Source organism: Rhizobium sp. ERR 1071, from assembly GCF_007828675.1.
Classification (GTDB): Bacteria; Pseudomonadota; Alphaproteobacteria; order Rhizobiales; family Rhizobiaceae; genus Rhizobium; species Rhizobium dioscoreae.
Map to the genome: position 1 here is coordinate 1,019,328 of NZ_VITM01000001.1, position 48,800 is coordinate 1,068,127.

General features: G+C 60.3%; 44 protein-coding genes (1 of these 44 only partly in view). 27 read left to right on the forward strand and 17 right to left on the reverse strand.

The window, feature by feature from the left end:
* Positions 1–748 carry the 5' portion of an AraC family transcriptional regulator gene (locus FBZ99_RS05130; RefSeq protein ID WP_145631732.1) on the reverse strand. The gene continues 161 nt to the left of window position 1, outside the view, so only the first 748 of its 909 coding nucleotides appear in the window; its start codon is at positions 746–748; its stop codon lies beyond the left edge, outside the window.
* A 97-nt stretch (positions 749–845) separates the two neighbouring features.
* Between FBZ99_RS05130 and FBZ99_RS05135 the strand changes: the two genes are divergently transcribed.
* Positions 846–1,598 (forward strand): SDR family oxidoreductase, encoded by a 753-nt coding sequence (locus FBZ99_RS05135; protein WP_145631734.1) that lies wholly within the window; start codon positions 846–848, stop codon positions 1,596–1,598.
* A 121-nt stretch (positions 1,599–1,719) separates the two neighbouring features.
* On the opposite strand, the gene purN is transcribed toward FBZ99_RS05135, so the two are convergent.
* A complete protein-coding gene (gene purN / locus FBZ99_RS05140; RefSeq protein WP_145631736.1) occupies positions 1,720–2,319 on the reverse strand; it encodes a phosphoribosylglycinamide formyltransferase in 600 nt (199 codons plus the stop codon).
* A gap of 178 nt (positions 2,320–2,497) precedes the next feature.
* On the opposite strand from purN, the gene FBZ99_RS05145 reads away from it, so the two are divergent.
* On the forward strand, positions 2,498–3,610 hold the full coding sequence (locus tag FBZ99_RS05145; RefSeq protein ID WP_145631738.1) for a pyridoxal phosphate-dependent aminotransferase: 1,113 nt from the start codon (positions 2,498–2,500) through the stop codon (positions 3,608–3,610).
* A 130-nt stretch (positions 3,611–3,740) separates the two neighbouring features.
* On the opposite strand, the gene FBZ99_RS05150 is transcribed toward FBZ99_RS05145, so the two are convergent.
* The gene (locus FBZ99_RS05150; RefSeq protein ID WP_015339268.1) at positions 3,741–4,004 is read right to left on the reverse strand and encodes a sel1 repeat family protein; all 264 of its coding nucleotides are present in this window, start codon (positions 4,002–4,004) and stop codon (positions 3,741–3,743) included.
* A 463-nt stretch (positions 4,005–4,467) separates the two neighbouring features.
* Here FBZ99_RS05150 and FBZ99_RS05155 point away from each other — a divergent pair, with 463 nt between their 5' ends.
* The 3 genes from FBZ99_RS05155 to FBZ99_RS05160 all read left to right on the forward strand — a co-directional run bounded on the left by FBZ99_RS05155 (position 4,468) and on the right by FBZ99_RS05160 (position 6,803).
* Positions 4,468–4,806 (forward strand): DUF2147 domain-containing protein, encoded by a 339-nt coding sequence (locus FBZ99_RS05155; RefSeq protein ID WP_145631740.1) that lies wholly within the window; start codon positions 4,468–4,470, stop codon positions 4,804–4,806.
* Positions 4,807–5,004: 198 nt separating this feature from the next.
* Positions 5,005–5,181, forward strand: a complete 177-nt coding sequence (locus FBZ99_RS33040) for a hypothetical protein (protein ID WP_167376563.1) — start codon at positions 5,005–5,007, stop codon at positions 5,179–5,181.
* Positions 5,182–5,300: 119 nt separating this feature from the next.
* Positions 5,301–6,803, forward strand: coding sequence for an AMP nucleosidase (locus FBZ99_RS05160; RefSeq protein ID WP_112335670.1), 1,503 nt, complete (start codon positions 5,301–5,303; stop codon positions 6,801–6,803).
* Positions 6,804–6,820: 17 nt separating this feature from the next.
* Here FBZ99_RS05160 and FBZ99_RS05165 read toward each other — a convergent pair whose 3' ends face one another.
* On the reverse strand, positions 6,821–7,051 hold the full coding sequence (locus FBZ99_RS05165; protein ID WP_113354051.1) for a hypothetical protein: 231 nt from the start codon (positions 7,049–7,051) through the stop codon (positions 6,821–6,823).
* Positions 7,052–7,206: 155 nt separating this feature from the next.
* Here FBZ99_RS05165 and FBZ99_RS05170 point away from each other — a divergent pair, with 155 nt between their 5' ends.
* From FBZ99_RS05170 to FBZ99_RS05185, 4 genes are read left to right on the forward strand one after another with little or no spacing between them, the layout of a single operon-like run.
* Positions 7,207–7,566 carry a YciI family protein gene (locus FBZ99_RS05170; RefSeq protein ID WP_113354050.1) on the forward strand — a complete coding sequence of 120 codons (360 nt, stop codon included), beginning with the start codon at positions 7,207–7,209 and terminating at the stop codon, positions 7,564–7,566.
* A 10-nt stretch (positions 7,567–7,576) separates the two neighbouring features.
* Positions 7,577–7,939: a YciI family protein gene (locus FBZ99_RS05175; RefSeq protein WP_113354049.1), complete on the forward strand. Its 363-nt coding sequence runs from the start codon at positions 7,577–7,579 to the stop codon at positions 7,937–7,939.
* A 16-nt stretch (positions 7,940–7,955) separates the two neighbouring features.
* Complete coding sequence (locus tag FBZ99_RS05180; RefSeq protein ID WP_145631742.1) at positions 7,956–8,333, forward strand: YciI family protein; 378 nt, start codon at positions 7,956–7,958, stop codon at positions 8,331–8,333.
* A gap of 11 nt (positions 8,334–8,344) precedes the next feature.
* On the forward strand, positions 8,345–9,589 hold the full coding sequence (locus tag FBZ99_RS05185) for an RNA polymerase sigma factor (RefSeq protein WP_162746326.1): 1,245 nt from the start codon (positions 8,345–8,347) through the stop codon (positions 9,587–9,589).
* 16 nt (positions 9,590–9,605) lie between these two features.
* On the opposite strand, the gene FBZ99_RS05190 is transcribed toward FBZ99_RS05185, so the two are convergent.
* Positions 9,606–10,574, reverse strand: a complete 969-nt coding sequence (locus FBZ99_RS05190; protein ID WP_113330831.1) for a lysylphosphatidylglycerol synthase domain-containing protein — start codon at positions 10,572–10,574, stop codon at positions 9,606–9,608.
* Between the two features lie 96 nt (positions 10,575–10,670).
* Between FBZ99_RS05190 and FBZ99_RS05195 the strand changes: the two genes are divergently transcribed.
* Together FBZ99_RS05195 and FBZ99_RS05200 are read left to right on the forward strand one after the other, a co-directional pair.
* Positions 10,671–11,690 (forward strand): glycosyltransferase family 2 protein, encoded by a 1,020-nt coding sequence (locus FBZ99_RS05195; RefSeq protein ID WP_173002505.1) that lies wholly within the window; start codon positions 10,671–10,673, stop codon positions 11,688–11,690.
* Positions 11,691–11,740: 50 nt separating this feature from the next.
* Positions 11,741–12,361 carry an NUDIX hydrolase gene (locus FBZ99_RS05200; RefSeq protein ID WP_246661073.1) on the forward strand — a complete coding sequence of 207 codons (621 nt, stop codon included), beginning with the start codon at positions 11,741–11,743 and terminating at the stop codon, positions 12,359–12,361.
* On the opposite strand, the gene FBZ99_RS05205 is transcribed toward FBZ99_RS05200, so the two are convergent.
* Positions 12,362–13,729, reverse strand: a complete 1,368-nt coding sequence (locus FBZ99_RS05205; protein ID WP_145631747.1) for an aspartate aminotransferase family protein — start codon at positions 13,727–13,729, stop codon at positions 12,362–12,364. It abuts the gene before it with no gap.
* 287 nt (positions 13,730–14,016) lie between these two features.
* Here FBZ99_RS05205 and FBZ99_RS05210 point away from each other — a divergent pair, with 287 nt between their 5' ends.
* Positions 14,017–15,357: a glutamine synthetase family protein gene (locus tag FBZ99_RS05210; protein WP_145631749.1), complete on the forward strand. Its 1,341-nt coding sequence runs from the start codon at positions 14,017–14,019 to the stop codon at positions 15,355–15,357.
* 5 nt (positions 15,358–15,362) lie between these two features.
* Here FBZ99_RS05210 and FBZ99_RS05215 read toward each other — a convergent pair whose 3' ends face one another.
* Entirely contained in the window at positions 15,363–16,310 is a 948-nt protein-coding gene (locus tag FBZ99_RS05215) for a diacylglycerol/lipid kinase family protein (RefSeq protein WP_145631751.1), read from the reverse strand.
* 320 nt (positions 16,311–16,630) lie between these two features.
* Here FBZ99_RS05215 and FBZ99_RS05220 point away from each other — a divergent pair, with 320 nt between their 5' ends.
* Positions 16,631–17,848, forward strand: coding sequence for an MFS transporter (locus FBZ99_RS05220; protein WP_145631753.1), 1,218 nt, complete (start codon positions 16,631–16,633; stop codon positions 17,846–17,848).
* Here the strand turns inward: FBZ99_RS05220 and FBZ99_RS05225 are convergent.
* A complete protein-coding gene (locus tag FBZ99_RS05225; RefSeq protein WP_069616108.1) occupies positions 17,813–18,217 on the reverse strand; it encodes a winged helix-turn-helix transcriptional regulator in 405 nt (134 codons plus the stop codon). The genes FBZ99_RS05220 and FBZ99_RS05225 overlap by 36 nt on opposite strands.
* A gap of 105 nt (positions 18,218–18,322) precedes the next feature.
* Between FBZ99_RS05225 and FBZ99_RS05230 the strand changes: the two genes are divergently transcribed.
* Both FBZ99_RS05230 and mgtE read left to right on the forward strand, forming a co-directional pair.
* Positions 18,323–19,336 carry a zinc-binding alcohol dehydrogenase family protein gene (locus FBZ99_RS05230; RefSeq protein ID WP_145631756.1) on the forward strand — a complete coding sequence of 338 codons (1,014 nt, stop codon included), beginning with the start codon at positions 18,323–18,325 and terminating at the stop codon, positions 19,334–19,336.
* Between the two features lie 354 nt (positions 19,337–19,690).
* The gene (gene mgtE, locus FBZ99_RS05235) at positions 19,691–21,064 is read left to right on the forward strand and encodes a magnesium transporter (RefSeq protein ID WP_145631759.1); all 1,374 of its coding nucleotides are present in this window, start codon (positions 19,691–19,693) and stop codon (positions 21,062–21,064) included.
* 65 nt (positions 21,065–21,129) lie between these two features.
* Here mgtE and FBZ99_RS05240 read toward each other — a convergent pair whose 3' ends face one another.
* Positions 21,130–21,603 (reverse strand): Lrp/AsnC family transcriptional regulator, encoded by a 474-nt coding sequence (locus FBZ99_RS05240; RefSeq protein ID WP_112724385.1) that lies wholly within the window; start codon positions 21,601–21,603, stop codon positions 21,130–21,132.
* Between the two features lie 144 nt (positions 21,604–21,747).
* Between FBZ99_RS05240 and FBZ99_RS05245 the strand changes: the two genes are divergently transcribed.
* The 3 genes from FBZ99_RS05245 to FBZ99_RS05255 all read left to right on the forward strand — a co-directional run bounded on the left by FBZ99_RS05245 (position 21,748) and on the right by FBZ99_RS05255 (position 23,312).
* Complete coding sequence (locus FBZ99_RS05245; RefSeq protein ID WP_145631761.1) at positions 21,748–22,650, forward strand: DMT family transporter; 903 nt, start codon at positions 21,748–21,750, stop codon at positions 22,648–22,650.
* A 102-nt stretch (positions 22,651–22,752) separates the two neighbouring features.
* Positions 22,753–22,950 (forward strand): type II toxin-antitoxin system VapB family antitoxin, encoded by a 198-nt coding sequence (locus tag FBZ99_RS05250; protein ID WP_069616104.1) that lies wholly within the window; start codon positions 22,753–22,755, stop codon positions 22,948–22,950.
* Positions 22,947–23,312 carry a type II toxin-antitoxin system VapC family toxin gene (locus FBZ99_RS05255; RefSeq protein WP_145631763.1) on the forward strand — a complete coding sequence of 122 codons (366 nt, stop codon included), beginning with the start codon at positions 22,947–22,949 and terminating at the stop codon, positions 23,310–23,312. The genes FBZ99_RS05250 and FBZ99_RS05255 overlap by 4 nt, the downstream gene beginning before the upstream one ends.
* Position 23,313: 1 nt before the next feature.
* Here the strand turns inward: FBZ99_RS05255 and FBZ99_RS05260 are convergent, their stop codons facing one another.
* Both FBZ99_RS05260 and FBZ99_RS05265 read right to left on the reverse strand, forming a co-directional pair.
* Positions 23,314–23,841: a GNAT family N-acetyltransferase gene (locus tag FBZ99_RS05260; protein WP_145631765.1), complete on the reverse strand. Its 528-nt coding sequence runs from the start codon at positions 23,839–23,841 to the stop codon at positions 23,314–23,316.
* A gap of 6 nt (positions 23,842–23,847) precedes the next feature.
* Positions 23,848–25,512 (reverse strand): electron transfer flavoprotein-ubiquinone oxidoreductase, encoded by a 1,665-nt coding sequence (locus tag FBZ99_RS05265; RefSeq protein ID WP_145631767.1) that lies wholly within the window; start codon positions 25,510–25,512, stop codon positions 23,848–23,850.
* 292 nt (positions 25,513–25,804) lie between these two features.
* Between FBZ99_RS05265 and FBZ99_RS05270 the strand changes: the two genes are divergently transcribed.
* From FBZ99_RS05270 to FBZ99_RS33045, 7 genes are all read left to right on the forward strand, one after another.
* Entirely contained in the window at positions 25,805–26,593 is a 789-nt protein-coding gene (locus tag FBZ99_RS05270) for an SDR family oxidoreductase (RefSeq protein WP_113354037.1), read from the forward strand.
* A 427-nt stretch (positions 26,594–27,020) separates the two neighbouring features.
* Positions 27,021–28,253: an efflux RND transporter periplasmic adaptor subunit gene (locus FBZ99_RS05275; RefSeq protein ID WP_145631770.1), complete on the forward strand. Its 1,233-nt coding sequence runs from the start codon at positions 27,021–27,023 to the stop codon at positions 28,251–28,253.
* Positions 28,250–31,369, forward strand: a complete 3,120-nt coding sequence (locus FBZ99_RS05280) for an efflux RND transporter permease subunit (RefSeq protein WP_145631772.1) — start codon at positions 28,250–28,252, stop codon at positions 31,367–31,369. The genes FBZ99_RS05275 and FBZ99_RS05280 overlap by 4 nt, the downstream gene beginning before the upstream one ends.
* A 228-nt stretch (positions 31,370–31,597) precedes the next feature.
* Positions 31,598–32,887: an Hsp70 family protein gene (locus tag FBZ99_RS05285; RefSeq protein ID WP_113354034.1), complete on the forward strand. Its 1,290-nt coding sequence runs from the start codon at positions 31,598–31,600 to the stop codon at positions 32,885–32,887.
* Between the two features lie 55 nt (positions 32,888–32,942).
* On the forward strand, positions 32,943–33,836 hold the full coding sequence (locus FBZ99_RS05290; protein ID WP_113354033.1) for a uracil-DNA glycosylase: 894 nt from the start codon (positions 32,943–32,945) through the stop codon (positions 33,834–33,836).
* Between the two features lie 138 nt (positions 33,837–33,974).
* Positions 33,975–34,166, forward strand: a complete 192-nt coding sequence (locus FBZ99_RS05295; protein WP_092710297.1) for a hypothetical protein — start codon at positions 33,975–33,977, stop codon at positions 34,164–34,166.
* 58 nt (positions 34,167–34,224) lie between these two features.
* The gene (locus tag FBZ99_RS33045; RefSeq protein ID WP_168192546.1) at positions 34,225–34,389 is read left to right on the forward strand and encodes a hypothetical protein; all 165 of its coding nucleotides are present in this window, start codon (positions 34,225–34,227) and stop codon (positions 34,387–34,389) included.
* Between the two features lie 74 nt (positions 34,390–34,463).
* On the opposite strand, the gene FBZ99_RS05300 is transcribed toward FBZ99_RS33045, so the two are convergent.
* Positions 34,464–35,315: a hypothetical protein gene (locus FBZ99_RS05300; protein WP_113354032.1), complete on the reverse strand. Its 852-nt coding sequence runs from the start codon at positions 35,313–35,315 to the stop codon at positions 34,464–34,466.
* A 469-nt stretch (positions 35,316–35,784) separates the two neighbouring features.
* On the opposite strand from FBZ99_RS05300, the gene pepN reads away from it, so the two are divergent.
* Together pepN and FBZ99_RS05310 are read left to right on the forward strand one after the other, a co-directional pair.
* Positions 35,785–38,433, forward strand: coding sequence for an aminopeptidase N (gene pepN / locus FBZ99_RS05305; RefSeq protein ID WP_113390331.1), 2,649 nt, complete (start codon positions 35,785–35,787; stop codon positions 38,431–38,433).
* Between the two features lie 229 nt (positions 38,434–38,662).
* Positions 38,663–40,978, forward strand: a complete 2,316-nt coding sequence (locus FBZ99_RS05310; protein ID WP_145631774.1) for a PAS domain-containing sensor histidine kinase — start codon at positions 38,663–38,665, stop codon at positions 40,976–40,978.
* Here FBZ99_RS05310 and FBZ99_RS05315 read toward each other — a convergent pair whose 3' ends face one another.
* From FBZ99_RS05315 to FBZ99_RS05335, 5 genes are all read right to left on the reverse strand, one after another.
* Entirely contained in the window at positions 40,979–43,936 is a 2,958-nt protein-coding gene (locus FBZ99_RS05315) for a bifunctional [glutamine synthetase] adenylyltransferase/[glutamine synthetase]-adenylyl-L-tyrosine phosphorylase (protein WP_145631776.1), read from the reverse strand.
* A gap of 153 nt (positions 43,937–44,089) precedes the next feature.
* Complete coding sequence (locus FBZ99_RS05320; protein ID WP_113354028.1) at positions 44,090–45,505, reverse strand: sensor histidine kinase; 1,416 nt, start codon at positions 45,503–45,505, stop codon at positions 44,090–44,092.
* Complete coding sequence (locus tag FBZ99_RS05325; RefSeq protein WP_069616091.1) at positions 45,502–46,260, reverse strand: response regulator transcription factor; 759 nt, start codon at positions 46,258–46,260, stop codon at positions 45,502–45,504. Before FBZ99_RS05325 ends, FBZ99_RS05320 begins: the two co-directional genes overlap by 4 nt.
* 103 nt (positions 46,261–46,363) lie before the next feature.
* The gene (locus tag FBZ99_RS05330; protein ID WP_113330810.1) at positions 46,364–47,920 is read right to left on the reverse strand and encodes a Do family serine endopeptidase; all 1,557 of its coding nucleotides are present in this window, start codon (positions 47,918–47,920) and stop codon (positions 46,364–46,366) included.
* A 167-nt stretch (positions 47,921–48,087) separates the two neighbouring features.
* Positions 48,088–48,543, reverse strand: a complete 456-nt coding sequence (locus FBZ99_RS05335) for a cytochrome c-type biogenesis protein (protein ID WP_145631828.1) — start codon at positions 48,541–48,543, stop codon at positions 48,088–48,090.
* Between the last annotated feature and the right edge of the window lie 257 nt (positions 48,544–48,800).

The window sequence follows — 48,800 nt, forward strand, 5'->3', positions numbered from 1 at the left end:
TGCGCCAAGCCATTAGATATTCCATTGGCGGCAGGCCAACGACGCGGCTGAAGCGCGCAAAGAAAGCCGATCGGGACAGGGCCGCTTCGGTCGCAAGATCCGCGACAGTCCAAGGATGGGCAGGACGCGCATGCATCGCGTGAAGTGCTGCGGATAGGCGTTCATCGGCAAGGCCGCGACTCAAGCTCGACGTGACGGTCGTTTCCGTGCCGGATCGCAATGCCTCGATCAACAACACCTCCAGTAGCCGTTCCAGCACGAGTTCGCGTGCCGGCCGGCGCTCGCGCGTTTCCTCACCGACCAATTGCATCAGCGTCGCGAGTCGAGGCTCGTCACGAACGATAACTACATCAGGCAAGAGAGAAACGAGCAAGGCCGCATCCGGCGCACCGAAGCTGCAATGCCCTATGCGCATGCGCATATCCGCCGGCCCTTCGGGGCGGCCAACACGGAAATGGCCACCACTCAACTGCGTTGGAACCATGGCGGATAGACCGGCCGGTGCGTCGACGCTCTCGTTGATAAGGTCGCGCATGGCAGGAACGAGCACGAAATCGCCGGCTCGGAGGATAAAAGGTTGCTGTCCTCCAAACGTTACGCGGCAACGCCCCTCAAGGATTGCGCAGTAGAATGGCTCGCCTGTGGCCTCGCGATGAATTCGCCAGGCGCCGGCGCATTCCACCAGCTTCGAAAAGCGTGCGGCCGGCTGCAGCAGTGTGACGATTTCGGCAAGGGGATCGACGGTCATAATCAGGACTAACGCTAAAGAAAGGGAGACTATAGCGTATATAAAGTCTCTCGTGCGGTCACTACCATGGTATCATTCCTTTTGTTTGGAGAGGCTCATGTCCACGATATTGATTACTGGTTGCTCGTCTGGCTTCGGCCTGGAGACTGCGAAACTGTTTTTTGAACGAGGGTGGGATGTCATCGCAACGATGCGCACGCCCATACCCGAGCTGCTACCGGTTTCCGAACGCTTGCGTATTCTCGCGCTCGACGTCACCAATCCGGCAAGCATCGCAGACGCCGTGAAGGCTGCCGGTCCGATAGACGTATTGGTCAACAATGCCGGTTTCGGAGCGCCCTCACCAATCGAGCTGACTGCGCCGGAGACGGTGCAGTCGCTGTTCCAGACAAATACGATCGGGACATTGGCGATGATTCAGGCCGTATTGCCCCAGATGCGTCAACGTCGGGCCGGAGTCATCGTCAACGTCACCTCCACGGTGACGGTCAAGACTCTGCCTGTGATTGGGATCTACCGGGCGAGCAAGGCGGCGGTGAACGCGTTCACCGAGTCCTTATCGGTGGAGATGGAGCCATTTGGCGTGCGGGTGCATATTGTCCTGCCAGGCCGGTCGCCGGAAACTCGCTTTGGGGAGAATGCGCGTCCACATTTGCGTGGTCTGGACGATCCGGATTATGCGCCCTTGATCCAGCAATTCATAAAGAATGTACAGGACGACACCAGCCCTGTGACCTATGCTCCCGACGTAGCGAAGGCAGTGTGGCGGGCAGCCACCGATCCATCCGCCCCGCTGCGAATTCCGGGCGGTGCGGATGCTGAACTCTGGATGGCTGAGGCAGGTTTGTAACCGGAATCGGTGGCAGCCAAAAAGCTGCTGCCGTCCCGACTCGGCCGTGCATTAGAGGGAACACGCAGCCATCGGCCCCGGGAGCGCGGACCGGCAGCTGCGTTCGGCCCTTTGCGCCGTTCTATAACGGCAGGCGTAGTTCGCCCATTGATATGCGGCGTATGAGATCGGTGAAAAGATCGCATTCCGCAGCCATGACTCGTTGTTCCAGCGAAACTACGCTATCGTCAGGATGGATTTGAACAGTCGTTGTGGCCACAGTTCTTCCGTGATCATACTCTCCGTCTACGAGGTGGATCGTTGCACCTGTTTCTGTCTCCCGATTGTCGAGCACGGCTTGGTGAACTCTTCGCCCATACATTCCCAATCCGCCGTATTTGGGCAGCAGCCCCGGATGAACATTCAATATTCGCCCCTTAAAAGCGGCTAGCGTAAGCGGGCCAAGTTTCTTGAGATAGCCAGATAAGACAACGATTTCAGCGTCATAGGCGATTAGCGTGTCGCGAAGCTGTTTGTCCGCATCAGCCTCCCTGTCCTTCGTCGGAATATGAAGCGAGGGAATATCGTTGGCCTCAGCATAGGTGAGCGCTGGGGACGAAGCCCTATTGCTAACCAGCACGACAGCGGTGGCGTTCATTGTGTTCGCTCGAATGGCTTCGTTGATCGTCCGAAATGAGGTTCCATTGTTTGATGCAAGGAACGCTATTGCGAGCTTATCCATCAGGGGCCTCGTTAATCGATGCTCTCGCGACGACCGAGACTCCCTTTAATGACAACTGACGAGGATTTTCAATGATTGCGACGACGCAATCCGAAGGCCGCGTCTTTCCACCTTGCAACCACCCGCCAAGCGCCTATTCTGCCGCACCCAGCAACCGAATTCGGGAAACAAAGCCAGCATGTCCGCCTTTTCGCGCTTCACGCCGCTGATCAGCGCCCTGCCCTCCACCATTCCTTTCGTCGGCCCCGAGGCGCTGGAGCGTCAGCGCGGGCTGACGGTCAAAGCCCGTATCGGCGCCAATGAAAACGGCTTCGGGCCTGCGCCCTCTGTCATTGCCGCCATGCGCGAGCGGGCCGGCGATATCTGGATGTATAACGATCCGGAAAATTTCGAGCTGAAGCAGGCATTGGCGGCACATCTCGGCGTCCGGCCGGCCAATATCGCCGTCGGCGAAGGCATCGACAGTCTGCTCGGGCTGATCGCGCGCATGGTGATCGAGCCGGGTACGCCCGTCGTCACCTCGCTCGGCGGTTATCCCACCTTTAATTTCCATGTCGCGGGTTTCGGCGGTCGCCTTGTTACCGTGCCCTATGTCGATGATCGCGAAGACCTCGATGGGCTGCTCGAAGCAGTGAAGCGCGAAAACGCGCCGCTCGTCTATTTCGCCAATCCCGACAATCCGATGGGCAGCTGGTGGGATGCCGACAAGATCGTCGCCTTTGCCCGTCGATTGCCTGACAATTGCCTGCTGATCCTCGACGAGGCCTACAGCGAAACCGGACCTGCCAGCTCGCTACCCGATATCTCCACGCTGATCGACCTGCCGAATGTCTTGCGCACCCGCACCTTTTCCAAAGCCTATGGGCTTGCCGGCGCCCGCGTCGGCTATGTCATCGGCGCGCCCGAGACGGTGCTGACCTTCGACAAGATCCGCAATCATTTCGGCATGAACAGGCTTGCGACCGTGGCGGCTCTGGCCGCGCTAAAGGATCAGGCCTATCTCGCCGAAGTGGTCGGCAAGATCCGGGCCGCACGCGAGGAGATCGGCACGATCGCCCGCGACAATGGCTTGCTGCCGCTCGCCTCCGCCACCAACTTCGTCGCCATCGATTGCGGCCGCGACGGCACCTATGCCCGCGCGATCGTCGACGGGCTGATCCAGCACGGCGTCTTCATCCGCATGCCGGGTGTCGCGCCCCTCAACCGCTGCATCCGCGTCAGCGTCGGCCCGAAGCAGGATCTCGATCTCCTGGCCGAGGCGTTACCGAAGGTCCTGAAGGCGATCGGTTAAGCTCAAAACGACGAAACCGCGCCTGCCTTGTCCCGGCCGGTCGCGGTTTTCATCATTTCGGCTGGCCTCTCCGTCAGCCGCCGACATCCCCTCTTGAGAGGTCAGGAAGTCTTACTGCTTGCGGCACGCTTCAGTGCGTGGTCATCCATTCGCGGGCGGCGCGCAGCGCGGCTGCGAGCTGCATCTTCGTCAAGGTCGCGGCAACGTCGGCGCGAAGCTCGGCGGCGCGCTCGCTGCCACGGATGGCGGCGATATTCAACCATTTGTGTGCGGCAACGAGGTCTGCATTGCAGCCCCTGCCGGTCGCGTAGTTCACGCCCAGTTCGCAAAGGGCATCGGCGCTGTTACCACCCATCATGGCATTTCCAGACATCGGCGTTTCGAAGCGTGCCATTGCTATTATCCCTGTTTGACTTCTGTTCGTATCTGCCCTGTTTTCCGTCCGAACCTTGCCGTCATCCGCGGCTTTCCGGTTCTTCCGGCCGGCGGGTTTGCCCCGCTCGTTTGATGGCTTCACTATCGCAGACGGCCTTCAAAAAACGCCTAAAATGCATGATTAATTCGATGCAAACAAAGTGCAAATGCTTGGTAAACTTGGGATTTTGTTAAACATCGCTTCCCTTGCAAATTAAGGATTTTCGCGCAGCCTTAACCTTTCGTTAGGATTTTGATTTAAACCCTTCGTTCACCACAAAAAGAGCGCAGTTGAATTCGATGTCGTGTTTCGAGGGCGCACGGATACCCGCACAAACGGGTATTTGGGTTCCGAAAATCATATTTACCTTTACGTTCGCGTTAGATAATCTCGCCACGTTTCCGGCCATGGAGCCGGATGGCGCCCGGGGAGGAATAAGAACATGATCCGTGCCACCATTCTTGCTGCCGCGATGCTGTTGAGCGCGAGCGCGGCCTTTGCCGAAGAGCCGATCGTCGGCAACTGGAAGACCGTCGCTGGCGATACCGCCGCCATCGCGCCCTGCGGCGACAGCTACTGCGTGACGCTGAAGACCGGCAAATATGCCGGCAAACAGATCGGCAAGATGCAGGGCAAGGGCAACAGCTATACGGGCGAACTGACCGACCCCTCCGAAGACAAGACCTATAGCGGCTCCGGCACGGTCAACGGCAACAAGATCAAGATGCAAGGCTGCGTGCTGAAAGTATTCTGCAAGTCGCAGACCTGGATAAAGCTTTAAGACGGCTCCTGCTTATTTCAGAAAGCGCCGTTGCGCCCGCCCCGGTTGGCAGGCGGCTTTTATTTGCCTGCGGAAGATTCATTCGACCATTCGAATCCGGTAATATTTATGAACGCTGGATGAACCGGTATCTCAGCACCTGTTCAGCATGACCATGGCAAAACGGTGTCCAGTATAGGGCACGGGTAGGCCAAAGACATGGACTCGATCATCATCGCGCGGCGCTTCGTTGTTATCATGCTGTTTGCCGCCATCTTTGCATTCAGCTTCTCGGTTGCGGTCGAGCATGGCGGTCGCAGCGGCGCACAATCGCACTTCGGTGCAAGCTTCACCTGCGTGCAAACTGGTGCGCCTTACTGCACGACAGTGCAATAAAGAACGCCTGCGCGCGATCCTCGCGCAGGCCCTTGACCGGCTCCCAAAATAGCTGCGAGAATCCGAGCCGCTTGTTGCAACGTCGTTTGCTTGTAACCAACGACATTCTATAATGGCGCATGAGCAACAGAATCTCTCCCTTTTCACCCCTCGACATCTCCTCCCCCAGCCCGTTCCAGCCGCGGACCTTCGATGATCCGGGCAAGGCCGTCGAAGCGCTGACGGAGCTTTACGATCGCAACACCGCGTTCCTGATCGACAATTTCACCAAGCTTGCCAAGGGCGCGCCGATCACCGCACGCTACCGCGCTTTCTATCCGCAGGTCAGCATAGAAACGACGAGCTTCGGCCATGTCGACTCGCGTCTCTCCTACGGCCACGTGACGGCGCCCGGCGTCTATACGACGACGATCACCCGCCCGCAGCTCTTCAAGCATTATCTCAAGGAACAGCTGACGCTGCTGATGCGCAGCCACAATGTTCCGGTCGTCGTATCGGAATCGACGACGCCCATCCCGATTCATTTCGCCTTCGGTGAAGGCGCTCATGTGGAAGCAACCGCGAGCATTTTCGAAGACATTCCGCTGCGCGATCTCTTCGATACGCCGGACCTAAACACCACGGACGATGAAATCGCCAACGGCGAATATATCCCGCCGCCGGGAGAGCCCTCGCCGCTTGCGCCATTTACCGCGCAGCGCATCGATTATTCGCTGGCCCGCCTCGTCCACTACACGGCGACCAGCGCCGCGCATTTCCAGAATTTCGTGCTGTTCACGAACTACCAGTTCTATATCGACGAGTTCTGCAAATGGGCGCGCGACCTGATGGCGAGCGGCGGCGACGGCTATACCGAGTTCGTCGAACCCGGCAACATCATCACCAAGGCTGGCTCCAGCCAGCCCGAAGGCGATGTGACAGCGCCGCGGCTGCCGCAGATGCCGGCCTACCATCTGAAGAAGAAGGGCCATGCCGGGATCACCATGATCAATATCGGCGTCGGTCCTTCCAACGCCAAGACAATCACCGACCACGTGGCCGTGCTGCGCCCGCACGCCTGGCTGATGCTCGGCCATTGCGCCGGCCTGCGCAACAGCCAGCGGCTCGGCGACTATGTGCTCGCTCATGCCTATATGCGCGAGGACCACGTTCTCGACGACGACCTACCGGTCTGGGTGCCGATCCCGGCGCTCGCCGAAGTGCAGGTGGCGCTTGAAGCGGCCGTTGCCGAAATCACCGGCTATGAAGGCTTCGAACTGAAGCGCATCATGCGCACTGGCACGGTCGGCACCATCGACAACCGCAACTGGGAACTGCGCGATCAGGCAGGCCCGGTGAAGCGGCTCTCGCAGGCCCGCGCTGTCGCGCTCGATATGGAATCGGCCACGATCGCCGCCAACGGCTTCCGCTTCCGTGTTCCCTACGGCACGCTGCTCTGCGTTTCCGACAAGCCGTTGCATGGCGAATTGAAGCTGCCGGGCATGGCAACCGCCTTCTACCGCACGCAGGTCAATCAGCATTTGCAGATCGGCATCCGCGCCATCCAGAAGCTGGCCGCCATGCCGCCGGAGGCGCTGCATTCACGCAAGCTGCGCAGCTTCTTCGAAACGGCGTTCCAATAAGCAATAGGGTTTCCCTCCTATCGCCCATCCGCGGGCAACGAATATACATTGGCAGCGGCCGCGACTTGCGGCCGTTCGTCGTTCGAGTGTGCACCCCAGCTCAGGCACAGGATCACCAGGGCAAAGCCCGCTAGGCCGATCCAGGTACGGAACACGACCCTGCCGACATCGGCTGCGTCGAGCAACTCCTCTTCCGATAGCGTCTTCTTTTGCCAATAATGCACGATTGCGGCTTCCAGACTGTACATTTCCGTCTCTCCTTATGGTGTTGACGGAACTGGTCGACCGGGCTCGGGCTTTTTCGACAACCTCAAAAAATTTTGTCATGCTGTGGAAGAGGATGTCGATTTGCTTGGCAGCCGCTCGTCTATGGCTGTCAGCAAATTGAAGAGGAGACGCTGCGATGAAATATCTCTGCCAGGTCTGGTTCGATGGCACGAGGCTCGACCTCATGACCAAGGAGGAAAAGCAAAAGCTCGATGCCGATTCGCTGGGCTATGATCGCGATCTGATGGCGAGCGGCAATATGATCCAGGCTGAAGCGCTACAATCGCCAAAGTCTGCGGTAACGGTGCGGGTCCGCAATGGGGAGACGGCGGTGACGGACGGCCCCTTCATCGAAACCAAGGAACATCTTGGCGGCTTCATCCTGATTGAGGCGAAGGATCTGAACGATGCGATCCGGATTGCGGCGGGCATTCCGCTCGCCAAGCTCGGCGCGATCGAGGTGCGGCCGATCCATAACTTCGGCCCGGATGCTTGAGGAGGTTCAGATGAAATTTCTTTGCCAGGTATGGTTCGAGAGCGCGGAAATCGCCAAGCTTTCCGAGGAGGAAGGGCGCAAGCTGACCCAGGATTCGATCGATAGCGACAACCGGCTGCGCGAGAGCGGGCACCTCATCGTCGCCAATGCCCTGCGCGAACCGGAAACTGCGAAAACAGTTCGCGTGCGCAGGGGCGAAACCGCCGTGACGGACGGCCCTTTCGCTGAAATGAAAGAACATCTCGGCGGCTTCGTTCTGATCGAGGCCCGGGACATGGAGGAAGCGATCGCGATCGCCGCCACCTTCCCCGTCGCCCGTTATGGCATGATCGAGGTTCGCGCCGCCTTCGACATCCGCTTTCCGAACGAATAGCAGTGAGGGAAAATATATGCGGTTTCTATGCCTGATCTACACAACAGTCGATGTCGACGGACGATTGACGCCGAACGAGATGAACCATCTGCTCGCCGAGCACTTCATCTTTGATGAGGGCCTGCGGCGGGACGGCACCATGATCGTTTCCGATGCGCTGGCGCTTCGAGACAAATCGATCGTCATCCGTCCGGACGGTGACACATTTTCGGTAACGGACGGGCCGTTCGCGGAGACGAAGGAGCATCTGGCCGGCTTCTACCTGATCGAAGCTCCCGATCTTGAGGAAGCAGTCGGGATCGCCAAGCGCATTCCCTCGGCGCGTTACGGCGCCGTCGAAATCCGCCCTGTGCGCATCTTGACCCTGCGGGGGGACTTGGCGGAGACATCCTGACATCCATGTCGCTGAACCGAACCATCGAAAGCATCTACCGCAGCCACTCGCGCCGCGTGCTGGCAACGCTGATCCGTCTGCTCGGTGATTTCGACCGCGCCGAGGAAGCGCTCCACGATGCTTTCGCGGCGGCGGCGCAGCAGTGGACTGACGAGACGATCCCGGCCAATCCCTATGCTTGGCTCGTTTCCGCCGGACGCTTTCGCGCCATCGACCATATCAGGCGGCGGGCGCGTTTTGACACCGCCCGCTCCGATATTGCCGAGAGCCTTTATCCGGAGGGAGAGGCGATGGAGATCGCCGAACATGAAGAGATCGAGGACGACATGCTGCGGCTGATCTTCACGTGCTGCCACCCGCTTATTCCTGCCGAGGCGCGGATGGCGATGGCGTTGCGGGAGGTATGCGGGCTGACCACGGAAGAGATCGCCCATGCCTTTCTGATTCCGGCCCCGACAGTCGCCCAGCGCATCGTCCGCGCCAAGAACCGCATACGCACCGCCAACATTCCCTACGAGGTGCCTGATAAGACCGAACTGCCGGAGCGGCTGGCGCAGGTGCTGCATGTCATCTACCTCGTTTTCAACGAGGGCTACTCGGCCTCCTCCGGCTCTGCGATCGTGCGCGCCGATCTGGCCGCGGAGGCCATACGGCTCGGCAGGCTTTTGCTGCAGCTATTGCCGGATTCGGAAGTCGAGGGGCTACTGGCAATCATGCTGCTGCAGGATTCGCGGCGGCATGCGCGTACCGATACCTCCGGCGATCTCGTTCTGCTCGTCGATCAGGATCGTGCGCTGTGGGATCATGGCCAGATACGCGAGGGCCTGCAGCTGTCGGCGCGGGCCATGTCAGCGGAGAGCGTCGGCAGCTATGCCCTGCAGGCCGCGATCGCGGCGGAACATGCACGCGCCGTAACCGCCGACGACACCGACTGGCGACAGTTGGTGACACTTTACGACCTGCTGCTGATCGCAAGCCCATCCCCTGTGATCGAGCTCAATCGGGCGGTGGCCATCTCCATGCGCGACGGGCCTGCGACGGCATTGTCCATCGTCGACGGGCTGTTGCGGGAGGAGCGTATGGCACGGTATCATCTCACCCATGCGGCGAAGGCGGATTTCCTGCGCCAGCTTGGCCGGACGGACCAGGCGCGGCAATCCTACCAAACGGCGCTATCGCTCTGTCAGCAGGCGCCGGAGCAGGCCTTCTTGCGCAGGCGATTGGCCGAGCTTGACGATACGACGACCCGGCATTAAGGCGCGTCGTGATCTTTCAGGGCGCAGTTGCGCGCTTGCGTGAGACCAGCAATCCGATCGCGGTTCCTGTTAGCGCCGATACCACGATCAGAAGGTGAGCATTGATGCTGGCCTGCGCGAGATTTTCGATTGCCTCTTTTGCACTCGAAGCACCGAAGGCCATGGCACCGGCGGTAATGCCGGCCGGATAGGTGCCCACGCCTCCGGGTGCATGCACGGGCAGGACTGAGGATAGTTCGCCGCCGAGTGCGCCACCGAAGCTTGCCGAAAGTGGCGTGACGTTCATGAGGCCGAGCGCCCAAGCGAGCACCACGACCTTGACGAGCCAGTTGACGATGGTCGTCAGCCAGGCGCGCGCAAAGGCGCTGGCATCAACCGGCAGACCGCGTTCCAGCTCATGCACAAGCCCTTGCGCCTTCTTCGGCAGGATGCGGGCGGCAAGGCGGATTAGCGGTCGCCGGGAAGCGAAACCCGCGACCGGCAGCAGCAGGAAGGCTGCCCATACGATCCAGGCCAGGACATGATAGGGCGAAGCAAGTGCAAGGCCGACGCCGGCCGCGGCCAGCAGCGCATGCAGGTCGAGCAGCCGCATGACGAACAGCGCCGAGGTGCCGCGGGCCAGCGGGATACCGAATTCGGAGCGCATCAGCACCGGGAAGCTAGTTTCCCCCGTTCGGAACGGCATCATGATATTCAGCAGATTATGAACCTGCGTCACGCGAAACAGCGCCGCAAAATGGCCCGAGGTTTCCTTCGGGAAGTAATCGTAGATGCGCCATGTGCGCAGGAAATAGGTGCTTGTCAGAAGCGCGAGCGCCAGAAGGATCGGCAGCGCGCCTACCTTGCTCCATTGTGCCAGGATCGAGCTCCAGCCCCAGAACCATTCGATGAAGGCGGCGTAGGCCAGGACGACCGCGAGCGTCAAGAGCGTCATTCGGTTGCGAATAAACCAATTCTGTCGGCTGGCAACCGTCGGAGTCTTCATGTAGTTAGGGCACCCAAATGCGAGCGGAAGGCTGAAACCGGACTTTTCGCTCGTTCCGTCCGGCAGGTACTGCCGGTCTTTTAGGAGAAAGAAGTGTTGCAGACAACGGCAGAGTCGACCCTCCCCCAGGCCGATCCGGCAAGCCCTCTCGAGCTTTCGCTGGTCGTGCCCGTCTTCAACGAGGAAGAAAGCGTCGGACCGCTGATCGAGCGCATCTGTTCCGCCATGGCGGGATTTGCCAAATCCTGGGAACTGATCCTGGTCGATGACGGCAGCACGGACGCGACGCTCGTCAATGCCCGCCGGTCGCTTTCGCAGGAAGGGCTGACGCTGCGCATCGTTGAGCTTCAGCGCAATTTCGGCCAGACGGCGGCCATGCAGGCCGGCATCGATGCAGCGAACGGCCGCCTGATCGCCACCATGGACGGCGACCTGCAGAACGATCCGAAGGACATTCCTTCGATGGTCGAGGAACTGGAGCGGCGGCAACTCGACCTGCTCGTCGGCTGGCGCAAGAATCGTCAGGACGGCCTGCTGCTGCGCAAGATCCCCTCCTGGTGCGCCAACTACCTGATCGGCCGCATCACCGGCGTCAAGCTGCACGATTATGGCTGCAGCCTGAAGATCTATCGCTCCTCCATCATCAAGCAGGTGAAGCTGATGGGCGAAATGCATCGCTTCATCCCCGCCTGGGTCGCCGGCGTCGTGCCGAGCTCACGGATCGGCGAAGTCCCGGTCACTCACCATGCCCGCCAGCACGGCACGTCGAAATACGGGATCTCCCGCACCTTCCGCGTCATCCTCGATCTGCTGTCCGTAATGTTTTTCATGCGCTACAAGGCGCGGCCAGGGCATTTCTTCGGCTCGCTCGGCCTCGGCCTCGGTGCGCTTGCCGGCTTGATCCTGCTCTGGCTCTTCATCGACAAGTTCATCTTCGGCGATGATATCGGCAGCCGCCCGCTGCTGATGGTCGGTGTCGTGCTGCTCCTGTCGTCGGTGCAGATGATCACGACAGGCATCCTCGCCGAAATGATCGCCCGCATCTATTATCGCGACGATCTCTCGCCGAACTATATCGTGCGCAAGATCTTCGATCGAGATCATCAAGATGCCTAGGCATCCTTTGCCTGAGTATGGGCCTATCTGAAACAGGGACTGAACCACGCGTGAGCCAGAAAGACGATATCGTAAGCTTGGTGTCGGACACGGTGGATCTTCCGCCCTGGCAGACGACGAGCTCGACGCATCTGTTTCATGATCGCTGGCTGAAGGTTCGCGCCGACAACTGCGTGACGGCGCAGGGCGTGGAAATTGCGCCCTACTACGTATTGGAACATCCCGATTGGGTCGAGATCATCGCGCTCGATGCCGAGGATCACATCTACCTCGTCCAGCAGTATCGTCACGGGCTCGGCGTCGCGGCGCTCGAGCTCCCCGGCGGAGCGGTGGATGCGACCGATGCAGGCCCGGTAGAGGCGGCCGCGCGCGAATTGCGGGAGGAAACAGGACTCTCGTCGACTGACTGGGATTATGTCGGCAAGCTCGCGCCCAATCCGGCGACGCATACCAACCTCGCGCATATCGTCATCGCCCGCAATGTCGAGCTTACCACCAGGCCGGCGGACGACCCGACCGAGCGCATTCGCCTGATCCGCATGCCGATCCGGCAGGCGATCGAACTGGCACTGGACGGCAAGATGATCCAGGTCATCCACGTTGCGGCACTGACCCTTGCCCTTCACAAGGCAGGCAAATGGGACGTGCCTGCGCCATCAGGCAAGCTCTAGTTACGACTTCACTTCTGCCCAGACGGCATCGAGCGCGCCGCGCGTGATGCGCACCATGGCATCCACTTCCTCGTGGCTGATGACGAGCGGCGGCGAGGCCAGCATGCGGTCGCCGGTAGCGCGCAGTACCAGGCCATTCGCCAAAGCATGGTTGCGAACAGCGGAGCCGATTGCATCCGGCTTTTCAAAGCGGCGGCGTGTCGATTTCTCCGCCGCAAGCTGCAGGCCGCCCATGAGGCCAATGCTGACGGCTTCGCCGACCATGTCGTGATCGGCAAGGCTGCCCCAAGCCTTGGCGAAGTAAGGGCCGATATCGTCGCGCACACGCTCGATCAGCTTTTCTTCTTCGATGATCCGTAGATTTTCGAGGGCGGCGGCCGCGCAAACGGGGTGGCCGGAATAGGTGAAGCCATGATTGAATTCGCCGACTTCGTTGATCAGCACATCGGCGATGCGATCGCTGACGAGCACGCCGCCGATCGGCAAGTAGCCTGATGACAATCCCTTGGCGATCGGGGCCAGATCCGGCTCGACGCCGAAATGCTGATGGCCGAACCATGCGCCGAGACGGCCGAAGCCGCAGATCACTTCATCGCAGACGAGCAGAATGTTCCTTACCTTGCAGATGCGGGCAATCTCGGGCCAATAGGTCAAAGGCGGAATGATAACGCCGCCGGCACCCTGAACCGGCTCGGCGACGAAAGCCGCGACATTATCCTCACCCAACTCATCGATCTTGGCTTCAAGTTCACGAGCCATCTTCAGGCCGAATTCCTCCGGCGAGAGATCGCCGCCCTCGGCATACCAATAGGGCTGGCCGATATGAACGACGCCTGGGATCGGCAAATCGCCCTGCTCGTGCATGTATTTCATGCCGCCCATGCTGGCGCCGGCGACCGTGGAGCCGTGATAGCCGTTCTTGCGGGCAATGATAGCCTTCTTCGTCGGCTTGCCTACAGCCCCCCAATAGACCCTCGCCATGCGAAACCAGGTATCGTTAGCCTCGGAGCCGGAATTGGTGAAGAAGACATGGTTGAACTGCGGCCCGGCATGGGCGCAAACCTTTTCGGCAAGCAGCGTCGCGGGTGTCGTAGTGGTGCCGAAGAAGGTATTGTAATAGGGCAGCTCGTTCATCTGCCTGGCGACGGCATCGGCGATTTCGGTGCGGCCGTAGCCGATGTTCACGCACCAGAGACCGGCAAAACCATCCAGATACTTCCGCCCTTCCGCATCGAAAATATAGACGCCCTCACCGCGCTGGATGACGCGCGCACCTTCGGCATTGAGCTTGCGCATATCCGCGAAGGGATGGAGGTGATGGGCGGCATCGAGGGCGGCGAGATTGGAGCGGCTTGGCGTGTCGGACATGGTTGAATGGAACCCTGTTTGAATTTCGGCTGGTCAGGCAAATCTACGGACGCTGAGATTATGTGCATGGTCCCTCACCCCAGCCCTCTCCCCGTCAAACGGGGAGAGGGGGTTATCCTGCCCATGCCGCTACGTGCGAGGCTGAGCATCAGAAAGTCCCCTCTCCCCGCACATGCGGGGAGAGGGCTAGGGTGAGGGGCCGGGCACGAAACCGCTACGCAGCCACACTTGACTGAAAGCTATCTTGGTTTACGACCATGCCGTGAGCATGGGGGATTTACAAGAGCATGGCGGCCGACAACGCAACCGAAGGTAACGCGCGCATCGAAGTGCTGATTTCGGACATGAACGGCCGGCTGCGCGGCAAGCAGATACCGATTTCAGCCGAAAAGAAGGTCTGGTCCGGTGCCGTACGGCTGCCGACTTCGACACAATCGCTCGATATCTGGGGCTATGACAATGACGAATTTACCGGCCTTTCAATGACGATCGGAGATCCCGACGGAACCTGCGTTGCCGACCAGCGTACGCTCGCCGACATGCCTTGGGCACCAGCGGGATCGAAGCAGGTGCTCGCCACCATGCATGAGCTCGATGGCCGCCCGAGCTTCCAGGACCCGCGTGCCATTCTTGCCGCCGTCGTTGATCGCTACAAGGCGCTTGGCCTGACGCCCGTCATCGCGACCGAGCTGGAATTCTACCTTCTGGCCGGAGACTGGCGCGACAAAGGCATCCCGTCGCCGCCGCCGGCCCTGACCTACCGGGGCGAACCGAACGGCTTTCAGCTTTACGACATGGATGCCGTCGATCTCCTTGATGGCTATCTTGAAACCTTGCGTGCCTATGCGCGGGCTCAAGAGTTGCCGGCGGACGCAACGACGGCGGAATTCGGCCCCGGCCAATTCGAAGTGAACCTTCTGCATCGCCCGGATGCGCTGGCCGCTGCAGATGATTGCGTCATGCTGAAGCGCGTGGCCGAGCAGGCGGCGCGCAAGCACGGCCTGAAATCGACCTGCATGGCCAAGCCCTATACAGACCATGCCGGCTCGGGACTGCACGTGCATGCAAGTATAATTGACGCCCAAGGGCGCAATGTCCTCGATGCAGCTGGCGGCGAGCCGAAGAGACTGAAGTCGATCTGCGCAGGGCTGCTACAGACGCTGCAGGACGCGCAGCTGGTCTTTGCGCCCTATGCCAATTCCTACCGCCGCTTCCAACCAGGCTCCTTTGCCCCCGTCGATCTGACCTGGGGCTTCGGCCATCGCGGTACGGCCGTGCGCATTCCCGAAAAGGACGGGCCGGGTGCACGCATCGAGCACCGTGTCGCCGGTGCGGATGCCAATCCCTATCTCATGCTGGCGGCAATCCTAGGCGGCATGCTGCTCGGCGTGCAGAACGACCTCGATCCCGGTGAGGAGACGACGCCGGCTTATGTGCCGGCCGACGCGCCCAAGCTGACGCATGATTTTCTGACTGCGGTGGAGCGCTTCCGAACGTCAGCCTTCATTGCCGATGTGTTCGGCGAGCAATATCAAAGGCTCTATGGCGATACCAAGCAGAAGGAGGCGATCCGCTATCTGCGCACCGTTTCCGATTTCGATTATCGCACCTATCTGCCGCGTCTCTGACGACGTCAGACGGCGAGGCTATCGATAGCACCCTCGCTCTGGACGCGCGCGGCGGTCCCTTCACGGACCATCACCTTGAGCTCGCCCGGATGCACCTTGAGCGTCACATCACGCTCGAGGGGCAGCAACTCGCCATCCATGACGCAGTTGGCAAGCTGGCGCAGCTTCGGAAAGTGCAGATGCACTTCCGGCGCATGCATGACCATGACATCGGCGTTCTCACGAACCCGGCCGCGCAGCATGTCGATGGCAAGCCGGGCGACGCCGAGCGGCCGCAGGGGCTTTGCCGTGTAAAAGCCCAGTTCGCCGCTGCGCAGGCTGTCGGCGTAAAGCAGCGCATTGGCGCCGAAGGGATTGTTCGAGACCGAGATCGCCGAGACATGCCGGCGCTCGCGAATGTCGCCGGCCTCGAAGTCGACGTCGAATTCCGGAGGATTGGCAATGACGCCGAAGGCGGCGCGCGTGCTGGCCGACATCTTTCCGATGCGCGAGCGATAGGTGTAGCCATTGCGATAGCGCACCATGCGCGCATGCAGGCCCGCTGAAAACTGATGAATGAAAGCGCGGCCGTTGGCGCTGCCGATATCGACATTGTCGACCTCGCCTGTCGCAAGAACGTTTAACGTCTGCCAGATGTCGAGCGGCAGACGCAATGAGCGGGCAAAGAGGTTCATGGTGCCCGCCGGAATGACACCGAGGGCGACGCCGTTTTTCCAGGCGATGGCCGCGGCCGCCGAAATCGTGCCATCGCCGCCGCCGGCGACAATGCCGTCAATATCATCACGACGTGCAGCACGCTCCATTGCCGAGACGATGTTGCGTCCCTCCACGACCACGGCTTCGAAAGCATGACCGGCGTCGCGGAAGACCTGTTCCGCTTTCCTTTCATAGACAGCCATGTCGGTCGTGCGGAACGTTCCGCCATCGCGATTGAAAAAGCCGATCAACTTCATCGGGGGCTCTCGGTCTTCCCGCAAACTATATTTCTGAGGGGCTAAGGCCCCCTGCGCTTCTTCTCAGATGGTTTTGGATGGAATGATTTCAAGCATTGCGGCCGTTTCGCTCGGTCGCCGCAGCGCACTTATGCATGATCGGACATGCTGCACTGCGAAAAATGCACGCGACAGGAACATTGCTCTCATTGATAGTATCAACGAGGGTGTGTCCATACCCGCCTGTCCCTTATTCCATTTTGATGCACTGAGCGCCGAATGCCGGGATTTGCCGCCTGATTCGCGGCGCTTGACCTTCGTGTGCCGCCCAAGGAGTTTTCGTGAGCGATATTACCGCCGAGGTCCTCGATACCCAAACCACCCTCGAAGCACCGTCGCGCACCGCGATCGCGCTGGTGACTTTGGCGCTGGCCGTCGGCAGCTTCGGTATCGGCACGGGCGAATTCGTCATCATGGGACTCTTACCGAATGTAGCCGACACCTTCGGCGTTACCACTCCGGAAGCAGGTCATGTGATCAGCGCCTATGCGCTCGGCGTCGTCGTCGGTGCACCAATCATCGCCGTGCTCGCCGCAAAGATGGCGCGCCGCACGCTGCTCCTCCTGATGATGGCGATCTTTGCCGCCGGCAATATTTCCAGCGCCTTCGCACCCACTTTCGAAAGCTTCACGGCACTGCGCTTCATCACCGGCCTGCCGCATGGCGCCTATTTCGGCGTTGCCGCGCTCGTAGCTGCCTCGATGGTGCCGGTCCATCGCCGCGTGCGCGCCGTCGGCCAGGTGATGCTCGGCCTCACGATCGCGACGCTGATCGGCACGCCGATCGCGACTTTCCTCGGACAGCTTCTGAATTGGCGCGCAGCCTTCATGATGGTTGGCGCTATCGGCCTAGCCACCATGCTGCTGATCGCCCTCTTCCTCCCCAAGGACAAGGTTGAGGACGGCGCGAGCATTACGCGCGAGCTCGGCGCGCTGAAGCGCATGCAGGTCTGGCTTTCGCTTGGAGTCGCCGCCGTCGGCTTCGGCGGCATGTTTTCGATCTTCAGCTACGTCGCGACGACCACGACCGATGTCGCCGGCCTCGGCTCCGCCATGGTGCCGGTCGTGCTGGCTCTCTTCGGCATCGGCATGAATGTCGGTAACATCGTCGGCTCGCGCCTTGGCGATATCTCCATCAAGGGAACGATCGGCGGCATGATGATCTTCAACATCGTCATCATGACGCTCTTCTCGCTGACGGCGGCCAACCCGATCATGCTCTGCATTTGCGTTTTCCTGATCGGCTGCGGCTTTGCTGCCTGCCCCGCCGTACAGACCCGGCTGATGGATGTGGCTGCCGACGCACAGACGCTGGCCGCCGCCTCCAATCATTCCGCCTTCAATATCGCCAATGCGCTCGGCGCCTGGCTTGGCGGGCTGGTGATCTCCTGGGGCTTTACGGCGGCTGCAACTGGCTATGTCGGCGCGGTACTTTCCGTTGCAGGCCTCGCCGTCTTCGCCGTTTCAGTTAGCCTGGAGCGCCGCACCGGGCGTGCATGACATGCCAGGGGCGCCCAGCTGCTGGCGCCCGTCGCGGCAAAATACATTCTCCTCGCCCCAAACGGCCATCGCCTTGATGATCGGCCCCAGGCTGGCGCCAAGCGGCGTCAGCGCATAATCGACGCGCGGCGGCACGACCGGAAAGACAGTGCGTGATAGCAGCCCGGATTCTTCCAATTCCCGTAATTGCTTGGTCAACATGCGCTGCGTTACCGACGGCAGCTTGCGGCGGATTTCGTTGAAGCGCAGCGTTCCATCCATCAGGTGAAACAGTATCACGCCCTTCCATTTGCCGTCGAGCACGCTCAGCGTCGCCTCGACCGGGCATCCGGGGAAATTGCCGACAAGCTTGGAGCGGGGAACCGACATTTGACAGTATCCTTTTTGTATCTACGTACAGAAAATGTGCATTCTTGCGCCTTTTGAAGATAATGCGCATCTAGCCTCTGTGCAACCAACCCAGGAGCTTCTCCCATGCGCGCAGTCGCCTACAAGCAGCCACAACCCATCTCCGCAGAAACATCCCTGATCGACATCGAACTGCCGATGCCCGAGGCAGAGGGTCATGATCTGCTCGTCGAAGTGAAGGCCGTTTCCGTCAATCCGGTCGATGTCAAAGTCCGTTCCAATGTCGCGCCGCCAGAGGGTGAATACAAGGTCATCGGCTGGGATGCTGCCGGCATCGTCAAGGCGGTTGGCCCCGATGTCACCATGTTCAAGCCCGGAGACAAAGTCTTCTATGCGGGCGCCATCAATCGCGGCGGCTCCAATGCCGAATTCCATCTGGTCGATGAGCGCATTGTCGGCGCCAAGCCAAAGAGTCTCGATTTTCCGGCGGCCGCCGCGCTGCCGCTGACCTCGATCACGGCCTACGAGACACTCTTCGATCGGCTGAAGGTGCGGGATCCGGTTCCCGGCGCCGCCAATGCCATCCTTATCATCGGCGGAGCCGGCGGGGTCGGATCGATCGCCATCCAGATCGCCCGCGCGCTGACCGATCTCACCATCATCGCTACGGCATCCCGGCCGGAAACGCAGGCTTGGGTGAAGGAATTGGGCGCGCACCATGTCATCGACCACTCGAAACCACTTGCGCCGCAGATCGAAGCGCTCGGCATCGGTGCTCCGGCCTTCGTCTTCTCTACGACCAACACGTCTGATCATGTCGACTCGATCGTCGAAGCCATTGCGCCGCAAGGCCGCTTCGCCCTGATCGACGACCCGAAAACCCTTGATGTCGTGCCCTTCAAGCGCAAGGCGGTATCAACCCATTGGGAGCTGATGTTCACTCGTCCGCTCTTCAACACCGCCGACATGATCGAGCAGCACAAGCTGCTGACGAAGATCGCCGAACTGGTGGATTCCGGCAAGATTCGCTCGACCCTGACGGAGACCGCAGGCGCGATCAACGCCGCCAATCTCAAGAAGGCGCATGCCCTCGTCGAGACCGGCAAGATGAAGGGCAAGGTCGTTCTGGCGGGCTTCTGAGCAGCCAATATCCGCGACAGATCAGGCCGGGCGAATGTCGTCCGGCCGCTTTGTTTTAACGCGTTTGCATCAGGTTTTGTTGCATCGCAAAAATTTGCAGCCGCCTAAACAAATTTTTATCGCAGGATCGAGCATTTAGGCGTCTCCGCCTCTTGACTTTTCATGCCTTCGGCGCGACTTCTCCGCACGTGGGGAACAGCGTTTTCCATACCGATTAACCGGAGCCATCTTTCGATGCCTAGCGACAGTAGTAGTCGATTGCCTTTGCCGTCAGTAGCATTCGTGCACTAACCGACTCCTGTCGGCTCGCCACGATCCGCTACGACGGCGGATCGACCGGAAAGGCGAGCTATAATGAACATCAACAGCTTTCCCGCGCGGGCCGGCAATGCCGCTCGTGCATTCATCAATAATAATCGCGCCGTCACCATTGCGGAACGCGTCGAGGCTCTGAACGCAACGGACGTAGCGGAGGCTGCCCGCATTCTCGCCAAAATGCCGGAAGAGCGCGCCGTGCGCATTCTCGACCGGCCGGAGCTGCGCAACGCACCCGCCATTCTCGAAGTCATGGGCAACGCAGATGCCGCGCGCCTGCTGCATGGCATGTCCAACGACCGCGTCGCCGACGTGCTGCTCGAAATGGATGTCGACGCACGCGCCCGGCTGTTCGCGACCTTTGACGAACATGCAAGGCAGGCGATCCAGGGCCTGATGGGCTATCCGCCGCGCACAGCCGGCGGCATCATGACGACGGAATTCGTCAGCGTTTTCGCGAGCTGGACGGTCGCCCAGACGCTCGGTCACGTTCGCCAGGTCGAGCGCTCCCGCGAAACGGTCTATGCCATCTATGTGCTCGATGACGAGACGCATGTGCTGCTGCACGTCGTGACGCTGCGCCGCCTCATCACCGGCGAGCCCGATGCCTGTATCCTGACGGTGGCCCAGAAAGGCGTGCCGGTTACGGCACCGCCGCTGATGAAGCAGGAGGATGTCGCGCGCCTGATCCGCCGTCACGATCTTCTGGCGCTGCCTGTCGTCGACGACAAGGGCCATATGCTCGGCATCGTCACCGTCGATGACGTCATCGATACGATGATCGCCGATACGACCGAGGACGCCCAGAAGTTCGGTGGTATGGAGGCCCTCGGCCAGCCCTATATGAAGATCAGCTTTGCGGGCATGATCCGCAAGCGCGCCGGCTGGCTTGCCGCTCTCTTCCTCGGCGAAATGTTGACCGCAAGCGCTATGCAGCACTTCGAAGGCGAGCTGGAAAAGGCCGTCGTGCTGACGCTCTTTATCCCGCTCATTATGAGCTCGGGCGGCAATTCCGGGTCGCAGGCGACCTCGCTGATCATCCGGGCGCTGGCGCTCGGCGAGCTCAAGCTTTCGGACTGGTGGCGCGTGGCGTTCCGCGAACTGCCGACAGGCATCGTGCTCGGCGCGATCCTCGGCCTCGTCGGCTTTGCCCGCATCGTGCTCTGGCAGAATATCGGCCTCTTCGATTACGGCCCGCATTGGCAGCTGGTCGCTTTCACCGTCTTCGCGGCCCTGATCGGCATCGTCACCTTCGGCTCGCTTGCCGGCTCTATGCTGCCCTTCGTTCTGCAGAAGCTGCGCCTCGATCCAGCCAGCGCATCAGCACCCTTCGTCGCGACGCTCGTCGATGTCACCGGCCTGGTGATCTACTTCTCGGTTGCCCTGCTGATCCTCAGCGGAACGATGCTCTGAGGACAATCAGACTCTCATGGCAAAGGGGCCGGCAACGGCCCTTTTTCATTTTTACTCCGGCTATTTCATTCAGGCTGCGGCAGTTTCAGAGCACCGTTGGTCTTGATCGTGCGAATCGCGAAGTTCGAGCGCAGATCGACCACGCCTGGAAGGACAAGCAGCTTTTCCGACATCACCTTCTCATAGGCGGCCAAATCCTCCACCACGACCTCAGCCAGGAAATCGGCCGTGCCCGAAATCAGATGGCAGGCGACGACTTCCGGAATGGCGAGCAATGCTGCCTGCTGCGTCTCGGAATTCTCCTTCGAATGATGGCCTACCTTGAGTTCCACGAAGACCGTGAGACCGAGGCCGGCCTCCTTGCGGTCAATATCCGCGCGATAGCCGCGCAAAAGCCCGGATTTTTCCAGATTGCGAATGCGCCTGAGGCAAGGAGACGGCGAGAGATTTACCCGCTCGGCGATCTCGACATTGGTGGCGCGCGCATCCTCCTGAAGGCAGTTGAGGATCGCGATATCGAATTTATCCAGTTTTGGCATATTCGAGAAACTCTGATTTGCAAATTGGCAGATTATTGCTGATACCACGATTTTGGAGCCATAACTAGCAAGGACATGCCTCGGCCTTCGGGGCTATCTTTTCCTCATTCGAAAGATAACCGGATCGTTGGAAAGGATATGTCGATGACCGCTTTGTCTCTCTCCACCCGCAAGGCAACCCCCACCATAGTCGGCTATGCCGGCGCCATCGTTACCGTCTTGATCTGGGCAAACTGGATTCTTGCCACCCGCCACACGGCCGAAACACAGATGGGCACCATCGATCTCGGCCTCATCCGCTACGGCGTGCCGGCCCTCGTGCTCGCTCCCGTCTGGTGGAAGACGGGCCTGCTGCCGAAGGGCGTGCCACTGAAACTGCTCGCGCTGATGGTCTGCGGCTCCGGCGCCCTCTTCTTCCAGCTGACCACGCTTGCCATCCAGTTCACGCCTGCCTCGTCTGCCGGCATCCTGCTCGGCGGCTCCATGCCGCTCGCAACTGCCCTGATTGGTGTGCTGTTGTTCCGCGAGCGGCTTGATATCACCCGCTGGCTCGGCCTTGGCGGCATCGTCGCCGGCGTCGTGATCCTCCTGGCACGCAGCCTCTATGGCGTGCAGATCTCCTGGGAGGGCTTTACCCTGCTGCCGCTGTCGGCCGTGCTCTGGGCAAGCTACACCCATGCCTTCCGCCGCTCCGGCCTGAGTGCTCTGCAGTCGAGCGCCATCATCGCCGTCTGGTCGTTCCTGATCCATGTCGGCCTGGCCGCCGTCTTCGGCAGCTCACTTGCCTCGGTGCCGCTGCCGGAAATCGGTCTGCAGATCGTCAGCCAGGGCCTGCTGTCCGGCCTTGCCGCCACTCTCGCCTATGGCCTCGCCGTCCAGGCTCTCGGTGGCACCCAGGCCGCAGCCTTCACCGCCATCACCCCCGTCCTTGCCACGATCGGCGGCGGCTTTCTGCTCGGCGAGGAAATCGGAACAGCCGGGATTGCCGCAGCGATCGTCACGGGGCTTGGGGTGGCACTTTCGACCGGGGTGCTGGCCCGGAAATAAGTCTTTCAACTGCAAGACAATGGATCGAAGGCTGCCATGTGCAACCCTCGGCATTGAAAGCAGCATCATCTGATGCTAATTTTGATGACAACGGAGATATCAATGCGCACCACCGTAGCCATCGACGATAAGTTGCTTGCGGATGCACGCGAGGTTACCGGTCTCGCCGAGACCTCGGCAATCCTGCGTGAAGCATTGAAAGCCCTTGTGGAACGGGAAGCCGCCAAAACGCTGATACGTCTCGGCGGCACCGAACCGAATATCACGGCTCCCCCTCGTCGTCAGTTTGGCGTCGAATGATCCTGGTCGATACGTCGATCTGGATCGATCACTTTCGTTCGCTGGAGGCGCGGCTTCAATCTCTGCTGGAGCAAAAACAAGTCGTCGTTCATCCCTTTGTCGTCGGTGAGATCAGCCTTGGCAATCTGCGGCAATATGATCTCGTGATAGGAAGCCTCCGTAGACTGCCTGCAATTGCGAGAGCCTCGGATGAGGACGTTCTTTATTTCATCCGAAGCAACAAACTGCAGGGTACCGGAATCGGCTATATCGATGCTCATCTCGCGGCCGCGACGATACTGGCACCTGGAACCTATCTCTGGACGCGCGACAAACGGCTGCAACGTGTGGCCGAAAACCTCGGCATTGCCGCGCGGCTATAAATCAGAAGCGCAGCGCCATGGCCACGCGTCTGGTCGGATCAGCGCCGTGGTCAAATTCATTCTCCAGGATCTGCGTGAGAGCGGCCGACCTTTCTCCATCATCGAGGATTTGAAATCCTAAGGAGGCGTAGAATGGCGCGTTGAAGGCCACATGCCGGTCCGTCGTCAAAGTGACGCCAGTGGCCCCTTGCGTTCTCGCCGCCGCAATCGCAGCTTCCATCAGCCGACGCCCAACACCTCGCTTCTGCCAACGTCTAACGACATCGATTTCGGCGATGTAAACCGAGCTATCTTTCATAACGCCGGCCAAAAAGCCGAACGGCCGATCTTCATCGTCGACGGCAACGAACAGCAAGCCTTCCGCAAGGGATTGCTCCAACACGTCGAGAGGCAGGGACGTCGGCTCGCAAGCAACCGCGCCGGCCTCATGCAGAGCCCAGAAAGCATCGATCTCGATGGCAGCGAGCAGATGCAGTTCGCCGGCCCTGGCCGAACGGATCGTCCAGGCGCCCTGTTCGATCTCCGTCATCGCATCTCACATATTCGGATAGACCGGCCCTTCGCCGCCCTGCGGCGGCACCCAGTTGATGTTCTGGTTCGGGTCCTTGATATCGCAGGTCTTGCAGTGGACGCAGTTCTGGGCGTTGATGACGAAGGTATCCTTGCCGTCCTTCTCCACCCATTCATAGACGCCGGCCGGACAGTAGCGCGTTGACGGACCGGCATAGACATCGTGTTCCGAATTCTTCTGCAGTGCCATGTCCTTGACCTGCAGATGCACCGGCTGATCTTCCTCATGATTGGTGTTCGACAGGAACACCGAGGAGAGGCGGTCGAAGGTAAGCACGCCGTCCGGCTTCGGATAGTCGATCTTCTGGTGCTGTGCGGCGGGCTCCAGCGAGGCGGCATCCGTCTTGCCGTGCTTCAACGTGCCGAAGAAGGAGAAGCCGAAGAGCTGGTTCGTCCACATGTCGAGGCCGCCGAGCGCCACGCCGACCGCCGTGCCGAACTTCGACCACAGCGGCTTGACGTTCCGGACGCGCTTCAGGTCCTTGCCGATATCCGAAGAGCGCCACTCGTTCTCGATCTCGACCACCTCGTCATTGCCGCGACCAGCCGCGATTGCCGCGGCGATCTTGTCGGCCGCCAGCATGCCCGACAGCACCGCATTGTGGCTGCCCTTGATGCGGGGAACGTTGACGAAACCTGCCGAGCAGCCGATCAGCGCACCGCCCGGGAAGGTCAGCTTCGGCACCGACTGATATCCGCCCTCGGTGATGGCGCGCGCGCCATAAGAGATGCGTTTACCACCCTCGAAAGTGCCGCGGATGGCCGGATGGGTCTTGAAGCGCTGGAATTCCTCGAAGGGATAGAGATAGGGGTTCTTGTAGTTCAGGTGCACGACGAAGCCGACCGCGACCAAATTGTCTTCCAGATGGTAGAGGAACGAGCCGCCGCCCGTCTTCATGCCAAGAGGCCAGCCGAAGGAGTGCTGCACCAGGCCCTTCTTATGGTTCTCGCGCTTGACCTCCCAGAGCTCCTTGATGCCGATGCCGAACTTCGGCACGTCGCTGTTCCGCGCGAGATCAAACTTGGCAATCAGCTGCTTTGCGAGCGAGCCGCGCACGCCCTCGCCGATCAGCACGTATTTGCCGAGCAACGACATGCCGCGGGTATAGTTCGGGCCGGGTTCGCCGTTCTTCTCGATGCCCATGTCGCCGGTCGCGACGCCGATGACGGCTCCCTCTTCATTATAGAGCACTTCGGTCGCGGCAAAGCCGGGATAGATCTCGACGCCGAGAGCTTCGGCCTTCTCGGCAAGCCAGCGACAGACATTGCCGAGCGAGACGATATAGTTGCCGTGATTGTTCATCAGCGGCGGCATCAGGAAATTCGGCAGGCGGACGGAGCCGGCAGGCCCCAGAAACAGGAAGTGGTCGCTCGTGACTTTGGTCTTGAAGGGATGCCCCTCCTCGTCACGCCAGCCCGGCAGCAGGCGGTCGATGCCGATCGGATCGACGACGGCGCCCGACAGGATATGCGCGCCAACCTCGGCCCCCTTCTCGAGCACGACGACGGTCAGATCGGGATTGATCTGCTTCAGCCGGATCGCCGCCGACAGGCCCGCTGGACCTGCGCCGACAATCACAACGTCGAATTCCATGCTCTCGCGTTCCGGCAGCTCGTTCGCGTCAGTCATTCATCTTCTCCGCTTGGCCGGCGTCCGATCATCCCGGATCGCAGCCTTGTCCCCTTGGGCGTCTTCCCCGTTTCGGTTATCTCTTGTCAAAATGGGAGGGGATTGTCGAGCCGGGAAGCGACAGGCAATCCCCCAATTTGCCCAACACGTAAAACAAGTTAAATGACCCTTACGTTAACGTCAATATTCTGATGGTATTTGCCATCAGTTGTGAAGTGCACCTTCCATAGTCGCCCGATGGCCCTCTATAAATGCCAATCAGACAATCCAAATAGTATGAAGGGTGATCAAGATGGATCTTCGTATTGGCGGGAAGCGCGCACTGGTGCTCGCCTCATCGAAGGGGCTGGGCCATGGCATCGCCGTGGCGCTTGCCCGCGAGGGCGTGAATGTCCTGCTCTGCGGCCGCAGCGGAGACCGGCTGGACAGCAATTGCAAGGCCATCAATGCCGAGGGCAAGGGCCGGGCCGACTGGATCTGGGCCGACCTCAACGACGAGAACTTCGTTGAGGTCGTCACCAAGGCTGCGACCGAGAAGCTCGGCGGCATCGACATCCTCATCAACAATAGCGGTGGCCCGACTCCGGGGACGACGGAAGATATGACCGCCGACCGACTGGAGACCTATTTCATCTCCATGGTGTCGCGGATCATTACCCTCACCAATGCGCTCTTGCCTGAGATGAAGGCACAGGGATGGGGACGCATCCTCACCGTCGCCTCCTCCGGCGTCATCGAGCCCATTCCTAATCTTGCGCTCTCCAACACGCTGCGCCCGGCGCTTGCGGGTTGGAGCAAGACGCTGGCCAGCGAAGTAGCGGCATACGGCATCACCGTGAACATGCTTCTGCCAGGCAGCATCGCGACCGACCGGCTGGCGGAGCTCGATTCGGCCACGGCGAAACGCGGCGGCAGAAGCCTCGACGAGGTCAGCGCCGAGCGCCAACAGCGCATCCCCGCCGGCCGCTACGGCCGCGTCGAGGAATTCGCCGCCACCGCCGCCTTCCTTTGCAGCGAACCGGCGAGCTACGTGACGGGCACCATGGTCCGCTGCGATGGGGGAGCTGCTCGCTCCCTTTGAGATCGCCACCGCGGCGAACAGAGTGCAGGCCCTTGCAACAGGGCCTGACAACACAATTCCGTGAGCTGCAGCAACGCTTCTATGCACGCGGCAGCACATCTTTACACTATAAATACCGCCTAAAGCTGTTTTGCCGACCGATTATTACATAACGGCAATCAAAAAATAGCCATTTGACTGTTTGCTGCACCGCACAAACAGAAACAATTCCAAAGCTTTCCAAGCTTTAATTTTTCGTCGTCCGGAACTGTGGTAGATTCCACAGCATCAGCGTTCATGAATTCGCGTTAAAGGGACAGAATTACCGAACGTTAGCGGTAACGGCGATGTATGGATTGCGGCGAAGCTCGTCTTTGTTGTGCGACGCAATAAATACACTTCACCGTCCTCGCGCTTCCTGCAACAAGCCCCGACCGGTTCTTTAAATATGAAAAAACTTTGGCTTCCCCTCGGCCTTCTCGTCGTCGCAGCCCTTGCGGCATGGAGCTACCGCGACCGTATTCCTTTCCTTTCCGCCTTTGTCGATCAAGCGTCCGCAGAAACCAAAGACGCCGGCAAGGCGGCGCAGGCCGGCGGCAAGCGTCAGGCCGGCCCAGTCGCGGTAAAGACCGTTGCCGCAGTCAAAACTACGCTCCCAATGGACGTTCCCGCGACCGGCTGGGTCGTGCCGATCGATTCAACGACGATCGCCGCACAGGAAGCCGGATTGATCACGCAGATCGCCGTAAAAGATGGCGCGACGGTCAAAGCCGGCGACCTGATCGCAAAACTCGATCCGCGTACGGCACAGGCTGCCGTCGACAAGGACAAGGCGAACATTACGAAAGACCAGGCAAACCTTGCCCAAGCGGAGACCGCGCTGACCCGTGCCAATAGCTTGCTCACGAGCAGCGCCGGCACTCAGGCGACTGCCGATGAAGCGCGTGCGACCCGCGACGGCGCCATTGCCACGCTCAGCGCGGACCAGGCACAGCTTGCCTCGAATCAAGTCCTGCTCGGAAATACCGACATACGGGCACCTTATGATGGCAGGCTTGGCGATGTTCAATTGAGCCTGGGGGCTTATGTCAGCGCCGGCACGCCGATCGTGACGATCAGCAAATATGATCCGGCATATATCAAGTTTACCATGCAGGAAAACAATCTGCGCGAACTGCAGGAACAGCTGGCCGCGGGTCCTGTTCACGTCACCACCGTTCCCCGTTCCGCACAGGGCAAGCCCCGCACCGGAACGATCACCTTTTACGACAACACGGTCGACCAGGCTTCCGGAACGATCGCCGTGAAGGCAACGTTCGAAAATGCCAACGGTGCCTTGTGGCCGGGACGCTCCGCGAATGTCATGGTTCACTTCGCCGACAACGAGCAGCTGATCGTCGTGCCGACCGTTGCCGTCAGCCCGGGGCCGGACGGCTATATCGCCTTTGTGGTGAAAGACAACAAGGTCAAGATTACGCCAGTGACGATTGCTCGCGCCAATGGCGGCCGCACAGCCGTCGCCACAGGCCTTTCGGTCGGCGATCACGTCGTTGTCGAAGGCCAGTCGCAACTGAACAACGGCACCGAAGTCAAGGAACAGTTCAGCGACAATCCAAACGAGAAGGTCGCTTCGGCCGATGATGGAAAAACCGAAACCATCGCAGTTGGAGCGCAACAATGATCCCGACCTTCTGTATCCAGCGTCCGGTCGCGACCACGCTCCTCGCTATCGGCGTGGTGCTTGCCGGTCTCGCCGGCTATCAGCTCATCCCCGTCGCGGCAGTGCCGCAGGTGGATTTCCCGACGATCAACGTCTCGGCCCAGCTGACGGGCGCCTCACCACAGACGATGGCGACATCGGTCGCCACGCCGCTGATCAAACAGTTCGAGACGATCCCCGGCATCAGCGAAATTTCTTCGACAAACTCGCTTGGCAATACCAGCATCGTGCTGCAGTTCAATCTCGACCGCAACATCGACGCCGCCGCCGGTGACGTGCAGGCGGCGATTTCGACCGCGCAAAGAAAACTTCCCAACAACCTGACCACCCCGCCAAGCTACCGGAAGACCAATCCGGCCGACGCGCCTGTCATGCTGATCGCCGTACAAAGCGACACCTTGCAGCGCAGCAAGCTCGACGATATCGCCGAGAACATCATCTCTCCATCGATCTCGACACTGCCTGGCGTCGCTGAAGTGACCGTAAACGGCGCGCAGACCTACGCGGTGCGCATCGACGTCGATCCGAACAAGCTTCTGGATCGCGGCATCGGTATCGACACGGTCAATACAGCCGTCGTCAACGCCAACAACCAGGTCCCGGTCGGCACGTTGCAAGACTCGGCGCAGAGCATGACGATCAATGCGAATACGCAGCGCGTCAACGCCGACGAGTTTCGCACGCTGGTGATTGCCAATCCCAACGGCAAGCCAATTCACCTCGGCGACGTCGCCGACGTGCAGGACAGCGTAGAAAACCAGAATATCGGTAGCTGGTATGATGGCCAGCGAGCGATCATTCTGGCTATTCAACGCCAGCCCGATGCCAACACCGTCGACGTTGTCGATGCCGTGAACAAGACGCTGCCGAAGCTGCAGGCCGAAATGCCGGCTTCCGTCAAAATGACCGTTATGAACGACTCGGCCCAGCCAATCCGCGAGGCCATCTCGGACGTCAAGTTTACCTTGCTGCTGACCATCGGCCTGGTCGTTCTCGTCATCTACCTGTTCACGGGCCACGTGACGGCAACGATTATCCCCGGCCTCGCCGTGCCCCTTTCGCTGATATCAACTTTCGGCATGATGTATGTGCTCGGCTATAGCGTCGACAATATCTCGCTGCTCGGATTGACGATTGCAGTGGGCCTCGTGGTGGATGACGCCATCGTCATGCTGGAGAACATTCTGCGGCACATGGAAGAAGGCATGCCTGTGCGGCAGGCAGCCATCCAGGGCGCGGCCGAAGTCAGCTATACGATTATCTCCATGTCGGTCTCGCTGATCGCCGTGTTCATCCCTATCCTGCTGATGGGCGGCGTCGTTGGCCGTATCTTCAACGAATTCGGGATGGTCGTGGCAATCGCCATCATATCGTCCGCGGTGGTTTCGCTGACCGTCACGCCAATGCTCGGCTCGCGTCTCTCCAACGCCCACAGCCATCCTCCCTTGCCGGTGCGCATCTTCAATAAGGGCTTCAACTGGACCGAGGTCAATTACGGCAAGGGCGTGGAATGGTGCATTCGCCATCGCTACATCGTGCTCGGAAGCTTCCTTGCTTCGGTCGCGCTGTCGGCCTACCTTTTCCTGACGCTGCCGGCCAGCTTCTTCCCCCAGGAAGACATCGGCCGGCTGCAGATTTCAACCCGCGCCCGTCAGGATATTTCCTATCCGGCGATGCGTGACCTTCAGAACCAGGCCGCTGCGGCGATCAAGGCGAATTCGGCCGTCGAGCACGTGATGTCGGTTGTCGGCGCTAGCGCGCGCCAGACACTCAACAACGGTACGATCTACGCGCAGCTAAAGGATAAGAAGGATCGTCCGCCTCTCGACCAGACTTTGCGCGAAATACGCGCCGCCGTCGCCAAAATCCCAGGCATTCAGGTCTTCATCAACCCTCAGCAAAGCCTTCGCTTCGGCGGACGCCAGACCGCCAGCCAATATCAGCTCGTCATCCAGGCGCTTAACGCCGATCTGACGAACCAGTGGGCCAACAAGATGCTGCAGGAGATGCGAAAGGATCCACGTTTCACCGACGTGACCACCGACGCGCAATATAATGCACTGCAGGCCAATATTGTGGTCGATACGGAGAAAGCCGCCGCCTACGGCATCAACAACAACCTGCTGCGCACCACGCTTGAGGAGGCCTTCAGCGACTACGCCGCTGCACAGATCCAGTCGACCGGCGACAGCTATGACGTGATCATCGAATATGATGCGAACCAGCCTTGGGACGACCAGAAGCTGTCGCGTATCCATGTGACGTCTTCGAGCGGCCAGCAGGTTCCATTGTCGGCCTTCGCGCGCATCGAGCGCAATACCGGTCCGGTGACCATCAACCAGACCGGTCAGCTCGTCTCGACCACGGTATCCTTCAACCTGCCGGCCGGCGAAGCGCTTGGCGACGCCACGGCACAGATCGAACAGATCAAGAAGGACATCAACATGCCGGCGGACATCTTCACGTCCTACGGCGGCACGGCGCAGATCTTCCAGCAGTCGCAGGGCAGCACGCCCTATTTGATCCTCGCTGCGGTGCTGACGATCTATGTGGTTCTCGGCGTTCTCTATGAGAGCTTCATCCATCCCCTGACCATTCTGTCCGGTCTGCCGGCCGCCGCTCTCGGCGCACTGCTTGCGCTGAAGATCTTCGGCTTCGACCTGTCGGTCATCGCGCTCATCGGCTTGCTGATGCTGATCGGTATCGTGAAGAAAAACGCGATCATGATGATCGACGTGGCGCTGGAAACGCTACGCTCGAGTACTGGCATGTCGCCGGCGGAAGCGATCCACGAAGCCTGCGTACGCCGTTTCCGCCCGATCATGATGACCACCTTCTGCGCCCTGCTCGGCGCCCTGCCGATCGCGGTCGGCAGCGGCGCAAGCTCCGAGCTGCGCCAGCCGCTCGGTATCGCTGTGGTCGGCGGCTTGGTGGTGTCGCAGCTTCTGACCCTGTTCATCACGCCTGTCATCTTCCTGGAGATGAACCGCCTGAGCGACTTCCTCGGTCGTTTCGGTCGGCGCAAGGACGACGACCCGCACCAGAAGGAACCGCCGTCGGCGATTGCCGCGGAATGACAAAAACGGGCGCCGAAAGGCGCCCATTCCTTTTCCAGCAAAGCGAAACGCATCGCCGGTGAAATACTGTCGGCGGATACCACGGCGGGCAAAAATAAAAGCACCTCTCCGTCTTGAACTTGACGTCCAGCCATGTCATGACGCGCCCTCTTTGCGACAGGGCGCGTCATGCGTCCCATCAGGGGCTTGGCCCCAATCCAGACAATTTCGACGGAAAGGAGTGCGGGCATGGCTCGGGCGCTTGGTTTCGACTTCGGCACCACGAACACGGTTCTGGCGATGGCCGAAGGACCCGCGACGCAATCGGTCGCCTTCAACAGCACGGCCGGCACCGCCGACAGCATGCGCACCGCGCTCTCCTTCATGAAGGATCCGGGGCTGGGTGCGGCCGCGCTCAAGGTCGAGGCAGGACATGCGGCCATCCGGCAGTTTATCGACAATCCCGGCGACTGCCGCTTCCTGCAGTCGATCAAGACTTTTGCGGCGAGCGCACTCTTCCAGGGTACGCTGATCTTCGCCAAGCGCCACAGCTTCGAGGATCTGATGGAGATCTTCGTGCGTCGCCTGCGCGCCTACGCCGGAGAGGGATGGCCGGAGAATGTTTCGCGCATCGTCACCGGCCGACCGGTGCATTTTGCCGGCGCCAACCCGAACCCTGCCCTTGCCACCGAGCGCTACAATGCCGCTCTTGCACGATTCGGCTTTCCGGAAATTCACTACGTCTACGAGCCGGTGGCGGCGGCCTTCTACTTCGCCCAACACCTGAAGAAGGATGCGACCGTGCTGGTGGCCGACTTCGGCGGCGGCACAACCGACTATTCGCTCATCCGCTTCGAGACCCATGCCGGAAAGCTGACGGCGACGCCGATCGGCCATTCCGGCGTCGGCATCGCCGGCGATCATTTCGATTTCCGGATGATCGACAACATCGTCTCGCCGGCCATTGGGAAGGGAAGCTACTTCAAGAGTTTCGACAAGCTGCTGGAAGTGCCGACCTCCTACTACGCCAATTTCGGCCGCTGGAACCAGCTCTCGATCTTCAAGACCTCGCGCGAATATGCCGACCTGAAGACGCTGGTGCGCAGCAGCCTGGAGCCGGAGAAGCTGGAAACCTTCATCGAGCTGGTCGAGCATGACGAAGGCTATCCGCTCTATCAGGCCGTATCTGCGACGAAGATGGCGCTTTCGAGCGAGGAAGAGGCCGAATTCAACTTCCCGCCGCTCGGCAAGGCCGGCCGCAAGCATGTGCGCCGCGCCGATTTCGAGACGTGGATTGCGGAAGACCTCGCCCGCATCGAAGGAGCGCTGGATGACGTTCTGACAACGACGAACACCTCGCCCAATGCGATCGACAAGGTGTTCCTGACGGGCGGCACCTCCTTCGTGCCGGCCGTTCGGCGCATCTTCACGGAACGCTTCGGCCAGGAGCGCATCGAAACGGGCGGCGAACTGCTGTCCATCGCCCATGGTTTGGCCCTGATCGGCGAGCGGGACGATATCGCCCAGTGGACGGCGTGAGATAGCCGGCCACCCTGCCCTTTCGTTCCTGCGCCGCTTTGGTTAGAGTTCGTCCATGATTTCCGCCAGCGACCTCACACCGGCCGAGCTTGCCGCCCTTCTGCATTTCCATGCGGATGCCGGCGTTGATTGGCTGCTGGAAGATGAGCCGGTGGATCGGTTTGCGGAATTCGAGGCGATGCGCGCCGCGCGGCAGGGCTCGCGCGCAACGCAGCCAAGGGCCGAAGCGCCAGCACCCGCACCCGCCACACGGTCACTGCCCGAGCGTCGCCCCGCCGCAAAGCCGGCGACGCCTGCCGCGGCATCACCACCGCGCGCAACGCCGGCCATTCCCGACGAGCAAGCCGTGGAACAGGCCCGATTCGCGGCCGAAAGTGCGCGTTCTCTCAGTGAGTTGAAGACTGCGATCGAAGCCTTCAATGGCTGCAATCTCAAGAACAGCGCTCGTTCGACGATCTTTGCGAGCGGCACGCCGGAGGGCCGGATCATGGTGATCGGGCCGATGCCGAGCGCTGACGATGATCGCGAGGGGGCGCCGTTTGCCGGCCGCGCTGGACAGTTGCTCGACAGGATGCTCGCCGCCATCGGCCTGCAGCGCGATTCGATCCTGCTCACCAACGTCATTCCGTGGCGACCGCCGGGCAACCGCGCCCCTTCTCCGGCAGAAATCGAGATATGTCGTCCGTTCATAGAACGGCAGATTGCGCTTGCCGAGCCGAAGGCTGTGCTGCTGCTCGGTAATTTCACCGCCCGCCACTTCTTCGGCGGTGGCGAAACCATCCATGGACTGCGCGGACAATGGCGGGAAATCAGCATTCTCGGCCGAACCATCCCCGCTATCGCCAGCCTGCATCCACAGGAACTGCTGACCGCGCCCATCAATAAACGTCTGGCCTGGAGCGATCTTCTGGCCTTCAAGAATTATGTCGCCGCTGAAATATTAGGCTAATTTCAACAGCTATTAATGGAGAATGACACAAGTTATGCATTTATTGCATGGCAGTCTTCTTTTGCTGTGCGTTGCAGAATCTATGCTGCACTGCAATATAAAGGTTGTCTTGGGAGGAATTCGAAAGGAACCAAGGCAATGACTGCACGTTTTCGCCCTATTCACTGCGGGTTTGATACCCTGCGCCGCGCCATCGAGCCCGTGCGCGCCATAAACGGCCATCGCAATCTCGGCATTGCTGCCAATGAGCAGATGACCGCACGAGGCACCGGCATCTCGGCTCGCATCAGCCGCCCGACGGCAATTTTCGCCGATTTCCGCGCCTGCTGACTTGCGGGCGCGAATTGCCGGGCGATCCAGCGTAACGTTCAAGTATCGGGATTCCATCATGTCTTCAGGTTTGCGTTCATTCATCGCTCTGCTCGATTCCGTCGGCCATATCGGCTCTGCGGTGCGGGCCGCCGAGGAATTCGAGCGCGCACGCAATTTTCACAAGGACGAGTGCCGCAGCACAAGCGCTGCCCGGATCGTCGCGACCAGCATTCCGCTTTGAGATTTTACAGGCAGAATTACTCTGCCTGATTAACGGCTCGGGCCGAACGGGCAGTTCCGAGAGAGCCCCGCCCTCTATGCGGACCGCGCCCAGGCGAAGGCCTCATCGACCGCAGCCAATTTTACGGCCTGCCATCCGCAATACTGATCGAGAAAATTGCGCGATATCCACATACGCGTCTTCTTGGGTTCGTCATGCCAGCCGATGTCTCCGCGGTCGGCAGATTTACGCAGGATACGCTGCAAATGGGTACGCGATATCATAAAATGCGCGGCGAGAGCGCGGGCATCGACATGGCCGATATCGATTCGATCGCCGACTTCTCCACTGAGATCCAGCCTTGACACGATATGATCGACAACAAGACCGCCGGATTCCGTCCAGAGAAATAGGCCTACGCTTTCCGGCGGTTCGCGCCAGATGTCGGCGGCCAGACAATTGCGGGTCATGCGCGGCTGTGCCAGATCCATCAGCATCGGCGAAGCCACCAGCGCGGCTGCGCGGCTGCCATTGTCAAGGAGATCGAGCGCGGCCAGATTGGCGAGATACCAGCCGAACATCGCCGTATAGCTGATTTCGGTCGGCACGTAGCGGCGCGGACGGCGGGCAGGACCTGGAGCCAACTCCAGGAAGCGATAGGTCAGCAGTTCCTCGATGAAGCTCAGGACCGTGTTGCGGCTGGCGATGCGGTAATGCGTGATGAGGTTGCGCAGGGCAACAACGGTCAGCCCCGAACCCGGAATCCCCGGATCATATTCAAGATGAAGCGCATAGGCGGCCTGGGTCAGAAGCCAGCGCTGATGTGAGGCGAGCATGCGCGCAACCCTCGGGCCGCTATCATAACGGTTACGCAATGTCTCAGAGAGAAAGCTCAAGGATGCTACGAACTTAGGATGACGAGCAAGTTGCTCGATGGGAAAACTCAATCGGGCCTCCTGGGGTGCCCTTCTTAAAAGCAACAGAAAGTGGATGTTTCATTTTTGTGAACGAAATCATCGGAATCGATCATAATTCCGACATCTAATAGCATGCTATAGTTATGCAAGCGCTTTTATATCGCAAGGGGTTAAACAAATAATTTACTTTAAATTATTGTTTCCCGACCGTAACGGCCTGCACCCAATAGCAATGCAGTCATGATGATCCACCGGAACGTTATGGTAGCAATTGCACTGTCGGTCTGCAAATGCAGGCGTAGAGCTGCCACTTTTTATTTGAATAGCTGAATCGAGAACCGCTCGGCGAGCGAATACTTATTGTGCCATAACAAAACATATTGGCATTGCGATATGACTTTAACTTTGGTTCAGATTTCGGTGTAATGATGCGGCACTTTCAGTCCGGAGGAGGGCTTCGGACTGTGCCCGCCATAGCATAGCCTGATCAGGATAGACCATGCGCACAGACACCGGCCAGATCGTCAATCTGGCAGACTATCGTCCCACCGACTTCGTTCTGGAACGCGTGGACCTCACCTTCGATCTGCATCCGACCGAGACCAAGGTGGAGGCACGGCTGATCTTCCATCGGCGCGAAGGTATCGATCCCAAGGCACCCTTGGTGCTCGATGGCGACGAGCTGGTGCTCTCCGGCCTGCTGCTCGATCAGACGGAGCTGTCTGCCGCGCAATATGACGCCACGCCTGAAAGCCTCACGGTTCGCGATCTGCCGGAAAGCACGCCCTTCGAGCTGACGATCATGACCGTTATCAACCCGGAAGCCAACACGCAGCTGATGGGTCTCTATCGCACCGGCGGCATTTATTGCACGCAGTGCGAGGCCGAAGGCTTCCGCCGTATCACCTATTTCCCCGACCGGCCGGATGTTCTCGCCCCCTATACGGTCAACATCATAGCCGACAAGGCCGCCAATCCGCTGCTGCTGTCGAACGGCAATTTCCTCGGCGGCGCCGGCTATGGTGAAGGCAAGCATTTCGCCGCGTGGTTCGATCCGCACCCGAAGCCGAGCTATCTCTTCGCGCTCGTCGCTGGCGATCTTGGTGTCGTCGAAGACACGTTCACCACGATGTCCGGCCGTGAGGTCGCTCTGAAGATCTATGTCGAGCACGGCAAGGAGCCGCGTGCGACCTACGCCATGGATGCGCTGAAGCGCTCGATGAAGTGGGACGAAGAGCGGTTCGGCCGCGAATACGATCTCGACATCTTCATGATCGTCGCCGTATCGGACTTCAACATGGGGGCGATGGAGAATAAGGGCCTCAACGTCTTCAACGACAAGTACGTTCTGGCCGACCCAGAGACGGCAACCGATGCCGACTATGCCAATATCGAAGCCATCATCGCGCACGAATATTTCCACAACTGGACGGGCAACCGCATCACCTGCCGCGACTGGTTCCAGCTCTGCCTCAAGGAAGGCCTGACGGTCTATCGCGATCACGAGTTCTCTGCCGACCAGCGCTCGCGTCCCGTCAAGCGGATCGCCGAAGTCCGTCACCTGAAGTCGGAACAGTTTCCAGAGGACAGCGGGCCGCTTGCCCATCCGGTGCGGCCGACGACATACCGTGAAATCAATAACTTCTACACGACGACCGTCTATGAGAAGGGCAGCGAAGTCACACGCATGATCGCGACGCTGCTCGGCCGCGATCTCTTCAAGAAGGGCATGGACCTCTATTTCGACCGGCATGACGGACAGGCCGTTACGATCGAAGATTTCGTCAGATGTTTCGAGGATGTCAGCGGTCGCGACCTCACACAGTTTTCGCTATGGTATCACCAAGCCGGCACGCCGCTCGTCACGGCATCCGGCGCCTATGATGCCGATGCCAAGACGTTCATCCTGTCGCTCGAGCAGATGGTGCCGGCGACGCCGGGCCAGACCGTGAAGAAGCCGATGCACATTCCGCTACGCATGGGCTTGCTCGCCGAAGACGGCACGATCATCACGCCCGCGTCCGTTACCGGGGCAGAGCTCACCGACGATGTCCTGCATCTGACGAAGCAGGCGCAGACCGTGACATTCCACGGCATTCCCTCGCGGCCAGTTCTTTCGCTCAATCGCAGCTTCTCGACGCCGATCAACTTGCAATTCAGCCAGAGCACCCAGGACCTTGCACTGATTGCTCGCTACGAGACCGATCATTTCGCCCGCTGGCAGGCGCTGATCGATCTTGGCCTGCCGAACCTCTTGCAGGCGGCGCGCGATATACGCCAAGGCATCGATATCACTTGCGATTCAGCCTTCACCGAGGCGCTGCTCGCAGCCGCAGCCGACGAAAGCCTGGAGCCGGCATTCCGCGCTCAGGCGCTCGCCCTGCCCAGCGAGGCCGATATCGCCCGCGAACTCGGCGGCAACAACGACCCCGATGCCATTCACGCCGCACGCCAGACGATCATCAAGCGGGTCGCGGAAGCTGGAAAGCATGTCTTCACCGCCCTCTATGACAGCATGCAGACGTCCGGCCCCTTTACCCCGGATTCGGCAAGCGCCGGTCGCCGCGCCTTGCGCAATACGGCACTGAGCTATCTCTCGCAGCTGGACGAGACGCCAGCGAGAGCAAAGGCCGCCTATGACGCGGCGAACAACATGACCGATCTCAGTGCGGCACTGACCATTTTGGCCCAACGCTTCCCGGATACTGCCGAGACGGCGGCAGCGCTTGCGCATTTCCGCGACCGCTTCGTAGACAATGCGCTCGTCATCGACAAGTGGCTCGCCATTCAGGCAGCGATTCCTGGCGCCGGCGCGCTGGAGCGCATCCGGCTGCTCATGGGGACACCGCTGTTCAAGCACACCAATCCCAACCGCGTGCGGGCGCTGATCGGCACCTTCGCCTTCGCCAACCCCACCGGCTTTGGCCGCGTAGATGGTGCCGGATACAATTTCCTGGCCGACGAGATCCTCGAGATCGATCAGCGCAACCCGCAGCTTGCGGCACGCATCCTGACTTCAATGCGCTCCTGGCGCCTGCTGGAGCCGGTGCGGGCCGACCATGCCCGCGCGGCGCTGATGCGGATCGAGCGCGCAGGCGGTCTTTCGACCGACGTGCGCGACATCGTCGAACGTATCCTCAAGGAGTGATTTCGATCGCCCGGTGCGCCGGTTTCAAAGGCTGATTTGCATTGGCCTTTTCAGCTTCAACGAGTCCCGAAAGCATGCAACCTACCGCTGCGTGTGCAAAACATGCTGAAATCGCAGATGGTTAAGAAAGTTTTACCGCACCCTCTGGACAAGCCGAATCACGAATGATTCATTAGGGCAGATTCGGGCGAGCGGCGCAGCGAATCACACGAGGGACAAGGCTAAAGCGATGGTGGACGTGCGGCGGGCAACCGCGGCCGATGGACGGCTGCGTGTTAATTTCGACGGTCTGAAATCCTGGCATAGCGGCGTTACCGATCGAACCGGAGTGCGGGTGGAGACGATTTCGCGTCGTTTTCCGCAGACGGAGCATATTCTCAAGCGCATCATTCCCGTCCTCATCGTTTCCTTCCTGATGGTCGTCGCCGCCTCGCATTTCTTCGGCATGATCACGGAGCATAGCCGCATGGCGGCGGCGGCCCGCCGAACGACCTCTCTTTCCATCGCCGCCGCATCCGCCGCCTTTTCGAATGACGCCAGCCTGTTCCAGGCGGGAGACCGTAGCGGCGCAGAACGGAAACTGGCCTCCTATCTGCCGCAGGATCGACTGGACACCGGCGCTTTCGTCCTGTTGGTGCAGGCAAGCGGCCGGGTGTTCGGCTCATCGGCCGCCGGCTCAGGCTATATCGGAATGCTCGTCTCCGACTTCTTTCCCGAAGTGACGGCCATCCGCAGTTTTGGCGACCATGCCGGCGTAATCGAGACCATGATTGGCGGCGAGCCCTTCTACGCAGCCATTTCCCTGATCGGCGACAAGGGTGATTTCATTCTGTCGGCTGCATCGATGGATCAGATCGACAAGCTCTGGCGCGACGAGCTGACGCTGAACGTCACACTGTTTGCCGGCATATCCTCCATCCTGCTCGTCATCCTCTACGCCTATTATACGCAGGTGAAACGCGCCCGGGACGCCGACGAAATCTTCCTCGAATCCAACCTGCGGGTCGAGACCGCACTGTCGCGCGGGCGCTGCGGTCTTTGGGATTTCGATTTCACCAGCCGCCAATTCTTCTGGTCGCGGTCGATGTACGACATGCTCGGGCTGCCGGTCGTCGACAAGCCACTCGCTTTCACAGACGCGGCGCGGCTGATGCATCCGGACGACAACAGCCTGCATATGCTTGCCCGCACAGTTACCCGCGGCAATGCCGGCCAAGTGGACCAGATCCTCCGTATCCGCCACGCCAAAGGGCATTATGTCTGGATGCGCGCCCGCGCCCAGGTCATCCGCACCAATTCCGGCCGCGTCCACATGATCGGCATCGCGATGGACGTGACCGAACAGCACCGGCTGGCGCAGCGCTATGCCGAAGCCGACCAGCGGCTGGCCGATGCCATCGAGTGCACCTCCGAAGCCTTCGTGCTGTGGGACAAAAACGATCGCCTGGTGATGTGCAACGCCCATTTCCAGCAGGCCTATGGCCTGCCCGACAATGTGCTCGTGCCAGGCACCGAACGCGCCGTCGTCAATGCCGCTGCGGCACGGCCGGTCATCGAGCGCCGCATCGTCGATCCCGGCCGCTCCAATCATTCGCAGACGACGGAGGTGCAGCTCGCCGACGAGCGCTGGCTGCAGATCAACGAACGGCGCACCCGCGACGGTGGCCTTGTCTCCGTCGGTACCGACATCACACAGCTCAAGCGCAATCAGGAGCGCCTTCGCGACTCCGAGCGCCGGCTGATGGCAACGATCAATGATCTCTCCGCATCGCGGCAGATCCTGGAGAAGCAGAAGGCGGAGCTTTCGACCGCCAACGCCAATTATCTCGCCGAGAAGGAGCGCGCCGAAGCCGCCAACAGGGCCAAATCGGAATTCCTCGCCAACATGTCGCATGAACTGCGCACGCCGCTCAACGCCATTCTCGGCTTCTCGGAAATCCTGCAGGATCAGATGTTCGGCCCGCTCGGCTCTGCGCGCTACAACGAATATGCCAAGGACATTCACGATAGCGGCAAACATCTGCTCAACGTCATCAACGACATTCTCGACATGTCCAAGATCGAAGCCGGGCACATGAAGCTCTCCTGCGAGCGGATCAATCTCGCACCGCTCATCGAGGAATGCCTGCGCTTCACCCGCATTCCGGCCGCACAGAAGAATATTCTCGTCGAGCAGGATATTTCCTCCGAGATCAAGCTCAATGCCGACCGGCGGGCGATGAAGCAGATCGTGCTAAACCTGCTCTCCAATGCCGTGAAATTCACCAATGACGGCGGCCGCATCGCGGTTCGCACACGCAGGGTCGACGATGCCGTCATGCTCGTCATCGCCGATACCGGTATCGGAATTCCGAAATCGGCGCTCGGCAAGATCGGCCAGCCCTTCGAACAGGTGCAGAGCCAATATGCCAAGAGCAAGGGAGGCTCCGGCCTGGGGCTCGCCATTTCCAGATCGCTGACCGCGCTGCATCAAGGCCGCATGCGCATCCGCTCGCGCGAAGGTATCGGCACGGTGATCGCAATCCGCATCCCGGATCAGAGCTGATCAGCTTCCGACTGTTGCCTGGAATACTTTCCGAACGGCCTTCGACAGGCGCTTCAGCTCCGCTTCCAGCGTGCGGATATCCGGGCAATCGCCGGCGCGGCAAACCAGTTCGATCAGGCCGGAAGGCGTGTTTTTCGGATCGAACGTGCCATCGATGCAAAGGCGGATAAGCTGCGACACTTCCGTATAGAGCTGCAGAGCTTCCAGGCAGACGTCCAGATCGTTGCGATCCATCAGGCTGCCGCCGAGCAGTTTCAACGCTTCGGCGGTGCTGAGGCCGTTTGCATCGATGCCAACGCCGCGAACCGACGCGATCAGCCGCAGATATTGCGCGATGAATTCGATATCGATCAGGCCGCCGGGGATCAGTTTCAGATCCCAGATGCTTTCCGGCGGCTTTTCCTGTTCGATCAGGGCGCGCATCTCGCGAACATCCTTAGCGATCCTGGCGACATCTCTCTTTGTCGAAAGAACCTCGCCTATGACGCGCTCCGCATCGTTCACCAGCTTCTCGTCGCCGCAGATCAGGCGCGACCGCGATAGAGCCATATGTTCCCACGTCCAGGCTTCCTCGCGCTGGTATTTCTCGAAGGAATTGATGCGCGTGGCGACCGGCCCCTTGTTGCCGGAGGGACGCAAGCGCATATCCACCTCATAGAGCACGCCCTCGGCCGTCGGCGCCGAAAGGGCCGCGATCAGGCGCTGCGTGACGCGGGTAAAATAGCGCGTGGCATCGAGCGGCTTCGGACCATCGGATTCGCTGGCCGCGTCGTCGTAATCGTAAAGCAGGATGATATCGATATCGGAACCAGCCGAGAGCTCGAAACTGCCAAGTTTGCCCATTCCGACGATGGCAACTCGCCCGCCGGGATAGTCCCCATGCGCCGCCCGAATTTCCTTTATGACGGCGTCCAGTGCCGCCTCGACGATGAGATCGGCAAGATAAGTAAGGGCGCGTGCCGCCATGACCCCGCCGATTGCACCCGTCAACAGGCGAATGCCGATCAGGAAACGCTGTTCGGAGGCAAAGATGCGCAAGAGATCGAGCGTCTCCTCATAATGCCGTGCCGGGGCAAGAAAGCTCTGGAGGCGCTCCGCCAGATAGTCGCGCGTCGGCAATTCCGCCATCAGCGTTGGATCCAGCATGCCGTCAAAGACATGCGGCTTGGCCGCGATGATCTCGGCAAGTCGCGGCGCCGACGACATAATGTTGACGATGAGCGAGAGAAGCGCCGGATTGTTCCCGAGCAGCGAGAAGAGCTGTATGCCTGCCGGCAGGCCGGAAATGAAGCTGTCGAAGCGCAACAAAGCCTTGTCGGCACGCTTGCTTTCGCCAAAGACTCGCAGCAGCTCCGGCGTCAGTTCCGTCAACCGTTCTCGCGCCTCTACCGATTGCGTCGCGCGATATCGACCGTAATGCCAGGTGCGGATGACGTTGGCGATGTCAGAGGGGCGATCGAAGCCAAGACGGCGTAGCGTCTCCAGGGTATCGGGATCGTCGCCCTGGCCGGTAAAGACCAGATTGCCGGTTTCGCTCGATAGTTTGGTTTCCTGTTCGAACAGGCGCGCATAGCGGCGCTCGACGGTTTTCAACGTCGTCACCAGCGTTTCGGAAAAAGCCGACACGTCGGCAAAACCCATCATGTAGGCGATGCGGCGGAGTTCGGCATCGGTTTCCGGCAACAGATGCGTCTGCTCGTCGCGCACCATCTGGATGCGATGCTCGACGTCGCGCAGGAACCAATAGGCCGTCACCAGTTCGTCGCGCGTTTCCGCATCGATCCACTTCGCCTCGGTCAGCTCGAAAAGCGTCTCCTCCGTCGATCGGCTGCGCAGAGACGGCATGCGACCGCCAGCAATCAGCTGCTGCGTCTGCACGAAGAACTCAATCTCGCGAATGCCGCCGCGGCCAAGCTTGACGTTATGGCCTTTGACCGCGATGGCGCCGTGTCCTTTATGCGCGTGGATCTGCCGCTTGATGGAGTGGATGTCTGATATCGCGGCGTAATCCAGATATTTGCGGAAGACGAAGGGCACGAGATCGCGGATGAAAGCCTGACCGGCAGCGATATCACCGCCGATGGGACGCGCCTTGATGAAGGCAGCGCGCTCCCAGTTCTGCCCCCTGCCCTCGTAATAGATCATCGCAGCGTCCACAGGGATCGCGAGCGGCGTGGAGCCGGGATCGGGACGCAGACGGAGATCGGTGCGGAAGACATAGCCATCTGCCGTGCGCTCCTGCAGGATGCGCACCAGCCGGCGCATCAGCCGCGGGAAGATGTCGATGGCATCATCGGGATCGGGCACGATGCCTGCCGTCTCGTCGAAAAAGACAACCAGATCGATGTCGGAGGAATAGTTCAGCTCTTCGGCGCCGAGCTTGCCCATCCCGAGGACGATCAACCCGGATTTCCTGCTCGGGGCGGCGGGATCGGGAACCACGATCTTGCCGGCCTCGTGCGACGACAGCAACAGGTGATCGATCGCCGCTGAGATGGAGGCCTCCGCAAGCCTGCTCAGCCAGCGTGTCGTCACCCTGCCGTCATAGATGCGCGCGAGATCGGCAAGGGCAACGAGGAAGGCCGCACGGCGTTTGGCAATGCGCAGACGGCTCATTACCTCAGATTCAGCAGGAGAGGCACCTACCCCATCCGCGGGCAGCCAGGCGCGGCGAGCCTCTTCCACCAGCCCTTCGATCTGCGGCGAAAGCGGCTTCTCGATCGCGGCGACGAGGAGCGACGGTTCGAGATTGGCGATTTCGCGCAAATGAGGGGACAGGGTCAGAGCCGCGACGATGAAATCCCGCAACGCACTCTCGCCCGCAAGGAGATCGGCAACGACCGGCTCCGTTCCGGCGATCTGCTTGAGATCGGCAAGCGCAGACTTCGTCTCCGTCTGGTTCAACGGCCGCAACCGCCCGGCCGGAACATCCCGCAGCAAATCGCTTTGCGTCGTCATGCAGTTCTCCCCAACAGCAAGCGGATAGAGCATGATGCCGAAAAGTATGAGCGGTTTTCGGATAACATCATGCTCTACTTCTTTGACGCTAGAGCGGATTCAGATTTCAGGTCGTTTCGACCTAAAATCATCCGGCTCTAGTGCAGGATTAACCTATTGTTTCTGCATGGGGAAGATCATGGTGACCGTTAATCCCTTCGCGTCGGGACTGTCGGGGACCGTATCGGAAAGCTCAAGCCGACCGCCATGCAGCTCCATGACAGCCTCCACCAGTGCAAGGCCGAGGCCTGTTCCCGGCTTCGAGCGGCTTTCGTCCAGACGGAAGAAACGCTTGACCACATCGGCACGTTGATGGGCGGGAATGCCTGGCCCATGATCGGCGACCGCGAGCGTCACGGCGTCGTTGGTGCGCGCCAGCTTGAAGGTGATCGTCTGCTCGCCGTTGCAGCCCGTCGCATATTTGAGGGCATTGTCGATGAGATTGAAGAGTGCCTGACCGATCAGCTCGCGATTGCCCTGAATTTCGACATTCGGCTCGATATCGGCCGTCAGCGTCAGACCCGCCTCTTCTGCGACCGGCTCATAGAGTTCGGCGGTATCGGCGACGATGGAAGAGAGATCGACTTCAGTCATTTCCGCCGCCACCGACCCCGCCTCGACGCGGGAAATCATCAGAAGGGCATTGAAGGTGCGAATCAGCTGATCGGATTCGCCGATAATACCCTCAAGAGCGACGCGACGCCCCTCGCTGTCGGCACTGTCGAGCGCATCGGCGGCCTTGTTGCGCAGGCGCGTCAGCGGCGTCTTGAGGTCATGAGCGATATTGTCGGAGACCTGCCGCAGCCCTTCGTTCAGCTTCTCGATGCGCTCGAGCATCGCATTCAGCGAGGCGGACATGCGGTCGAACTCATCGCCGGAACCACCGACCGGCAGCCGCTGCGAGAGATCGCCCGCCATGATCTTGCGGCTGGCATCCGTCATACGATCGATGCGCTTCAATGCGTTGCGGCCGATGCCGAACCAGATGACCAGTGCGCCGAGGCCCATGATCGCCAGCGCCAGCATCAGCGCCTGGCGCACCAGCACGCGGAAGCGCTCGGGCTCGCCGAGGTCGCGGCCGATCAGGATGCGCAAGCCGTTGTCGAGAATGAAAATATTGGCAATTGCCAGATGCCGGCGCTCCGGATCGTTGGAGGCGTCGGTGTAGCGCTCGTAGGAGAAGGGCAACTCCGTCCAGCCGGCCTGGCCGAGCACACCGGGCTGCACGGAGGCGACGTTGCCGGCCAGGATATCGCCCGATGGCCCGGCAATGACATAGAGATTGGCACCCGGCTGACGGGCGCGGCGCTCCATGGTGCGCAGAAGCAGGTTCAGACCGCCGATGTCGTAGGCGCGCTTGACCTGACTAACCTCCTGCTGGACTGCATCGCGGATCTGCCCCGTCAGCAGCCGTTCGGACATGGCCGTGACGTAGAAGACGAGCGTCGCGGCACAAAGCGAGAAAAGAAGGATGTAGAGGGCGGAAAGGCGGACTGCGGTGGACTTGAAGAGGACGCGGAAGCGGCTCATCCCTCGTCCTTGATCATGTAGCCGGCGCCGCGAATCGTCTTCAGCAGCGGCTGGCTGAAATCCTTCTCGATCTTGGAGCGCAGACGCGAGACATGAACGTCGATGACGTTTGTCTGCGGATCGAAATGATAATCCCAGACATTTTCCAGCAGCATGGTGCGGGTCACGACCTGGCCGGCATTCTTCATCAGATATTCCAGCAGGCGGAATTCGCGCGGCTGCAGCAGGATTTCCTTGCCGCCGCGGCGCACCTCATGCGAGAGGCGGTCCAGTTCCAGATCGCCGACGCGATAAAGAACATCCTGTTCCGGCGTCCCCTTGCGGCGGCCGAGCACCTCGACGCGGGCCAAAAGCTCGCTGAAGGCATAGGGCTTCGGCAGGTAATCGTCGCCGCCGGCGCGCAGGCCGGTGACGCGGTCATCGACCTGACCGAGCGCAGAAAGGATCAGAACCGGCGTGTGAACGCCCTTGCGACGCAATTCGCTTATGACGGAGAGGCCATCGCGGCGCGGCAGCATGCGGTCGATGATGGCGACATCGTAGGTGTTTTCAGTGGCCATGAAGAGACCGCTCTCGCCGTCGCTCGCGTGATCGGCAATGATGCCGGCCTCGCGAAACGCCTTGGTGAGATAAGCCGCCGCTTCGAGATCGTCTTCGATGATCAGAATCTTCATATGGGCGACATTACCTGCCGAGGCTGCCTCGGCACAACCAGAATCGGAGGAATTCACGGCATGTTGGCCAGCGGTTGTCATCTTTCACCTGCCTTGGAGCCAGTCATCTTGACATGTTCTAAAAAGGAAGCCGCGCAAGCCGTGGCCTGCGCGGCTTCCTGATTCATTTCATTCGTTTAAAGGATCAACCGGCATTAATCGGCAGAGCGACGAAGCGGCTGCCATTGCCGGACTGAATCTGGAACAGGGCGCGCGTGCGGCCATCCTTCTTCGCCTGCTCGATGACCTTGGCGATATCGCCGGCGTTCGAGACCTGCTGGTTGTTGACCGAGGTGATCTTCTCGCCCTCCTTCACGCCCTTGTCGGCGGCATCGGAGTCGGGATCGACCGCGGTGATCGCAACACCCTTGCCATCGTCGGAAGGGCCGACGGTGAGACCGAGGTCAGCCAGCGCCTTCTCGGAGGATGGCTGTTGCGGCTGCTGATCCGGCTGCGAGTCGTCATTGGAAGCCTGGTTCTGATCGGCAGGCAATGTGCCGAGTTCGACCGTGACCGACTGCGACTTGCCGCCGCGCCACAGCGAAACCTCAACCTTGGAGCCTGGCTGCATGGCGCCGATGCGACGAGCGAGATCGCGCGGGTCCTTGACCGGATCGCCATTGACCGCCGTGACGACGTCACCATTCTTGATGCCGGCCTTCTGGCCAGGCGAGCCATCCTGCGGGGAGACGACCAGAGCGCCGCTTGCTTCGGCAAGGCCGAGCGATTCGGCGATGTCCTTCGTGACGGGCTGGATCTGAACGCCGAGCCAGCCGCGTGAAACCGTGCCGGTCTTGATCAGGTCAGTCACGACGTCCTTGGCGGTGGTCGCCGGGATTGCGAAGGCGATGCCGACGCTGCCGCCTGACTGCGAGAAGATCGCGGTATTGATGCCAACCACCTGGCCGTTGAGGTTGAAGGTCGGGCCACCCGAGTTGCCCTTGTTCACCGGCGCATCGATCTGGATGTAATCGTCATAGGGGCCGGAATGAATGTCGCGGCCTCGAGCCGAGACGATACCGGCGGTGACCGTGCCGCCGAGGCCGAAGGGGTTGCCAACGGCAACGACCCAATCGCCGACGCGGACCTTGGAATCATCGGCCCAGCCGACATAGGTGAACTTCTTGCCCTTGGGATCGACCTTGAGGACTGCGAGGTCGGTGCGGCTATCCTTGCCGACGAGCTTGGCGTCGAGTTCGGTGCCGTCATTGAGGACGACGACGAAAGCGGCACCGTCGGAAACGACGTGATTGTTGGTGACGATGTACCCGTCTTCGGAGACGAAGAAGCCGGATCCTTGAGCGACCGGACGCAGGCGACCCTTGTCATCGGAATTCTTCTGCTGGTTCTGGCCATGCTGCTGGCCGCGGCCCTGCTGCTGCTCGAACTGGCGGAAGAACTTCTTCAACGGGTGATCGTCCGGAAGATCATCGAAGCCGCGGCCGAGACCGAAGGAATCGTCGTCATCGGCAACCGGATTGACACGGGATTCGACGCGGACCGAAACGACGGCCGGCGATACGGCGTCGACCACATTGGCAAAGCTCGGAACCTGCGGCGCCTGAACGTTGACGGCATCGGCATAGGCACCGGTGACGACGGCCGGAACACCCGTTGCCAGGGCAGCAACAGCGAGGCCGGCGACGACGGAAGCCTTCATAGCGGTGCTGCGGGACAAAGTGTCCTTGATATTCCTGAACATATGCGAATTACCTTCTCTTTTCTCGTCAGATTTGCGCCGGCCAAACCGGCTGTGTTGCGCCATAATGAAGATATAGGGCACGGCACCTTACAACGAACTGTCCGCCCCATGAAAAATTCGTAATGTAAGGTATCGGTGCAACATTATGACGAAAGACGACAGTCGGGTCACTTTCCGAGGATATCTTTAAGCTGCGCCTCTTCATCGGCGCTCAAAGCGCTGCCGGTGCGCTCGCCGACGCGGCGGCGCGCGTAAAAGGCAAGGGCCAATCCGCCTGCTACGAAGAGCACGATCGGTGCTCCCCAGAGGATGTATGTCTTCTCGCTCAAGCGCGGCTTGAGCAGCACAAACTCGCCGTAGCGCGAGACGATGTAATCCAGCACCTGCTGATCGCTGTCGCCATCGGTCAGGCGCTTGCGCACCAGCAAGCGCAGGTCCCGCGCAAGATCGGCATTGGAATCATCGATAGATTGATTCTGGCAGACCATGCAGCGCAGTTCGGCCGAGATCGTGCGTGCCCGTGCCTCCAAGGCCGGATCGGAGAGGACTTCATCGGGATTGACGGCAAAGGCAGGGGCCGCAGCAAAGAGCAATGCCAACAACATAAGCAGGCGCGCGAACACCGCTACCTTCTTCCCGGCCCCGCTATTCTTAACACGCAATACCCCCTCATCCGCCCTTCGGGCACCTTCTCCCCGAGGGGAGAAGGGAAAACCGCTGCAGTCTTCCTCGACTGGCTTTTGTGCGATACCGGCACCACAGCGGCAATTTCCCCTTCTCCCCTCGGGGAGAGCGACTGTCTTTGCTGTCAAGCGTTTTGCCATGGTCTTGCGTCTCGAATGATGGCGTTGAGGATGGTGAGGAGTTTTCGCATGGTTGC

Excerpts from the sequence above, each read along its gene's own strand:
- FBZ99_RS05315 (WP_145631776.1), bottom strand. The coding sequence starts at position 43,936 with ATGACGACGCAAAGCGATTTGCTGCGGGATGTTCCGGCCGGGCGGTTG.
- purN (WP_145631736.1), bottom strand. The coding sequence starts at position 2,319 with ATGGATAAGCTCGCAATAGCGTTCCTTGCATCAAACAATGGAACCTCA.
- mgtE (WP_145631759.1), top strand. The coding sequence starts at position 19,691 with ATGAACATCAACAGCTTTCCCGCGCGGGCCGGCAATGCCGCTCGTGCA.
- FBZ99_RS05135 (WP_145631734.1), top strand. The coding sequence starts at position 846 with ATGTCCACGATATTGATTACTGGTTGCTCGTCTGGCTTCGGCCTGGAG.
- FBZ99_RS05155 (WP_145631740.1), top strand. The coding sequence starts at position 4,468 with ATGATCCGTGCCACCATTCTTGCTGCCGCGATGCTGTTGAGCGCGAGC.
- FBZ99_RS05160 (WP_112335670.1), top strand. The coding sequence starts at position 5,301 with ATGAGCAACAGAATCTCTCCCTTTTCACCCCTCGACATCTCCTCCCCC.
- FBZ99_RS05175 (WP_113354049.1), top strand. The coding sequence starts at position 7,577 with ATGAAATTTCTTTGCCAGGTATGGTTCGAGAGCGCGGAAATCGCCAAG.
- FBZ99_RS05150 (WP_015339268.1), bottom strand. The coding sequence starts at position 4,004 with ATGGCACGCTTCGAAACGCCGATGTCTGGAAATGCCATGATGGGTGGT.
- FBZ99_RS05180 (WP_145631742.1), top strand. The coding sequence starts at position 7,956 with ATGCGGTTTCTATGCCTGATCTACACAACAGTCGATGTCGACGGACGA.
- FBZ99_RS33045 (WP_168192546.1), top strand. The coding sequence starts at position 34,225 with ATGTCTTCAGGTTTGCGTTCATTCATCGCTCTGCTCGATTCCGTCGGC.
- FBZ99_RS05210 (WP_145631749.1), top strand. The coding sequence starts at position 14,017 with ATGGCGGCCGACAACGCAACCGAAGGTAACGCGCGCATCGAAGTGCTG.
- FBZ99_RS05225 (WP_069616108.1), bottom strand. The coding sequence starts at position 18,217 with ATGTCGGTTCCCCGCTCCAAGCTTGTCGGCAATTTCCCCGGATGCCCG.
- FBZ99_RS05285 (WP_113354034.1), top strand. The coding sequence starts at position 31,598 with ATGGCTCGGGCGCTTGGTTTCGACTTCGGCACCACGAACACGGTTCTG.
- FBZ99_RS33040 (WP_167376563.1), top strand. The coding sequence starts at position 5,005 with ATGGACTCGATCATCATCGCGCGGCGCTTCGTTGTTATCATGCTGTTT.
- FBZ99_RS05240 (WP_112724385.1), bottom strand. The coding sequence starts at position 21,603 with ATGCCAAAACTGGATAAATTCGATATCGCGATCCTCAACTGCCTTCAG.
- FBZ99_RS05325 (WP_069616091.1), bottom strand. The coding sequence starts at position 46,260 with ATGACAACCGCTGGCCAACATGCCGTGAATTCCTCCGATTCTGGTTGT.
- FBZ99_RS05255 (WP_145631763.1), top strand. The coding sequence starts at position 22,947 with ATGATCCTGGTCGATACGTCGATCTGGATCGATCACTTTCGTTCGCTG.
- pepN (WP_113390331.1), top strand. The coding sequence starts at position 35,785 with ATGCGCACAGACACCGGCCAGATCGTCAATCTGGCAGACTATCGTCCC.
- FBZ99_RS05260 (WP_145631765.1), bottom strand. The coding sequence starts at position 23,841 with ATGACGGAGATCGAACAGGGCGCCTGGACGATCCGTTCGGCCAGGGCC.
- FBZ99_RS05250 (WP_069616104.1), top strand. The coding sequence starts at position 22,753 with ATGCGCACCACCGTAGCCATCGACGATAAGTTGCTTGCGGATGCACGC.
- FBZ99_RS05275 (WP_145631770.1), top strand. The coding sequence starts at position 27,021 with ATGAAAAAACTTTGGCTTCCCCTCGGCCTTCTCGTCGTCGCAGCCCTT.
- FBZ99_RS05145 (WP_145631738.1), top strand. The coding sequence starts at position 2,498 with ATGTCCGCCTTTTCGCGCTTCACGCCGCTGATCAGCGCCCTGCCCTCC.
- FBZ99_RS05290 (WP_113354033.1), top strand. The coding sequence starts at position 32,943 with ATGATTTCCGCCAGCGACCTCACACCGGCCGAGCTTGCCGCCCTTCTG.
- FBZ99_RS05265 (WP_145631767.1), bottom strand. The coding sequence starts at position 25,512 with ATGACTGACGCGAACGAGCTGCCGGAACGCGAGAGCATGGAATTCGAC.
- FBZ99_RS05310 (WP_145631774.1), top strand. The coding sequence starts at position 38,663 with ATGGTGGACGTGCGGCGGGCAACCGCGGCCGATGGACGGCTGCGTGTT.
- FBZ99_RS05170 (WP_113354050.1), top strand. The coding sequence starts at position 7,207 with ATGAAATATCTCTGCCAGGTCTGGTTCGATGGCACGAGGCTCGACCTC.
- FBZ99_RS05165 (WP_113354051.1), bottom strand. The coding sequence starts at position 7,051 with ATGTACAGTCTGGAAGCCGCAATCGTGCATTATTGGCAAAAGAAGACG.
- FBZ99_RS05190 (WP_113330831.1), bottom strand. The coding sequence starts at position 10,574 with ATGAAGACTCCGACGGTTGCCAGCCGACAGAATTGGTTTATTCGCAAC.
- FBZ99_RS05295 (WP_092710297.1), top strand. The coding sequence starts at position 33,975 with ATGACTGCACGTTTTCGCCCTATTCACTGCGGGTTTGATACCCTGCGC.
- FBZ99_RS05320 (WP_113354028.1), bottom strand. The coding sequence starts at position 45,505 with ATGAGCCGCTTCCGCGTCCTCTTCAAGTCCACCGCAGTCCGCCTTTCC.
- FBZ99_RS05215 (WP_145631751.1), bottom strand. The coding sequence starts at position 16,310 with ATGAAGTTGATCGGCTTTTTCAATCGCGATGGCGGAACGTTCCGCACG.
- FBZ99_RS05230 (WP_145631756.1), top strand. The coding sequence starts at position 18,323 with ATGCGCGCAGTCGCCTACAAGCAGCCACAACCCATCTCCGCAGAAACA.
- FBZ99_RS05205 (WP_145631747.1), bottom strand. The coding sequence starts at position 13,729 with ATGTCCGACACGCCAAGCCGCTCCAATCTCGCCGCCCTCGATGCCGCC.
- FBZ99_RS05245 (WP_145631761.1), top strand. The coding sequence starts at position 21,748 with ATGACCGCTTTGTCTCTCTCCACCCGCAAGGCAACCCCCACCATAGTC.
- FBZ99_RS05270 (WP_113354037.1), top strand. The coding sequence starts at position 25,805 with ATGGATCTTCGTATTGGCGGGAAGCGCGCACTGGTGCTCGCCTCATCG.
- FBZ99_RS05280 (WP_145631772.1), top strand. The coding sequence starts at position 28,250 with ATGATCCCGACCTTCTGTATCCAGCGTCCGGTCGCGACCACGCTCCTC.
- FBZ99_RS05330 (WP_113330810.1), bottom strand. The coding sequence starts at position 47,920 with ATGTTCAGGAATATCAAGGACACTTTGTCCCGCAGCACCGCTATGAAG.